Genomic DNA, 53,848 nt, shown 5'->3' with positions numbered 1-53,848 from the left:
TGGCCTTGCCCAGACCGATGGTCGAACCGCCGCCAATGGCCACGCAACAATCGGCGTCCAGCCGCGCCGCCTCGGCGCGGGCGGCCTGGGCCACCTCCAGCGGCACGTGCATCACCGCCTCGGCATACACACCGGCGGCGCGATTGCCCAGCAGGGTCGCGATTCGCTCACCCATCTCCCGTTGTTCGGGGGTGGTCAGGATCAGCGCGCGGCGGGCCCCCAGGCGGTCGATTTCCTCGGCCAGGGCGGTCAGCTTGCCCCAGCCGAACACCACGCGGGTCGGCAGGCTTTGATAGATGAAAGGCGTCATGGTTGCACCTCAGCGGGCGAAGTGAGGGGCGATTCTGGCATCCACATTGACCCACACCGAGCGCGCTTCAGTGTAGTCATGGATGGCCTCGAAACCCATTTCCCGGCCGTAGCCGGACTGCCCCACGCCACCGAACGGGCTGCCCGGATTGACCCGCTTGTAGCAGTTGATCCAGCACATGCCAGCGTGAATGGCATCAGCCAGCTTGTGCGCGCGGCTCAGGTTCTGCGTCCACAAGCCGCTACCCAAACCGTACTCGGTGCTGTTGGCGATGGCCAGGGCCTCTTCGTCGGTCTTGAAACGCAGCACAGTGACGAACGGCCCGAAGACCTCCTCCTGGGCCACCCGGTCGCCGGGCTGTGCCTCGACCACGGTTGGTTCGACATAGAAGCCGTTGGCCAGGGCCGGGTCCTGCGGCGCCTTGCCACCGGTGAGGATGCGCCCGCCCTGCTCGCGGGCGATGTCGACGTAGGCCAGCACGCGGTCACGGTGCAGGGCCGAGGTCAGCGGCCCCATCTCGGTCTCTGGGTCCATCGGGTCGCCCAGACGGATCGAACGCGCCAGGCTGATAAAGCGCTCGAGGAACTGATCGGCGATATTCTCATGCAGGATCAGGCGCGAACCGGCGATGCAGGCCTGGCCCTGGTTATGGAAAATCGCCCAGGCCGCGCCATTGACCGCCGCGTCCAGGTTGGCATCGTCAAACACAATGTTGGCGCCCTTGCCGCCCAGCTCCAACTGGATACGCTTGAGATTACCTTGGGACGCCTCGACGATGCGCCGACCGGTGGCAGTGGAGCCGGTGAAAGCAATCTTGCCGACGTCCTGATGCTCGGCCAGGCGCTGGCCAGCGGTGTGACCATAGCCGGGCACGACGTTGACCACGCCGTCGGGGAAGCCGACCTCTTTCATCAATTGCGCGATATACAAGGTCGACAACGGGGTGATTTCCGAAGGCTTGATCACCACGGTGTTGCCCGCCGCCAGTGCCGGCCCCATTTTCCAACTGGTAAACATCAGCGGAAAATTCCACGGCACGATCTGGCCGACGACCCCGATAGGCTTGCGTTGCACATAGTTGAGGAACCCGGCTTCGACCGGGATCACCGAGCCTTCGATCTTGTCGGCCATGCCCCCGAAGTAGCGAAAGCAGGCGGCCGTGCGCGGGACGTCAAGGCCACGGGAATCACGAATCGGGTGCCCGGTGTCGAGCGACTCGAGCTGGGCGAGTGTTTCCCCATGCTCTTCGATCTTGTCCGCAAGCTTGAGCAGCAGACGACCGCGCTCGGCAGCCGCGAGGGCGGCCCAGGCCGGGAATGCGCGCTGGGCAGCTGCTACAGCGAGATCGACATCGGCTGCTTCGGCAGCGGCGATCCGGGTGATCAGCGCGCCGTCACGGGGCGACACCACATCGATGGTTCCACCGGCCACGGCCGGGACGAACTGGCCGTCGATAAACAATTGATTGAGCATAAAGTCTCCTCGCACCGCGCCCGGGGCACAGTGAACGTCATGAAATCGGGTAGAAACGGCGGCGCGGTACAGGACCGTGCCGCCAGGGGTTCAGAACTCGGCCGGATACGGCTTCAGCTCGCCGCTCTCATAGCGTTGCGGCAGGTTCGGCGTGGCGTTTTCCCAGACCAGCAGCATCGAGCGTTTGGTCGAGTAACCCTGGTGGCGAATGTCGGCAGGCATGGCGCAGATGTCGCCGGCACGCATGGTGATGCGGGCGCGCGGGTTGCCGTTTTCCTTGTCGCCGACGTCCCAGATGATTTCATCGGAGAGCTGCAGGAACCATTCGATGCGGTCGTTGCCATGGAACACCGGCAGGATGAATTCCTCGGTGGTCGGGCAGAACAGGCTGGCCTTGCACACCGAAGTCACTGAGGGGTTCCAGGTCACGTCCGAGCGCGACAGGTACTTGAACAGGCTGAACGCGTGCAACTGGCCTTCGAAGCCCTCGGCCGCATGGATTTCAGGTTCTTCCTGAGACACATCGGCGAACTGGCGGTTGACCGGCAGATCATCGCGCAGCGGTGAATCGTCGGGCAGGCCCGGCATCCGTTTAGTGGCGATCCGGAAGCGCTCGATGGCTTCGATGTTGTCGCCGTTCTTGCGGCCAAACGCCGAACCGGTTTCCTCGGGAGCGGCAAAAGGGTCGAAGGTGGCGTTGGTCCAGTCACGCAGAATGGCCTTGAAGGTCGCCATGATCTTCGGCGTTTCGAAGTTTTCCGTGTAATTGACGCCCGCCGCTTTCAGCACGCCATTGAAGGTGCCCGCGTAAAGGTCGACTTTACCGTAGTAGTTGCGGGTGCCGATGACGTGGTCGAAGTTGACCCAGCCATAGAAAAAACCCCAGGCCACATCGCGCATCATGGCGCGCAGGAAGGCATCGACCGGGATCAGGTGCGAACGGGTTTCACCCTTGGCCGGCCATTGGATATGGGCGAAGTATTCGTCGCGAGAAAGCTCGAAGGCGCCCAGTTTGAAGGAGCGATAACCGGTAACGGCGTGGGGTGAACTGGCCTGGACCTCATCGGCGGCAAAAGCGCTGGGATCGGCGGCGGTTTCAAGCATGGCCATGACAATTTCCTCTGGATCTTGTGGTCGACGGAAGGTGGGCAGAGAGGTTGCGTTGATTCACTTCAGGCAGATGTCTGCCCATTTCACCACCGACAGCGGACCTCTGATGGTTTGCAGTAACACCACCCCCGGGCGGCTACTGTCAAAGCGATAAGCACTGCCGGCGGGCAACAGGCACTGATGACCACGCTTGAGCAGCACATAGCCCATGGGTTTGCCGAGAGGCATTTCCCCCGCCAGGCGGGTGCCCTCGCCGTCCGTCAACGGCTCGTCCAGCTTGAGAAAATCCACGCGCACTTCGCCGTCCATGATCACGGCGAACTCATCGTGGGCCGCCGTGAACCAGGGCGACTGGCCCTCGGCGCGCAGGGTTTCGATGACGTAGCCGAGGTTCAGGCCGACGATGACTTTTTCGTAGGGAGCGGATTTTTCCGCGACTTCGAAGATGTTCGAGAAGGCGTAGTGGCTGGCCTTGCCGCTGATGATTTCAACCGACCCTTTACTGTAGTTTTCCAGCGAGCCGAAAACCGTTTCGATTGCAGCTGTACTCATCACTTTCACCGCTTTTGTTGTTGTATGACGTTGAAGCAACGTTACGGCGCATCAGCGTCTCGAACAATCACACAGCGGGCGACAACAGTGTTTGCAAAACGCGAACATTGCCGGGCTATACGCCCTTCAGCGGACCCAGCCACGCTCGAGCAACGGCAGGTCCCACGGGGGTTCATCACCGAAGTTTTCCACCAGGAAATCGATCAACGTGCGCACCTTCAACGCCCGGCGCTGGGTGGCGGGATACACCGCGGAGAAGTTGAACGAAGACAACGCATAATCCGTCAACACCGGCACCAGCTTGCCGCTGAGCAGGTCGTCGCTGGCCACCAGTGTCGGCAGGCAAACAATGCATACACCCGTGGCCGCGTAATCGCGCAGCAGGTGCACGGAGTTCGAGCGCACCTGGCCCGGCAGGATCAACTCCACCTGCTCGCCACCCTGGTGGAACACCCATTTATTGCGCGAGGGATAACCTTCGTACAGGGCGATCTTGTGCTGCAGCAACTCCTGGGGATGCTGCGGCGTGCCGAAGTGGGCGGCATATTCGGGCGACATGCAGAACAACCGCCTGACGCTGAACAGCTTGCGCTCGATCAGGGTCTCGGCCATGGGCGGGAACATCTGGAAGGCAACATCGAAGCCCTCCTCGATCGGGTCGACGACACGGTCGTTGACGATGACATCGACCTCTATGTCCGGGTAACGCCGGGTAAACTCGGCGAGCATGCGGCCGAAGTGGCCGATGGCAAAGCCCGGGAGCATTTGTATGCGCAGCTTGCCGGTGGGCTTGGCACGCAGTTCGCGCATGTGCTCGGTCAGCGAATTGAAGTTCGCGACCATGTCGGCGCATTCCTTGTAATAAGTCTCGCCGACCTCCGACAACCGCACATGCCGGGTGCTACGGTGAAACAGCGGCGCATTGATGAACTGCTCCAGCTGCTGGATGCGATGGGTGATCACCGAACGGGTCACGCCCAGCTGCAGGGCAGCCTTGGCGAAGTTGCCGGTTTCGGCGACGCGCACGAAGGCTTCAATGCTGAGTAAACGGTCCATGGAGCGGGCTTCTCTGATTTTTATTGTGATAGCGGCCCATTGAGGTTAGCTCGCTGGCCCCCTGCGCCGCTACACAATCACCGGGAAAACCACGAGAGCAGCAGATAACGGAGATTGGGGACCCATTCGCCGCAAGTTTAGGCTGGAAACTTCTTTTAACGGTTTGCCCATATCATTTACACCGCCTTACATTTAAAACCTTGACTGCGCCCAACACCAAACACTATACCTCTAATCTTTCGATACACTTCCAACTTCCAACAATTTGAATCGAAAAGGAGTTCACCATGCCAATTCCGGCGTACATGTGGCTAAACGATGATGCTGGCGCTAAAATCATAGGCTCTGTTGATGTTCAGGACAGAGAAGGTAGCATTGAAGTTATCGGATTCAGTCATGGGTTAAACATCCCTGTAGACAACAGCACGGGAAAAATTACTGGTACGCGCTCTCACTCAGCCATGATGATCGAAAAAGAATTCGATTCGTCCAGCCCCTACCTGTATAAAGCAGTAGCTAAAGGCCAGACTTTGAAATCAGCGGAGATCCGCTGGTATCGCATCAATGATGCAGGCCAGGAGGAAGCCTACTTTCTGATGACGTTGGAAGGTGTGAAGATCACGGGAGTCAATCCTGGAATGCCTAACACCAAAATTGTAGGGATGTCGCAGATTAACCATACGGAGTCGGTCTCCCTGATGTATGACCGGATCACTTGGCACTACGTCGATGGTAATGTGCAATATACTGACGACTGGAATCAAAGATAACACGCAAACAGACAAAATCCGGGATTACTCCCGGATTTTTTGTTTTATAACTCTGATGACCAGCATAACAAGCTTATAGACCATAACAGTAATAATGGTATTAATTACTAAACACACCAGACCGTAAACAACATCTAATGGCTCAGGGTAGACCTCGCCAAGAACTATTTTTGACACACTGATGGCAAACTCGAGGGAAACCTTGGCTGACAACCAGCTTCCAACAAGCTCATAATACGGAACTATCCATGCAAAAAGCATAGAAAGCGCGAAAAACAAAAAAGTCTTTGCTGCTATCCTGAGTGCTTTTTTCATTTTACCACCCGACATATACTGCTACTATCTATCACTTCAATCATTGCGTAAGCACGCAAGCCCGTGTTTCGCACCAGTACCGTTGAAGTTCGTAACGAAGCATTTCTGACAGATTGAAAATCAGAGTATTGCGACAAAGTTATGCACCCCTCTGAAATGGTTCCAGGGTGCAATCGAAAGTTACCACGGTTCACTCCGCTGACCCATGTGTAATCGTCGATCATTCCATCATCACGATAAAGAGCAAACCATTCCGAACGATTGCTTCCAGCAGCAAAGTCATACACCCATGCTAATGCCTGTGACCGTATTCCTCCAACAGGGCGATCGACCACCCAATATCGACCGGCTGGAATGGGTCCATTTCCGCGAATGTATCCACATCCGCTCTGGTTCCGGTAAGCACCCTGCCCTGAGAAAGCCATAAACGAGCCCACACCAAAAATAACCAACGGTGAAAACTCCTCATTATTCACAACAAACTTTCCTTGTAGCGCCATTGATACTCCTTGGTTGTTTATTATTTTATCTGTTTAAAATCTATATTGACGAATTCACTACCCTGAAAGCAGGAGTTTATTTTCGAGTCAAAAGACGTCGCCGCAGACATTAATGCCACTTTTCAGAGCTGAGCAGCCAGTGTGCAGAAAAAGCGCCACGAGGGCACCTCGCGGCCATGCATTTCGGAAATGGACTACGTGATTTTCGGAAGACAAAATCGCCAGGCTGTGCGACTGGCCAGGATTAAAAAAGCAACCAGAATACTCCCTCATAGACCCGGTCAATCGTTTGGTCATCAAGAGTGATTGGACGCGCTTTCAAGCGCCTCTTAGTCTTCACTCCAACACTTCCGTTCACACACGGAAATTCCAATCACGATTGTGCTGGTCAGCCCGACCAGGATCGCCAAGCGAGGTTGTCATGTCAGAGCGAGTCTTGATCGATGGGTTTGCCAGGCGGGTGGACTACCTGAGGATGTCGGTCACCGACCGCTGTGATTTCCGTTGCGTGTATTGCATGGCCGAAGACATGCAGTTCCTCCCACGCCAGCGGATACTGACCCTCGAAGAAATTTACCAGGTGGCTGAAAGCTTCGTGGCCCTGGGCACGCGCAAGATCCGCCTGACCGGTGGCGAACCGCTGATCCGGCCAGGCGTGGTGCAGCTGTGTCAACGCATCGCCGCCCTGCCCGGCCTGCGCGAACTGTGCATGACCACCAATGGTTCACAGTTGGGCAAGCTCGCCGGCCCGCTGTTCGATGCCGGCGTGAAAAGGCTCAATGTCAGCCTCGACAGCCTGAACCCGGATCGCTTTCGCGAGTTGACCCGTACGGGCGATTTGGCCCAGGTCATCGACGGCATCGATGCCGCCCATGCGGCCGGATTTCGCCACACCAAGCTCAACTGCGTGGTGATGAAGGGGCGTAACGACCACGAGATCAACGATCTGGTGAGCTTTGCCATCGATCGTCAACTCGACATCTCGTTCATCGAAGAGATGCCATTGGGCATCATCAGCGAACACAGCCGTGCCGAGTCGTTTTACTCGAGCAAGCAAGTGCGCGAGCGCATCGCCGAACGCTACACCCTGATCGAATCCGCCGAGTCGACCCAGGGGCCGTCGCGCTACTGGCGCCTGGCCGAGGCACCAGGTATTCGCCTGGGCTTTATCTCGCCGCACAGCCACAACTTTTGCGCCACCTGCAATCGGGTTCGATTGACGGTGGAAGGTCGCCTGCTGCTGTGCCTGGGCAATGAGCATTCGGTCGATCTCAAGGCCGTGCTGCGCAGCCACCCGGGACAACCCGAGCGCCTGACCAGGGCCATCATCGACGCCATGAAACTCAAACCCTACAGACACAACTTTGAAGTCAACGACGACGTACAGGTTGTACGCTTCATGAACATGACCGGCGGCTAAGCGCCCCGCACTTCACCTTTCCGGTTTCAGGCAGAACACCATGATCGTCAGACCCAAACCCAATCTGATCAACGTCCTGATCGCGCTGAAGGGCTCCATTGCCAAACGCATTGCCTTGCGCAGCCTGATGGTCACCTTGATGGCCTGCGCGATCGTGCTGGTTGAAACCCTGCATCCGAGCTACTTCGCCAAGGTCGCCGCGACGCCCTTCACCCTGCTGGGCCTGTCCCTCTCGATCTTCATGAGTTTTCGCAACAATGCCTGCTATGACCGGTGGTATGAGGCACGCAAGGCCCTGGGCGATATGGTGGTCGAAATTCGCTCGATGATTCGCGAAACCCAGGTCATCAAGGACGCCACCGAACGCAGCCGCCTGCTGCACAACCTTTGCGGCTTTGCCCATGCGCTGACCGCCAAGCTATGCCTGGAGGATGAACTGAAGGCATCCGGCCGCTGGTTGAACCCGGTCCCGGCAGGCAAGGTTGCCGACATCAGCGGGGCCATCCTCAATCAGGTCGGCCGGCAGTGCTCGGCACTCAGCGAATCGGGGGCCATCAGCGAATGGCGCTACACGATCATGGCGGCTCACCTCTCTGGCCTGACGCACTCCCAGGCGGTCTGCGAACGGATCAAAGGCACACCACTGCCCTTCCCTTACACCCTGCTGCTGCACCGGACCATCTACCTGTTCTGCATTCTGCTGCCCTTCGCGATGGCCGAACCCCTGGGCTGGATGACCCCGATTTTCACCGCCATCGTCAGCTACACCTTCTTCGGCCTGGACGCCATTGGCGATGAACTGGAAGACCCGTTCGGCCGCGATGAAAATGACCTGCCTACCGATGCCATCGTGCGCAATATCGAACGTGAAGTGCTAGCGGCCTTGGGTGCGGTGGAGTTGCCGCCGGTGTTGGAGCCGGTGGATTATGTGTTGGGGTGATGGGGTCAAGAGTTATAGCGTTTGTAATGGCCTCATCGCTGGCACTGCCCTAGAACAATTCAGAAAACGGGATAAACCTCACCGCATCCCCCATTGCCAAAGTGCAGCCCTCGGGAATCTCGACCAGCCCATCCGCCCAGGAGGCCCCCAGCAGCACACCCGAACTCTGGTTCGGATAGAGCACGGCGTGCCCCTCATCCAGTCTGGCGCGCAGGTATTCCCGGCGGGTTCCGGCCCTGGGCCAGGCGAAACCTGCGCTGATCGAAAAACTCAATGGCGTGACCGCTTCGACACCTTGCAGGCGCAACAGAAAGGGTCGGGCCAGCAGGCCGAAGGTCACCAACGCCGAAGTCGGGTTGCCCGGCAAGCCGATCACCGGGACCGTGCCGAATCGACCCACCGTCAAGGGTTTGCCCGGCTTGATGGAGAGCTTCCAGAGTACTGGCTCGCTGCTCTGGCGCAGTACCTGCCCGAGGCAGTCCGCCTCCCCGGCCGAAACGCCGCCGGTGGTGAGGATCAGGTCGGCGTCCTGTTGCAGCTGTTCGAGCTTGAGTCGGGTCTGCTCCGGCTGGTCAGGCAGGCTCCCGGCATCGATCACCGCACAGCCCAAGGCACCGAGCCAGTGGCTCAACAAGGTACGGTTGCTGTTGTAGATGCAACCGGGCCCCAGGGGCATCCCCGGCTCCACCAACTCGTCGCCGGTCGACAGCAGCGCAATGCGCGGCTGCCGCACGACATGCACGTGGGTGCATCCCTGCGCCGCCGCGACCGCCAGCTCGGAAGGCCCCAGACGCTTGCCGGCACGGAGCAGGACTTGCCCGGCGCGATTTTCCTGGCCTTGAGCTCGCACGTTCTGGGCGACGCGCACTGGCTGCTGGAAGTCGATTCGGCCATCGTCCAGAACGCGAACATTCTCCTGCATTTCCACACTATCGGCCCCCTCCGGCAACGGTGCGCCGGTAAAGATCCGTGCACAGGTTCCCGGCAGTAACGTTTCGGGAGCCTGGCCTGCCAATATGCGCTGGGATACAGGCAGTGGCTGGCCGTTCCAGTCAGCCACATTCAAGGCATAGCCATCCATGGCGCTGTTCGACCAGGGCGGCAGATCCAGCGCCGCCACCAGATCACTGGCCAGCACCCGTTGCCGCGCAGTCGACAACGGGACTTGCTCGCTGTCATGCAGGCGGCAGGTGTCCGCCATGGCCAGTAACCTGGCGATGGCCTCTTCGACGGGCATCAGCGGCGACGGGCTCATCCCCGTGGCCCGCAGGCTTTTGCCTGTTTGAGGTGCGGCACGAAATTGCAGGGTCTGTGGCGAGCGTCCAGTTGCTCGGCAAGAATGCCTTCCCAGGCCGTACGGCAAGCGCCCGTCGACCCCGGCAGGCAGCACACCAGCGTGCCATTGGCGAGGCCCGCCAAGGCCCGGCTCTGCACGGTGGAGGTGCCGATATCGAGAATCGACAGCGCCCTGAACAGCTCACCAAAACCGTCGATCTGCTTGTCAAAAAGGCACGCCACCGCCTCGGGCGTGCTGTCGCGACCGGTGAAGCCCGTGCCCCCGGTGATCAGCACCACCTGAATGCCCTCGTCGGCGATCCAGGTCGCCACCTGGGCGCGAATCTTGTACAGGTCATCCTTGAGCAGATTGCGCGTACTCAAGGTGTGGCCGGCTTCCAGCAGACGGCTGACCAATAATTGCCCGGAAGTATCATTGGCATATTCACGTGTATCACTAACGGTCAACACTGCAATATTCAGCGGCACAAATAACGCACCCGACTTAACGCTCATGTCATTCTCCGGCAGGCACCATTTAAAACATCCCGAAGAGACTAAGACGCTGAATCGATCACTGTCTAATCACTCTCACCGACTAAACTATCGAGCAGCTCTATCGTGAACTTTCCCCCATCGGAACCTGGCCTTGATAGAGCCGATTGATCGGCTGTTCAACGCTTCCGATTGGACGCACGACGCACACAATGGGATCTTGTCGATACCGCCGTGCGGCCGTTCCCACTCATTCCTCGCCAGCAGGTGCCGTCATGGACATCAAACAACTCAAGTTCCTGATTGCATTGGAGCAGACCCGTCACTTCGGCCAGGCCGCTGCACGCTGCCATATCACGCAACCGACCTTGTCCATGCGTTTGCGCAACCTTGAGGATGAACTGGACCTGGTGCTGGTCACGCGAGGCCAGCGCTTCGAAGGCTTCACCCAGGCCGGTGAACGGGTCCTGGCGTGGGCCAGGACCCTCCTGGCCGCCCACGATGGCCTGTTCGCCGAGGCCGCAGCCTGTCGCGGGCAGTTAGTCGGCAGCCTGCGCCTGGGCCTGGTCCCGCTGGGCAGCTTCAACCCCATCAGCTACATCCAGGGACTGTCGCGCAGTTTCCCGGAGCTGCGGTTCAGCCTCAGTTCGATGAGTTCCGACCAGATCATCGAAGGCCTGGCCAACAACCAACTGGATCTGGGCGTCTGCTATCTCGACCTTGTGAACCCGAATTACTTCGAGTTTTTCGAAATCGGCGAGACCCGGGTCGGCCTGCTCTACGACACGCGTCACTTCCATTTCGAGGGCCCGGAAATAAGCTGGGAGGATGCCGCCGAGTTGCCATTGGGGATGATCAGCGGCGGTATGCATTTTCGCAAATCCGTTGACCTGAGCTTCCGCAGCCGCGGGCTGAATCCGCACCCCATACTCGAAAGCGACTCAACCTATCAGTTGTTCCAGGCGATACACGAAGGCTTCTGCTGCTCGATCATGCCACTGGACAGTGGCCTGGAAACACCTATCGAGAATCTGGCATTCGTCAACCTGCCCGATGCCAGTGTTCTGGCGCCTCTTGGCCTGGTGATGCGCAAGACCGAACCTCGGTCGGCAATTGCCGAAAAGTGTTTTACCGAAGCCCGGACGCTGTTCACTCCAAAGCTTCAGTAACAGGCCAACAGCCGTACCTCATCCCCTTCGACTTTCCGATACCTGTGTGCCCGGCTCCGCCGGGCACTGTCGCATGTGGCTTTCCCGTGAAGTGCCCATAGGCACTGCTTATAGTGGCTATTGTTAATTCGTCTTGCTCGCGGAGAACGATCGTTCTACCATCTTTACCAGCAACAGGAAAAACCTCAACAACCAACTTGTAAAGATATAGAAACGCATTGTTTTATTAACTATCTCCCGAGGAGAATTGCCATGTCGTCCAATGTCGAAGTTCGTCATCCGCTTCCCCCTTTCACCCGTGAAACGGCCATTCTCAAAGTTCGTCTGGCCGAAGACGGCTGGAACAGTCGCGATGCCGAAAAGGTTTCGCTGGCCTATTCGCTCGATACCAAATGGCGTAACCGCGCGGAATTTGCCAACAACCGTGAAGAAGCCATGCGCTTTCTGATGCGTAAATGGGACAAGGAGCTCGACTATCGGCTGATCAAGGAACTGTGGGCCTTCAGCGAAACCCGAATAGCGGTGCGCTACGCCTACGAGTGGCATGACGATTCGGGTAACTGGTTCCGTTCATATGGCAACGAGAACTGGGAGTTCAACGAGCATGGCTTGATGTTCAATCGTTATGCCTGCATCAATGACATGCCGATCAAGGAGTCCGAGCGCAAGTTCCACTGGCCACTGGGCCGCCGTCCGGACGATCACCCTGGTCTTTCCGAGCTGGGCCTGTAATCGCTTGCTGAAACAACGCGGATACGGACGTCCGCGTTGTTCTGTTTCACGCTTCGTGTGGCCGTTGTTGATCGAGCAGTAGTCGCGCCAGCACCTGGGCACGGGTTGCCGAATCCGTATCGCCACTGACCAACGCCACTGTAATTGCACCTTCGATCAGGATCATCAATTGCTGGGCCAGATTTTCCGGCTGTTCTGCGCCATAGGCTTCGCACAGCTCTCGAACGTAGGCCAGCAATTTCTCTTTGTGCAACTTCGCGACCACGCGTACAGGGTCGTGCGGGTCGCCTATCTCGCCCGCCGCATTGATAAAGGCACAGCCGCGAAACCCCGCCGAGTCGAACCAGCCCTGCAACACCTGAAAGAGTTTGAGCAGCCGCTCGCGCGGTGTTCCAGCATTGCCCACCGACTCGATAAACCAGTGCATCCAGCGCTGATCGCGCTGGCGCAAGGCCTCTGCGACCAGATCGTCCTTGGTGCGGAAATAGCGGTAGAGGGTCTTTCTCGCCACACCCGACGTCTGCACGATCAGATCCATGCCGGTGGCACAGATTCCACCCTGGTAGATCAACTGCTCGGTGGCAGCGAGCAGGCGCTCTCGCGGATCGGTCAGCGCAGCGGAAGGTGGCGCGGAGGCGGTCGAAACGGTGCTCGAAAGGTTGATGTCTGTGGTCATGGGATGTGTCGCGTCAGCTGGGCATGGGCAGTGCTGAGTATGATGGACATTTGCGGTGTTTGACGACAGGTCCCATTTTGCCTGCTATGGCCTCATCGCTGGCAAGCCAGCTCCCACAGAGGGCCAGTTCAGATTGCAGATATTTGACCCGACACAATTCCCTGTGGGAGCTGGCTTGCCAGCGATGCTGGCGCCGCCGTACCTCAAACGTTGACGACCATCTCGAACCCACCAAAGATCATCCGCTGCCCATCGAACGGCATCGGGTTCACATCCGGTTGCATCCGGGGGTCGGCCATGACCTTCTGCATGCCCGCATCGCGTATCTGCCGGGACGGCCAGACAATCCACGAAAAGACCACCGTTTCATCTTCCCTGCATTTCACCGCCATCGGGAACGAGGTCACCTTGCCCTCGGGCACATCATCGCCCCAGCACTCGACCACACTCAGCGCACCGACCTCCTTGAAAAATTTCGCCATGGTTTCGGCGTGTTGCTTGAACGCCTCGCGCTTGAGGGTGGGCACAGCGGCAACAAAGCCATCGACATAGGACATGGTCATTCTCCTGCTTGGTGTGTGCAGATAAGTCGATCAGGTAAGCACCGGATCGACAGAACCGCTCACGAAACCATGAACGAGCCGACCGACGGCGAGGGTGTCGAGACAAGCAGGTTATTGCCGATTTCTTCGGCGACCAGGCGTTGTATGCGCCACAGATTGCGATCACGAATGCCATGCTCTTCCAGCATGGTCACGGTGCGATACAGGTATTGGGCTGCCGAACCCCAGTGTCCGGCTGCGCGGGCCAACACGTACGCCACCCTTTCCATGGGCAGCTTGCCCGCATAGGCCATTCCGTCGCGCGCTGCGACAAAGGTCAGTGCACGCAATACGCCGGTATCGGTCTTGACCGAAATCCAGCGGGGCACATTGGTTGGTGGGTTGGCGTCGATTTCTCGCAGCATCAGCGCTGCGAGCTGCCCGCAGTGGTCCTGCGCCGGCAGGCGGTAAACCAGGCCATTGCAGCTGCCGCCCCGGTCCAGGGCCAGCATCAGGGCCGGCAGTTCGCGCGTACCGCGCCAACGGGTCAAGGTCAGACAAAACGAGCGATGCCATCCGTAGGCAGTGGCCTTGCGGCTCTCCACGCACTGGAATTCCGGGCTCCAGATCAGTGAGCCATAGGCAAAGACCCAAAGTTCCTGCGGCCGATACTCAAGCAACAGTGTCTCCACCATCGCATCGAACTCTGCCTGGGTATGCTCGGTGGTGCCCGGTTCAGGTCCGGGATCGGGCTCGAAGCGCTCAACGGCGGCGACGAGTTCTGCCGTCAGGTTTTGCCTCTGCGCGCGCGCGTACGTTGGAGTGTCCATACCTGCTACTCAATATGGATCGACATGCAGGGCAGGCGCGCCCTGCGGCGCGATGATCACGGTGAATTCTAGCAGGCAGGGGGAATTGCAGCGAAATGGCTGAATGGCGTTGCGGGGGGTCAAAGCACCAGTTTGGAACCAATGAAGAACAGCATCATGGCCAGGCACGGACGCAACAACTCGTCAGACACACGGCCAGACAAATGACTGCCGATCCAGATACCCGGCAACGACCCGATCAACAGATGGCCCAGCAGGGTCCAGTCCATGTTGCCCATGCTTGCGTGGCCCAGGCCGGCGACCAGCGTCAGGGGGACCGCGTGGGCGATTTCCGTGCCCACCAGACGCTTGGTAGGCAACAGCGGGTAGAGGATGAAGAGCGCCACCGTACCCAATGCACCCGCACCGATGGAGGTCAGTGCCACCATGGTGCCCAGTATCAGGCCGGTAATCACCGTCAGCGAGTTCAAGCGCCGACCGCTGGCGTGATAGCGATCGCCCGCATGCTTCTGGGCAAATGCGAACAAGCGCTTCTTGAAGAGAATGGCCAACGCCGTCAACACCAGTACGAAGCCCAATGCCTGCTTGATCAGGGCATTGGTGGCCTGGATATCGCTGTCCAGATTTTTCAGGAAATACAATGTCAACAAAACAGCCGGTACGCTGCCCAGGGTCAACCATCCGGTGATCGACCAGTCGATATTGTTGTTTTTCCTGTGAACCAGTACGCCGCCCGATTTGGTAATGGCGGCGTACAGCAGGTCAGTACCCACGGCCGTGGCGGGGTTGATGCCGAACCACAGCAGGATGGGCGTCATTAAAGAGCCGCCACCGACACCGGTCATGCCGACAATGAATCCGACTATCAAGCCAGCAAAGATAAAACCGAAAATACCGAAATCCATTGTCATGCCCTGCGGCCACATAGAAACCTGGCAGGCAGCATAGCGATTTTTCTTATAATCATTTATACCGATATGATCTGACGTTATAACCGATGCCGTGAGGCCGGGGACACGCCCCGGCCTGCTGCATTGCGCTGAGCTAAACCGCCCCGCCCCTGGCCTGCTGCTCCAGGTGGATCTGCAATTGCGGGTCGAGCTTAAGTGCGTAGGCCAGTTCGTCGAGGTAATTGCGTTCGGCATCCTGTTGGTCGTCCACCAGCATCACGCTGGCCAGATACATTTCCGAGGCCATGCCCGGGTCCTGCGCGGACTGGGCGACACTGGCGGCGTCGAGGGGGCTTTGCACTTCCCGGTCGAGCCACTCCTGCAGCTCCGGGTCGTCGGTGTGGCGGGAGATTTCGGCGTAGATCAGTTTCTTTTCCGCTTCATCGATCCGGCCATCGGCCTTGGCCGCCGCGATCAGCGCCCGCAGGATCGCGTGGCTGTGGTCCTCTGCTTCGGGCCCGGACAATTGATCGACGGTGCGCACGGCTTGCGCCGGTGCGGAGGCTTGTGATTGTTGCCAGGCCTGATAGGCCTGGAAAGCCATCATGCCCAGCGATGCCAGGGCGGCGTAGTTGGTGCCTCCGGAGCGCCCCTGGCTGGTGGAACCGCCCATGCCGCCCATGCCGCCACCGCCGCCGAGCAGGCCACCGAGCAGACCGCCCAGGCCGGCGTTGCCGCCGCCCGAACCACCCCCGCCCAGCAAGCCACCGAGCAAGCCGCCAAGGCCGCCCATGCCACCGCCTTGGGGCGCGGCCGAAGCGCCACCTTGTTGCGTCATCGAGGCCTGACCGGCCTGCAGTAATTGTTCGAGCAGATCACTGGTGTTCATGGCATAGCCCTCGTCGGCTTGCAGTTGCCCAGACAAGACACGATAGCCCTTGGGCGGCATTGCGTCATGACCGTTTGGCTACGTTCCCACCCATCGCATATGCCCGTATGATCTTGCCAACTGCCCGGTACCGTTAACGCAGGAGGCCATCCCATGAGCTGCACCTACAAAATGATGAAGTCCCCCGTTGGCGAATTGATGCTCGTGGCGAGAGGGTCGCGTCTGGCCGCCATTTTGTGGGAGAACGAGAAGGAAAACCGCGTTCGTCTGGGTGCAATGAGCGAAGACCCGGACAGCCCGGTCCTGGCCCGGGTCGAGCAGCAGCTCAGGGAGTATTTCGCCGGAACGCGAAACCGCTTCGAGCTCGAACTCGATTTTTCCGGGACCGATTTCCAGAAAAAGGTCTGGCAGGCGCTCCTGACCATCCCCTACGGTGAAACCCGCAGCTACAGCGAAATCGCCAATCAGATCGGCAATGCGAGCGCGGTCCGGGCGGTGGGTGCGGCCAATGGCAGAAATCCGATTTCCATCGTTGCCCCCTGCCATCGGGTCATAGGTGCGTCAGGAAAATTGACCGGCTTTGCCGGTGGCCTTGAAGCCAAGGCACTGCTGCTGGAACTGGAGGGTGCGATCGGGCCCGTTCAGGGAAAATTGCTCTGAAGCGATGTAGCCCGCCTACTGCGCAGGGGCGACCATGCGAAACTTGATATGGATGTCGTTGGAAATGACGCCGTAATCACCCCACTCCCCTTCACCTATCCCGAAATCGCCGCGTTTGAGAATGAATTCGCCGTTGAATACGCCAATGGCGTTGTCCGGCTTCAAGGTGATTTCTGCACTGACATCGCGGGTCTGGCCCTTGAGCGCCAGCTTGCCGCTGACCTGGTAGCGGTTATCAGCGAGCGGTTTCACGCTGCTCGAAATGAAGGTCGCTTGCGGGTAGACCGCCGTATTGAACCAACCCGGCTTTTGCAATTCACTGTTGGCATCGCTTGAGCCGGCATCGATGCTGGCAAGCTCGATGGTCAGCGAAGTGCGGGCGGCCTCGGGGTTGGCCGAATCGAAATCGATCTTGGCTTCGAACTTGCCGAATGTGCCATAGACTCTCGCGCCCATCTGGTTGTAAGTGAACGAAATCTGACTGGCCCTGGCATTGACTTGCTTGTATTGAACGGCCTGGGCACAGGTGGCGCCGCCAAGGGTGAGAGCAGCGATCAACGCGGCAGACTGCAGGAATCGGTAACTCATGAAATCTCCGGTCAGGCCCGCTTCAGGCATTGAATGGCCACAGGTCAATCCTTGAACTTGAGCGGCAGGATACGCGTAAGCACATCATCCCGATCGATCAAGTGATGCTTCAGTGCGGCGCCCGTGTGGACGATCACCAGGCCAAGCAAAGTGAAGTTGAGCGCTTCATGCAATTGCGTCAGGCTTTCGCCCAACGTCTTATCCTTGTCCAGCAGATCGGGCAGCGGCAGCACACCGAACCATACGGTCTGGAAGCCCTTGGCCGAACTCATCAGCCAGCCACTGAGGGGGATGGTGATCATCAGCGCATACATCAGCCAGTGCATGGCGTGGGATGCCATCTGCACCATGGCCGGCACGCTTGACGGCAGCGCTGGAGCCGGATGGGACTGGCGCCAGGCAAGGCGCAGCAGGACCAGGAAAAACAGGGTCACACCAGCCCACTTGTGCCATGAGTAGAGTTTGAGCTTGGTCGGTGACAATGCCAGGCCAGGCATGTAATAGCCCAGCGCGAAGGTACCGATAAGTCCGAGCGCCATGAGCCAGTGCAAGCCGATTGCCGTTCGGGTATAGCGTTGATTCATGTGTGCTCCGTCGCAACTGGCGGATGTGTCGCCGTCCGTCCCCACATTGTCGATCCGTGCACGAGCTTGTGCAATTGCGCAACACAGACCATCGTGCAAAGAGCTTAGCAGCGCACACCGACGGCCTTGACCCTCGTTCCCACGCTCTGCGTGAGAATGCATCCTGCAATGCTCTGTGTCGAACTCCGGTACATCGACGCAGGAGCTTCTGGTACTGCATTCCCACGCAGAGCGTGGGAACGAATAAGCCGACTGTCCAATATTGCGCCACAGCCATACCTATTGCTTTGTTAATCCCCCGGCAACCGGTACCCTCCTGACTCGCCCCTCTGCCTGGCAAACGATTTGATCCCGCTGCAAACCCTCGAAGCCGCCATCACCTGCAACACCTGCGCGGCCAAATGCTGTCGCCTGGAAGTGATGCTGATCACGGACACCGGCGTGCCCGCGCGCTTCATCGAAACCGATGACTGGGGCTCGGAGACCATGGCCCGGGCCGATGATGGCTGGTGCGCGGCGCTTGACCGCAGCACCATGGGCTGCAGCATTTACCAGAACCGCCCACTGATCTGCCGGGAGTTCGAAATGGGCGGTCCCGATTGCGTTGAAGAACGCCTGGCCTGAGCCATGTGCGGCCCCATGCCGATGCCTTAATCCCCAGGCAGCAACTCGTTGGGAATAGTCTCTACACTCCATTTGCCCGGATTAGGGTGCTCGCCCTGGCCGGGCCGGGGTTTGCTCGTGCCATCGTCGGGATCCGTTGTCGGCGTGTTGCGATCCGGTGTCGGGGTTGCGGGATCTGGAGCAGGACGCTGTTGATTAGCCATACGCACCTCGCAAGGAGGTCCAGTGTTTCTGGGCCGTATGTGTTTGAGAAGATATTCACCGAGTCGTGCCAGTCAATGGATGAGCGGTCTGCGTGCCAATCCTGATATGGCGTGTGCCCGGTTAACTTACGATACCCGCGCCAGGTGGAGTTGTCTTGCCTTGCGAGAAACTTCGGGTCCCTGATGCATCAGTCCGTGCAACACGCCTAGCCTCAGGCCGGGTTCCGAAGCGACCATGTGCTCGATGCCCAATACCTTGAATGCAGCCAACATCACCGCCAGGCCACCGGGCAGAATGCCCAGCCGATGGGTGGGCAGACCCGCCAGCCTCAGATTCCTGGCATGCCCGGCTTCCAGCAGGCGAATCGACAGACGCAACAGGCCAGCATAGGTGATGCCCGCCTGGCCATAGTCGTTCAATCCATTGGCCTTCAGTACCTTGGCCAGCATTCGTGCGGTGCCGGACGAACCTATCGCTTGCTGCCACCCCAGGCTGCGATAACGGTAGGCGACTTTTTCGAACTGCTCGCAGGCCGCCCGCTCGGCTTCCTGCAGGGAAAGGCTGTCGACGAAACCCGAGGCAAAGTAGCGCTTGCCAAAGGTCCCGCTGCCGATGGCAATGCTTTCGGTCAGCAAGGGACGGTCACCTACACCGACAATCAACTCCGTGGAGCCGCCACCGATATCCACCACCAGGCGAGTCGTTTCGGCACAGGGCATCGCATGAGCAATACCGGCGTAAACCAGTTGTGCTTCCTCATGTCCCGAGATGATATCGATTGGAAAACCCAGGCGCATTTCGGCCCCCATCAGGAAGGTCGTCGCATTTTCGGCTTCACGCACTGCGCTGGTTGCCACTGCCCGCACCCGCCCGGCCTCGAAACCGCGCAGACGCTTGCCGAATCGCTCCAGCGCCTGCCAGCCGCGCCGCAGTGCCAGGTCGTCCAGAGACCGCCCCTGAAAACCTTCCGCCAGCCGTACCGGTTCGCGCAGGGTCTTCACCTCCTGAATCACCAGGCGTCGACGATGGTTGACTTGCTGACCGATCATCATACGGAACGCGTTGGACCCAAGGTCGATGGCGGCAAACAGCGAAGGATCACCTTTCATGGAGGGGTTCCTGGTGAAAGCGTACAAGAGAAGGACAAGGGATTTTGCCACCGCACCCATGACACAACGATGACAGGCCCCTCGCCCTGTCAACGACTCATATTTTGTAGTAATTGCTCCGTCACAAACCCCGAATAGCATTTGACTTCTCCCGAAATCGACATGGGGCTTTCATCATGCTTGACGAGACCTTGGTGCGTCGTATCCACAGGGAACTGCTCGATCACAGTGACGAGGAGTTGGAGCTGGAACTGGTCGATGACCAGCACGACCTCGATGCCTTCCTGGACGGCAACTTCGCCGAAACCCCGGAAAAACAAGCCCGACGACAGTACTTCAGCGAGTTATTCCGCCTGCAGGGAGAACTGGTCAAGCTGCAAAGCTGGGTGGTCAAGACGGGGCACAAGGTCGTCATTCTGTTCGAGGGCCGGGACGCCGCCGGCAAGGGTGGCGTCATCAAGCGCATCACCCAGCGACTCAACCCGCGAGTCTGCAGGGTCGCCGCGCTGCCTGCGCCCAATGATCGCGAACGCACCCAGTGGTATTTCCAGCGTTATGTCTCGCATTTGCCGGCAGCCGGCGAGATCGTGCTGTTCGACCGAAGTTGGTACAACCGCGCCGGCGTCGAACAGGTCATGGGGTTTTGCGATGCCGATCAGTACGAAGAGTTCTTCCGCACGGTGCCGGAATTCGAGCGGATGCTCGTGCGCTCCGGCATCCAGCTGATCAAGTACTGGTTCTCCATTTCCGACCAGGAACAGCACGTGCGTTTTCTGAGCCGTATTCACGACCCTCTCAAGCAATGGAAGCTCAGCCCCATGGACCTGGAGTCCCGTCGGCGTTGGGAGGCCTATACCAAGGCCAAGGAAATCATGCTCGAACGCACGCACATCAGCGAGGCGCCGTGGTGGGTGGTTCAGGCCAATGACAAGAAGAAAGCCCGGCTCAACTGTATCCACCACCTGCTGGGGCAGATGCCCTACGAGGAGGTGGAGCAGCCGTTGATCGAACTGCCGCAACGCCTGCGGCATGAAGACTACACTCGTACCCCGACCCCGCCGGAACTTATCGTCCCGCAGGTTTATTGACGCTCCTTCTCTCAACGTTCGCCTTGATTTGGATGACCGCCATGACAACCCGCACACTGTCCCCGGAAGGCCTGGCTCCGACCAATGATGCCAGGCCGCATCTCTCGCGCAAACCAAGTGTCATCACCCTGGTGGTGTTCTTTGCCGTACTCGCCATCGGCCTGCTGTTCACCGCCTACAGCCTGGTCCACGACATCGACGCAGCCGGCACCGAGGTCACCTGGGCGCCCTTCCTGCTGCTGGGCGTGGCCTTGCTGATCGCCCTGGGCTTCGAGTTCGTCAATGGCTTTCACGACACTGCAAATGCCGTCGCCACGGTGATCTACACCCACTCCTTGCCGCCGCATTTCGCGGTGGTCTGGTCGGGGTGCTTCAACTTCCTTGGCGTGCTGCTTTCCAGTGGAGCCGTGGCCTTCGGCATCATCGCCCTGCTGCCGGTGGAACTGATTCTGCAGGTCGGCTCGTCGGCAGGTTTTGCCATGGTGTTCGCGTTGTTGATCGCCGCGATTCTGTGGAACCTCGGCACCTGGTGGCTGGGTTTGCCGGCTTCGTCGTCGCACACCCTGATCGGCTCGATCATCGGCGTGGGTGTCGCCAACGCCCTCATGCATGGCCGCGACGGCACCAGCGGGGTCGATTGGGCCCAGGCGACCAAGGTCGGTTACTCATTGCTGCTGTCACCGCTGATCGGCTTCGTCTGCGCCGCCTTGCTGCTGGTCGCCTTGCGCCTGCTGGTCAAGAACCGGGCACTGTACAAGGCACCGGTCGGCCATACCCCGCCCCCCTGGTGGATTCGCACCATGCTGATCCTGACCTGCACCGGCGTGTCGTTCGCCCACGGCTCGAACGATGGGCAGAAAGGCATGGGCCTGATCATGCTGATCCTGGTCGGTACCTTGCCGATGGCCTATGCCCTGAACCGAACCATGCCGGCCGACCAGTCCGCACAATTTGCCGCCATCGCCGAAGTCACCCAGCTAGCGCTGGTCAAAAGCGCACCCCAGGCCGCTCCCGCCGACCCGCGCCAGGTGCTTTCAGACTACATCCGCAGCAAGCAGCCGAACGCCGAGCTGGTCCCGGCACTGGGCGCATTGACCGGCATCATCGGCACGGAAGTCAAAGGCTACGGTTCCTTGTCGCGCGTTCCCGCCGAGGCCATGGCCAACGTGCGCAACGACATGTACCTGACGTCCGAGGCCATCCGCCTGATGGACAAGAACCAGGTCGGCAGCTTCGATGCAGACACCCAGGAAAAAGTGCAGCTGTTCAAGAAGCAGATCGACGACGCCACGCGCTTCATTCCCCTGTGGGTGAAAGTCGCCGTTGCCATTGCCCTTGGCCTGGGCACCATGGTCGGCTGGCGACGCATCGTCGTGACCGTGGGCGAGAAGATCGGCAAGTCCCACCTGACCTATGCCCAGGGTGCCTCGGCGGAGCTGGTGGCGATGTGCACCATCGGTGCCGCGGACATGTACGGCCTGCCGGTCTCGACCACCCATGTGTTGTCTTCCGGGGTCGCCGGGACCATGGTCGCCAACGGCTCGGGCCTGCAGATGCGCACCATCCGCAACCTGCTCATGGCGTGGGTCTTGACCCTGCCGGCGGCGATTCTGTTGTCCGGTGGGCTCTATTGGATTTTCACCCGGGTGTTCTGAGGCTTCAGGCATAAAGTTATCGGGGAACTGGCGAAGGGCCACCCGATGACGCTATGCTTGCGTCGATTCCAGCGACTCCGAACTCTGCTGCCGGGGTTGCTGTACGAGACCTGCAACCTCAGAGCCCACCCCATGCATGTTGTCCGCAGCCACCGTTCACTGATCGCCTGGATGCTCTACGCCTGCGTCCTGTTCAGTGCATTGGTCTGCAGCATCGATCACGGCCAGCAAAGCGGTCTGCAACTCAATGGCATCGGTGGCCTGTTTTGCTCGCTGGGCGATAGTTCCGGAGCCGGGCTGGACAGCGATCCAGGTGATTCGAAAAACCCAAGCCTGATGCCCAACATGGGCTGCCCTCTGTGCAATACCTTTACCCTGAGCATCGCCGCACTGCTGTGCATCGCCTGGCTGATGCGCCCCGCTGGCAAGACGTTCGTCCGTACCGACCAACGCACCACTACCTCTCCCCGCTTCACCTGGCCCCCCGCCAACCCCCCCGCTCCTTAGGTTCGTTCGCCGCACTCACACCTGCACCTTCGCTGCAGGCACCCGCACGTGCCTGTCTGAATGGTGCAGCTGTGCCTGCCCGGCCTGAAAAGACTCCGGCTGCCATTTCGAACGCCTGAAAATTTGAAACAAGGAGCGCACGATGCGCCATATTCCTTTGCTGAGTCTGGCTTTGAGCCTGGGCCTGATCCCTTTTGCTCACGCTGAGCATGTTGAGCTCGGCGAAACGCTGATCAAAGACCAGTACCGCTCCGATCCGACCGCCCCGACCATCAGCGAGAAGCGCGCCGATTTCTCGCATATCCCTGGCGGTGCCGAAGTGATTGATGCCGAGACCTACAAGACCGGGCGCAGCAGTACCCTGCAGGATGCACTGGGCCTGGCCACGGGTGTTTTCATCCAGCCACGTTTCGGGGCCGAAGAGTCACGCCTGTCGATCCGTGGCTCCGGCCTGCAACGCACCTTCCATGGGCGCGGCTTGTTGTTCATGCAGGATGGTGCGCCGGTCAACCTGGCTGACGGCAGCTTCGACTTCCAGACCATCGAACCGCTGGCCACCGACCACATCGAGGTGCTGCGCGGTGCCAATGCCTGGCGCTACGGCGCGGCCAACCTTGGCGGTGCAATCAACTTCGTCACGCCCACCGGCGAGACCGCACCACCGGTAGACCTGCGCTACGAGGGCGGCAGCTTCGGCTATCAGCGCCGCTATGCCGCTTTCGCCCAGGACTTCGGCGATGCAGACGGGTTCCTGAGTATTTCCGACTCCAATCAGGACGGCTACCGCGATCACGCAAGGCAGGATAACCAGCGCTACTTCGCCAACCTCGGCGGGCGGATCAACGAGCGTCTGGCGACCCGCTTCTACCTGACCCACGTGGAAACCGACTCGGATCTGCCCGGCAACCTGACCAAGGCGCAGATGCGCAGCGACCCCAGGCAGGCCTCGGCGGACAGCATCAAGGGCGACCAGCAGCGCGACTTCAACCTCAACCGGATCGGCAACATCAGCACCTTGCAGCTGGACGATAGCCACAGCCTGGAACTGTCCACTTATTACAGCGAGAAGTCGTTGTTCCACCCGATTTTCCAGGTGCTGGATATCGATAGCGAAGACTACGGTGCGCGTCTGGCGCACAAGTGGCAGAACGCGCAAGGCTGGCGCTCGATCGCAGGCTTGGAAGCCAACCAGGAACGCAACTGGGACTCGCGCTACATCAACGTGTCGGGGCAAAAAGGACGCAAGGTCAACGAGCTGCACCAGACCGCGCGCAACCTCAATGCGTTCGGCGAACTGGAGATCCCGGTGGCCGAACGCTGGGCGTTGATCGGTGGTGGGGCCTGGCTGCACCAGGAGCGCGACGTCGACGATCGCCTCAAGTGCAACGCCTTCGTCTCGGCGTTCTGCCTGCCACAGGATGAGTCGTTCAATGCCACCTATCAGGGCTACATCGGACGGATCGGCGTACGCCATGATCTGGCCGAAGGTGTACAGCTGTTTGCCAACCTGAGCCAGAGCCTGGAGCCGCCAACCTTCAGCGAACTCACCGGCGGTCAGGTGGTCACCCAGAACGACGAGCAAAAGGCCAATACCCTTGAGGTCGGCATGCGCTGGTCGCGGGATATCCTCGACCTGGACCTGGCGGTATACCGCAGCGAGATCCATGACGAACTGCTCGTGCTCAACGACAGCAATGGCCAGCCATTGGGCACAGTGAATGCCGATCACACGATTCACCAGGGCATCGAGTTGGGCGGTTCACTGACCTTCGACCAGTTCGTGCTGCGCGGCCAGTACCTGTTCAATGACTTCCGTTTCGATAACGACAAGGTCTACGGCGATAACCGCCTGGCCGGTGTCCCGCGTCAATTCATCAAGGGCGAGGCCCTGTGGCAACTGGACGGCTGGTACGCCGGCCCGACCTTCGAGTGGGTGCCCAACCACTACAACGTCGACCAGGCTGAAACCCTGTATGCCGACGGTTATGCGATCTGGGGTCTGAAAGGCGGCTACCGGCCGGCGACAGGCCTGGGCTTCTTCGTAGAAGGCCGCAACCTCTCCGACAAGACCTATGTCGCAACGACCGAGGTAATCGCCGACGCCAAGGGGCAAGACAGCGCCCAGTTCCTGCCTGGTGATGGCCGTGGCCTGTTTGCAGGCCTGGAGTGGCGGATGTGATTAAATTCGTCGCCAGCCGCTACTATCAGCTCATCGACATCCGCCTGACGACTGCCGCACTTATCAACCAGGGAAGCCACCCCATGCTGACTCGATTCGCCAGAAAAGCCGTGAACACTGTCGTTCTGCTGGCCGCCTTTGCCGGCAGCAGCGCAGTTTTCGCCCACGCTCACCTCAAGAGCACGACACCGGCCCAGGACAGCACCGTATCGGCACCGCAGGAATTGAAGCTGGAGTTCTCCGAAGGCATCGAGGCCAAGTTCACGAAGGTCACCCTTACAGACGCGGGCGGCAAAGATGTTCCGAACAGCATTGCCACCGATCCGAGCGACAAAAAAGTGCTCGTGGTCACCCCTGCCAAGCCGCTTGCCGCAGGCGAGTACACGGTGCAATGGCACGCCGTCTCGGTCGACGCCCACAAAAGCGAAGGTCACTACAGCTTCAAGGTAGGCAACTGAGCCCATGCAGAGCGCCATCGTGTTTTGCCGTTTCCTGCACTTTTCGCTGGTGTTGCTGATGTTCGGGGCCTGCCTGCTCAGGCCGTTTCTCCTGGGCGCCGGACCGCTGCTGACAAGGAATCGGACACTCGACTGGCTGCTGCGGCTGTTTGCGCTCCTGGCCCTGGCCAGTGGCGTGGCCTGGCTGATGCTCACCAGCGCCAACATGACCGGCACCTGGCAAGGCGCCCTTGATGGGGAGACCCTGCGCCTGGTGCTCGGCGATACGTTTTTCGGCCAGGTCTGGCGCTGGCACCTGGGCTTCAACCTGTTGCTGTTGATCAGCTTGCTCGTGCACCGCGATACAGGCCTCTTGCAGGTTGTACTGGGCGGCCTGCTGTTGGCCACCCTGGCACCCGTCGGCCACGGAGCCATGTTCGATGGCATCGCCGGGCAACTGTTGATCCTCAATCAGGCGATTCACCTGCTGTGCGTCGCCACCTGGCTGGGTGGTCTGATGCTGCTGTCGCTGCTGTTGGTGCCGCCGGCGTCTCAGGATATCCGAGCGGTGCTGGGTAGATTCAGCAGCATCGGATATTGCCTGGTCGCCGGCATCATCGTCACCGGGCTGATCAATGTCCGGGCGCTCAGCGGCTCGTTCTGGCCGACCCCGTTGTTTTCCGGGTTTGCCTTTATCCTGCTGATCAAGGTGAGCCTGGTCATTGCGATGCTGATGCTGGCGCTGCTCAACCGGCTGATCAGCCGATCCGGGCGCCTGGGCGTATTGCGTACCAGCGTGACCTGCGAATGGGTGCTGGGCATGGGCGCCGTTGCGGCGGTCTCATTGCTGGGTACACTGGCCCCGATGCTCGGTTTCTGAATTGTTCCAAAGGGTTACAAGCCGACTAACCCGTGCTTGCTGCGGTATCCTTGATCGCTTGTTATCGCAGAGTTCGTCCCCTGATGCCCTTGCCTCTTCCAAGGCCGGCCGATTTGCCTGCAGTGCTCGTCGGCCCGCTGCTGCGCCGCCTGGAACCCAACCGATTACTGCTGTGGCTGGTCGGCTCCCAAGCGCTGACACTCACCCTGCGCCTGGCGTTTACTGCTCCGGGGGCTGGCGAACGACGCTTCGACTACCCGCTTGCAGACAAACACTGCCAAATCATTCCCATCGGCCGTCATGCCTTTGTGCACCTGATCGATCTGCCGCTGGAAATCCCACTGCCCTGCGATGTGCAGATTGACTACGACCTGCTGATCGAGGCGGACGGTAGCACTCCCCAAGGCATCGCCCAATGGGCACCCCACCTGTTGTACGACGGCGCACGTCAGCCCAACTTCGTCCTGCGCTCGCGCATCGACCAGATACTCCATGGTTCCTGTCGCAAGCCCCATTACCCGGCCCCGGAGGGGTTGTTGTGCGTGGACCGCCTGCTGGCACAGGACCACGCGCCGCAACAACGCCCGGCCTTGTTGATGATGAGCGGCGATCAGGTGTACACCGACGATGTCGCCGGCCCCATGTTGCGGGCGATACATGCCCTGATCGAGCGGCTGGGCCTGTGCCATGAACGGCTTGCGGGCGCCGTGGTCGATGACAGCGCAGCGCTTTACCAGCACCCTGCCAGTTATTACCACCGCGCCGACCTGTTGCCGGCGACACAGGCCAACCAATCCTTGCGCGAGCGCTTTTTCGGCGGCGTGGAGAAACCGATTTTCACCAGCAGCAATGCCGACAACCATCTGGTCACCCTGGCCGAGGTCATGGCGATGTACCTGTTGGTCTGGTCGCCGACGCCCTGGACCCTGATCGACCCGCAGATGCCGGCACTCGATGCGCAGCCGCGTGAACGCTACCAGCTCGAGCAAATCCGTATCGATGCGTTCAAGACCGGCCTGGGTGGCGCCGCGCGAGCCATGGCCCACTTGCCGAGCCTGATGATATTCGATGACCATGATGTCACCGACGACTGGAACCTCTCGGCGCAATGGGAAGAAACCGCCTACGGCCATCCCTTCTCCCGACGCATCATCGGCAATGCGTTGATCGCCTATATGCTCTGCCAGGGCTGGGGCAACAACCCCGATGCGTTCGCCGGGCCATTGGCCAAAACCCTCGATATGACGCAGCCCGGCAGCCGCCACCTGGACAGCGTCGTTCAGGACAACCTGATCGAAGACCTGCGACGTTTCCACGACTGGCAATACGTATTGCCGACCACACCCGCCCTCGTGGTGCTCGATACCCGCACCCGACGCTGGCGCAGCGAGCGCAACCTCAAGCGGCCATCGGGGCTGCTGGACTGGGAAGCGCTCAGCGAATTCCAGCAGGCGTTGCTCGATCACCCCTCGGCGATCATCGTTTCACCGGCACCGGTCTTCGGCGTCAAGCTGATCGAAACCATTCAATCGGTGTTCAGCCGCCTGGGCCACCCGCTGATGGTCGATGCAGAAAACTGGATGGCCCATCGTGGCGCGGCCCAGGTCATGCTCAACATATTCACCCATTCGCGTACGCCCGGAAATTACGTGATTCTCTCCGGCGACGTGCACTACTCGTTCGTGTACGAGGTGCTGATCCGCCATCGTCGCGGCGGCCCCAAGGTCTGGCAGATCACCAGCAGTGGCGTGAAAAACGAATTCCCCAGACGCCTGCTCGCCTGGCTCGACCGTCTCAACCGCTGGCTCTACGCACCCGCTTCCCCGCTCAACTGGCTGACCAAACGCCGGCGCCTGGAGGTCAAGCCCCGCATTCCCCAGCACAGCAACGCCGGTGAGCGCCTCTGGAACAGTGCAGGCATCGGCCAGGTGTTCTTCAATGAAAAAGGCCAACCGGAACGCATCTTCCAGCTCAACGCCGACGGTTCGCCACCCACGGAGTTCATCGACGACCGCGATGCCGCCACTCAATCCGTGACTCGCCCCGTGATCCAGGAGTAACCCCATGACACTTTTCAGCAAACACGCCCTGGCCTGGGCCCTGGCAGTGACCACACTCCTGGGTGGCATGACCGTTCAGGCAGCCAGCAAGGCCGCCCCCAAACCGGCAACGGCAACGGCAGTGAAGGTCTCCCTTCTGGGCGGAAAACTCACCTTCAGCCTGCCCAGCGGGTATGTCGCCAGCGCAATGCCGCCCGGGGAAGACAACAACGCCAGCGCTGAAGGGACCTTGTACGTCAACCAGGCGCAAAAGCGCGTGGTGATCGTCGCCGAACACCCGCTTTCCGGCGACCATGTGGCGGGCGACAATGACGATGCCTTCCTCGATGGCGCCGTGACCGGTTTCATCGACCAGCAAAGCGCGGCCCTGCCTGACTTCAAGCAAGAAAGCGAAACCCGGCTGACTTTCAAGGGGCTTGGCGTGCGTCAGATCGACAGCCTGTCGAGCATGGGTGGCGGCAAAACCCTGAACACCACGTTCCTCGCAGGTTCGGGCAAGCGCATGGCGGTGGTCCAGGTCGTTTCCCGTGTCGACGACCAGGCCGGGCATGGCGCAATGGTCAAGCAAATCATCGACTCGGCTTCCGCGCCCAAAAAATGAGTAAGAAACCGCGCTGCACGACTGTGCGGACGCGGTCGTTGTGCTGATCAACTGTTGCCGGGCGAACAGTTCTGCGCTGCGGCAACAGCGCAACCACCCCGCCAGCCCGCCATTTACGGGGCAAACCGCGTTGGCATGCGCCGTGCAATTCCCTGGATAGACAAGCAAACGCTTTTATTCCGAGGGACTGCAATGAACCTGATCCGCCTGATCCGCAACAGCCTGGCCAGCCTGGCACTGGCAACCCCGTTGAGCCACGCCAGCGAACCCGTCACCCTGGTTGTCGGCGACCAGAACTACTACAACGTGCGAGCATCGGTAGAAGCCTCGGGCGTCCTGCAAGGGGCGCCGTACAAGGTGGACTGGAAGCACTTTCAATCTGCCGCACCGGTCGCCGAAGGGCTGCAAGCCGGTGCCCTGGACCTGGGCTTTTTGGGGGATTCGGGATTTATCTTCCTCGCCGCCAAGGGCGCACCGGTCAAGCTGATTGGCATTTCGCGGCAGAACCCCGACACCATCGCCCTGCTGGTGCCCAAGGACTCACCAGCCAAGACCATCCAGGATCTCAAGGGCAAGAAAGTCGCCTATTGGCCGGGTGCCTGGAGCCAGCAGCTGACCCTGCGCGCGCTGGAAAAAGCCGGCCTGCCCAAAGACTACGTCGAATTCGTCAAACTGATGCCCGTCGACGCCGCCACAGCGCTGCCACAAGGAAGCATCGATGCCTTCCCGGTATGGGAACCCTACATCTCCCAGCAACAAGTCTTTTCCGGTGCACGGCCGATCCTGACCGCTCGCAACCTGATGCCCGGACTCTCCAGCATCGCCGCCAATGCCAACTCGATCGAGCCAAAACGCGCCGCCATCGCCGACTTCCTCGGACGTCTGCAAAAGGCCCGCACCTGGGTTCAGGCGAACAAGGAGGCCTACGCCGATCTGTGGGCCAGGAAATCCGGCCTGGACCAGGCAGTTTCTCGGCACTGGATCGGCCAGGCCGACATGACCGTGGGCCCGGTCGACGCCAGCGCTGCGGCGGATTACCAGGGCACCGCTGATTTTCTGCTGGAGACCGGCGCGCTGCCCAAGGCATTCGATACCAAAGCGGTGATCGATACGTCGTTTGCCAAGGCGTTCAACTGAGAGGCGATAATGGGGCAAGGGTCGACCTTGCCCCTGAGCGGTCCTACTTGAGTATCAGCCCCGTCCGACTGGCTGCCGGCAACCGAGGCCAATACACTTGATGGCAACAATGCCCCGCCTTGCCGCTTGCTCATGGACAAACTTATGAAACCTGCAGTTTTAGCGATGTTGACCCTGGTTGTGACGGGCTGCGGGACAATCAACACGGTATTCAGGGATGACTCGGTTACCAGCCGCAATCTCGCCAAGTCCAGTAGCTACTGCGGCACGGTCCCGCGGGTCTATAGTGGCGTCATGTATGACTTCTGCATACTCCATGCACCACCTGCCGATTCCGATAACTATGGAACTGTGCAAAACGTGTATTGGCCGGTCATCGATTCGATAGCTTCAGCTGCATTGGACACATTGCTTTTGCCCTACACCATTGTTCGGCAGAACGATGAGGGAAGCATCGAAATAGCTCACAAGCAATAGCTCGCTTTCAGACACACGCTCAGATGCTGTAATCCTTGAACAGCTCCTCTTTGATAATCAGCAACGCATCGTTGTAGTAGCGCTCGCCGCGGGCCTCGTGTAGCGGCACCGACCTGACGCTTCCCTCGCCATCGCGCGGCTTGTGCTCGCAGGTGATGAAAAACTCCGCCGTCTCTGCATCGAACTCCAGGTAATAGAAAAGCTCCCTGCCCTCACGATCCCAGTAACCAATTTCTCTTCGCATGAAGCACCACTACGCATCTGTTGTAACGGGAGGTTGAGGTGTTGCAATCGCGCAATGATACCGGCTCAGCGCTATCTTTGGGGCAAACGGCGAACCCTGTAGCCGCTGCCGAAGGCTCGGTGCGCCGCTGCGACGCTGGGCCGCAAGGCCCCCGGCAATCTTGAGAACCTGCGCCCGCTTCGCGCGCGAGCGCAGCCTGGCGGCAGCGGCTACGCCGACCGTATTGCCGGCCCGTTCAATGGTTGTTCCTGACCGTTCACTGCCTTTGGCAACCGCCCTCGATCGAGACGGCCGCGGCGATTGTCGGTCGCTTTTGAATGCCGGATCTCCGCTCGGACCAGTTGACACAACTCAACAACTGGCCTCACCCGCTTCAATTCCGTAACATCCACAGCCCTCCGTCCCCGCCACTCCCTGCGGTCGGTTTCGCCGGCCTGTATGTTAGGTAAGCCATGAACCCGAAACGTCTGCGCGCCGATGTCCTGGCCGGACTCACCACCTCTTTTGCCCTGCTGCCCGAGTGCATCGCCTTCGCCCTGGTTGCCCATCTCAATCCGCTCATGGGGCTATACGGTGCCTTCTTCATTTGCACCCTGACCGCGCTGTTCGGTGGGCGGCCCGGCATGGTGTCCGGCGCAGCTGGATCGATGGCCGTCGTGATCGTCGCGCTGGTGGTGCAGCACGGCGTGCAATACCTGCTTGCCACCGTGCTCTTGGGGGGGCTGATCATGATTGCTTTCGGCCTGCTGCGGCTGGGCAAGCTGGTGCGCATGGTGCCGTACCCGGTGATGCTCGGCTTCGTCAATGGCCTGGCAATCATCATCGCCCTGGCTCAGTTGGACCACTTCAAGAGCGGCGAAGCCTGGCTGAGCGACACACCGCTGTACCTGATGGTGGGGCTGGTGGCATTGACGATGGCCATCGTCTATCTGCTGCCGCGCCTGACCCGCGCCGCGCCGCCTGCGCTGGTTGCGATCCTTGGTGTCGGCCTGACGGTATACCTGCTCGGTCTGCCAACCCGCACCCTTGGAGACATGGCGCACATTGCCGGCGGCCTGCCTGGTCTGGCCCTGCCGCAGGTGCCCTGGAGTCTGGAAACCCTGCGCATCGTGGCCCCCTACGCAGTGCTGATGGCCCTGGTCGGTCTTCTGGAAACCCTGCTGACGCTGAACCTCACCGATGAAATCACCGAGAGCCGTGGCTACCCGGATCGCGAGTGTGTGGCGCTGGGGGCGGCCAACATGGTCTCCGGTCTGTTCGGCGGCATGGGTGGATGTGCCATGATCGGCCAGACGGTGGTCAACCTCAGTTCCGGCGGCCGCGGACGGCTCTCCGGTGTGGTCGCCGGCGTGATGATCCTGCTGTTCGTGCTCTTTCTTTCGCCGCTGATCGAACGCATCCCGCTTGCCGCACTGGTCGGGGTCATGTTCGTGGTGGCGCAACAGACCTTCGCCTGGGCCTCGCTGCGGGTGCTCAACAAGGTGCCACTGAACGATGTGCTGGTGATCTTCGCGGTGACGGCCATTACGGTGTTCACCGATCTGGCCACCGCCGTGCTGTGCGGGATCATCATTGCCGCGCTCAACTTCGCCTGGCAGCAGGCCCGCGAGCTATACGCCGACAGTTACCTGGAAGCCGACGGCAGCAAGCTCTATCGCCTGCATGGCACACTGTTCTTCGCCTCCAGTGCACCCTTTCTCAACCAGTTCGACCCTGCCAACGACCCGCCCCAGGTGACCCTCGATTGTCGCCACCTGACCTTCGTCGACTACTCGGCCATCGCCGCGCTCAAGACGCTGCGCGAGCGCTATGCCAAGGCCGGCAAGCACCTGCGCGTGTTTCACTTGTCCGAGCGGTGCAAACAACTGCTCAAGCGCTCTGAAGTGCATCACGACTGAGGTCTGTGCGTGAATAGGTACTTTTTTATAACGTGCAGGTCGAGGACACGTGGTGTTAGCAGCATGCTTCGTGATGCAGGCCACCGGAAAAGGTCCACGTGAGATGGACGCTGTTATGGCATTTTGCTAGTTTCCATGTGAGGGTCCGCCCCGGCGCAGAAGTTCGCCGACTCAACTCTTCGGTGCCCCCATGGAAGCTGGAAAATAAGCATGATGCTGACTAAACGCCGACGTTCTCTCGTGGGAATCATCATCCTGGCCGTCGGCCTGATTGGTTTCTTGACCCAATTGTTGTTGGAATCCGAGACTCACCGCTGGAAAACCCGTTTCTCCGAATACGTGCAGAATATTTCCAGCGTCGTGCGCAATCAGTTGGACACCAACGAAGCTGTCCTGGCAGGCTTCTCGGCATTTCTCCAGGCCGTCGACCAGAGTGACACGGATGCAGCGGCCCGCTATGCCGCTGCCGTTTTGGCCGCTTACCCTCATATATACATGCTCGAGGTAGCACGGGGGGTACCCATTCCCGAGCAGGCCGCCTTTGAAACGCTGTTGCGCCGCACGTGGCGACCGGACTTTGAACTCAAGGACTTCCCGAGCCTCACCCACCAGCCTGCCCAGCATCAGGTCTATCTCAGCGAGACCTGGCCCGTACTGTTCATGTATCCGGAACTCTCGCAAGCCAGTGCGATATATGGCGTCAAACTGGAAACTGTCGGCTATTTATCCTCCGCATTGGCCCTGACCCACAATAATTTGAAGCCCGTTGTATCGCCCGTGTTCTCGATGTACGAAGGCGCAGACGCCTATATTCTGATGCAGTCAGTCAGTCGGCCAGAACAGGCGCGAGAGAATTCTCGCCCCAACTTTTTTGGCAGCACCATGGTAGCGTTGCTGTTGATCAAGACCGGCTCGATATTGGAGGCTGTAAATCATGCGGGGGCAGACCCGCTGGTTCGCATCAATGCCGTCCTCGGGACCGCTGCCGATTCCGACAGCCTTGTGTTTTCAATGGAGCCCGAGCAGGCCGGTATCCTGGACCGTTTGTTACTGCCGCATCTGAATGATCGGGTCGAAATCAGGAGTGCTTCACAACCCATGACCTTGGTGTTTGAGCGCCAGTTACGTCTAGGGGATGTCCTGACTACGGAAGCGATGATGATCCTGGCGGTTCTGGCAGCGGCCCTCATTCTGATGCCGGTTGTTCTCTTTCGGCATTTCAAGGCAATAGAGATGGCAGAGCTTGAGCACGAGCGCTCGGCCTATCTGGCAACCCATGATGTGCTCACCCAGTTACCGAACCGCTATCTTTTTACCGATCGATTCAATCAGGCATTCTCGCGCTGGAAAAGAAACAGGATTCAGTTTGCTGTGATGTTGATCGACCTGGATCATTTCAAGGAAATAAACGATAAATGCGGCCATGAAGTCGGTGACCAGGTTCTCCGAGCTGTAGCAGTTCGCATGCTTCAGGAGACTCGCTCGTGTGACACCGTTTCGCGCTACGGGGGGGATGAATTTGTTGTTCTGTTTACAGATCTTGGCAACGCCGCGGATTCTGAAATCATGGGCCAGAGGATACTGGAGGCCATCGGGAAGCCGATCGTGACAACAGCAGGGGAACTGTCCATCTCCTGCAGCATCGGAATCTCGCTATGTCCGAACCATGGCGAGAGCCTCGATGAGTTGCTCAAGGCAGCAGACCAGGCCATGTATGACGTCAAGCTACTTGGGCGGGATGGATTTGCCTTGAGCGGTAACAACAGCAGCGTTCGAATCCAGGGGTTTTGCGGGTGAGTGATCATGGGGCCTCGGACATCGATAAGGGCAATCAGCTTTGGCTCAACGTCAAGAATGCTTTGTCCAGACATCCAGAACTGCCACTCACAGGTTTTCGATTCGTGCTCGTCGGGCGTGCCTCGGGCGCGGTGCCTCGCACGACCATCTGTGTAATGGTTGAGATGACGGCTTCATAGTCAGCCTCATCCGCCTTGCGCTTGCCGGTGATCGCCGAGATTTGCCGGCCAAAGTTGACGTAGGTCTGGGTAACCGCCCAAAGGGTGAGTAACAAGTGATGCGGGTCCACTGCCGCGAGCAGGCCTCGATCGATCCAGTTTTGCAGGCAGGCAATGCTGCGTTGAATCTGGGTGTGCAAATCTTCCCTATACTCCTTTGGCAAGCGCCGCGCGCCATGCATCAGTTCGATGGCGAACACTGCAGAGGCGCTGGGCTGGGCTTGAGTCCTTCGCTGGCGACGCTCAGGATAAGGCTGCGAATCCGCTCACTGGCGCTTCTCGGATTTCTTGCTGCAATGCTGGATCGTTCTTCGGGGCTTGTAATGTCCATCGCTTGTTCCACTCTCTGCCTACGACAGCCGCTCCGTTGTTTCTTTGCCATGGCAGAGCGCAATATATCAATGTATATAGCGATTGAGTCCACTTTTCCACGGAGGATCTTCGAATGTCCGTTTCAAACGCCAAGGAAGCCGTAGGCGAGATCTACAACCTGTCATCGATGCAGCATGCACAGCAGATGAGCTGGAAAGCCATTGAGCAAATTGCCCGAATCATCGAGCCCGGCATGCGCGAGTCTCAAGCGGCAGCCGCCGGTAAGCAGATCCTGACCGAGCTAGGCATGCAGCGTATCTGGCATCCCTTGTTGATACGCTTTGGTGCCAATACCCTCAAGACCTTCAAGCAGCGCTCCGAGGGTGACCCGGAGCTTGGCACGAATGACATTTTCTTCATCGACCTGGGTGTGGTTTGGGATGGCCATGAAGGCGATGCAGGTGCCACCTTTGTGACGGGATCGGATGCCGAAATGATCGAGTGTGCAGCGGCAGCCAAGACCCTGTTCGACCAGGTCGAGGCGTACTGGAGAAGCGCGCGGGTTTCTGGCGTCGAACTGTATCGCTATGCAAAAAGCCGTGCCAAAGCCCTGGGCTGGAAGCTGAACCTGGACATCAAAGGGCATCGGGTAAGCGACTTTCCGCACGCGATCTACCGTGCCGGTGATCTGGGCGACTTCAGCGCCTGTCCGAACGGCGGCCTCTGGATACTCGAGATCCAGATCGCGCACCCTTATTGGCCTTTCGGGGCGTTCCATGAAGATCTGCTCGTGTGAGCATCGTACGCCTGCGCGCAGTGATCCCGGCAGCCCCCTCAATTCCCCAGACAAGAACCCGATTCTGGGGAAAAAGAACAAGGCCGATTGCCCCCGCTGCTTTCGCGCCGACTTCAAAATATTGCGGTGAAGGCCCACACATCAAGCAGCAGCACTATCGCGGTCACGGAAACCAGGAAGTAAGTCTCTGAGCTCGTCATGGCTAAGACCCCATCTTGATGATTGATGGGGTGTAGTCTGCAAATACTGCTCCACAATTATGATTGGCTAGACCCGAAACTGCTGCATCAGTCCCTGCTGATGGTTGGCCAGGCGGTTCAATGCCTGGCTCACCTGGGCCGACTCTTCGGCCTGCCCGGAAAGGGATTCGGTGACGTCACGGATGCTCGCCACGTTGTGATTGATCTCCTCGGCCACGGCGCTTTGCTCCTCGGCCGCGCTGGCGATCTGCAGGTTCATGTCGGTGATGACCGAAACCGATTCGCCGATTCGACGCAAGGCGGCGACCGCCTGTTCGACGTGTTCGACGCTGCCGTGCGCTTGCTGGTAGCTATTGCTCATCGAGCCGACGACCTCGCGGGTACCATTCTGCAGGCCTTCGATGACCTGACGGATTTCCTCCACCGAGTCCTGGGTACGCCTGGCCAGGTTGCGTACCTCGTCGGCAACCACAGCAAAGCCGCGCCCGGCGTCACCGGCGCGGGCGGCCTCGATGGCAGCATTGAGGGCGAGCAAGTTGGTCTGCTCGGCGATGCTGCGGATCACCTCCAGCACCGAACCAATCTGTTCACTGTTGGCCGCCAGACCTTCGACTTGCGCCATGGCACTGCTCATGTCGCGGGCCAGGGCATCGATGGCGCTGGTGGTGCGACCAATGACGCCAAGGCCTTCGCGGGTGGCGAGGTCGGCACCACGTGCAGCGTCAGCGGCCTGCGCCGCGCTGCGGGCGACATCCTGGGCAGTGGCACTCATTTCGTTGGAGGCGGTGGCCACCTGGTCCACTTCACGGTACTGCTGCTGCATGCCGGCACTGGTCTGGCTGGCGATGGCCGCGGACTGGTCGGCGGTGCTGCGGGCGTCCTGCACCGAGCGCTTCACGTCGGCAATCACCGGTTGCAGCTTGTCGAGAAAGCGATTGAACCAGCCGGCCAGTTCGCCCAGCTCATCCTTGCGTGCGTAGTCGAGGCGGCGGGTCAGGTCGCCTTCACCGCTGGCGATGTCCTTGAGCATGCTTGCGACCCCCAGGATAGGTCGGGTCACGCCGCGCGCGGTCAACCACACCAGGAGCAGGCCGGCGATGGCGGCAGCTACTCCGAGCAGCAACTCCCACCAGGTGCCCTGGGTATTGCGCACATCCAGATCCTGCTGCAGGGCCATGGCCGGCGCCAGCAGGGTCGGCATGGCTACGTCCAACAGAACGGCCCAGGGCTTGGCGTCTGGAATAGGTTGCAGCGGTGCCAGCACCTGCAGGTGACCCCTGGCCTGCCGCTCATGTCCTTGGCCCTGGCGATGCAAGTCCAGCAACTCGGCCGCTTCGCCCGGGTAGGCCCGGGACAGGTTCTGACCAAGCAGGCCGGCATCCGCACTGTGGCCGGCGAGCAGGCCGGCCGGGCTGAGGATACTGATGGCGCCCTGCCCCTGATACAGGCCCTGGCTGCCCGCCGTCGCCAACTGCTGGAGATTGCTCAGGCTGATGTCCATGCCGACCACCGCGATCATGCGACCGTTCTCGATCACTGGAAATGTCAAGGTGGTGATCAGCGTCTTCTGACCCGAGGCGTCATCGAAATAGGGGTTCAACAGGCAGGGCTTGAGGCTTTGTCGGGGGCAGTTGAACCAGGTATTGAAAGGGCTGCCGTCGAGCATGGGCGTGGCGTCGCTGATCATTCCCTCGGTCACCACCAGGGTGCTGAGGTTTTCACCGCGCTGCGCCCAGTAAGTGGCGAAGCGGCCTTGCTCGTTGCTGCCCGTTTCGGCGCGGCCGGCAAAGGCGGAATCGTCGCCGCCCAGCGCATCGGGCTCGAATACCAGGTAGAGGCTGAGCAATTGCGGGTTGGCCTGCAAGGCTTCCTTGATTTGCTGGTTGAGCTCCTCGCGCAAGGCCTGGCCTTCCATATTCAGCTTCTGCGCCTGACGGCGCTGGCGCAGTACCTGATGGGTGAAGTTCAGGCCGTCCTGGTAGGCCGACATGAAATAGCGCTGAATGGTCAACGCCTGCACCTTGCCCTCCCCCTGCATGCGTTCGCGGGCCGAGTCTTCGAGCATCTGCGCACTGCTCGCCTTGACCAGCGTGGTACCGGCATCCATGCGGTAGAGCGATATGCCGATAAGCATGGCAACGATGGCCAGCAGGCAGAGGCCGGCCAGCAGAGTGATCTTCCACTGGATGGAAAGTCGGTTGAGGGGCATTTAAGCAGTCCTTGTGCGGGGAGATAGCGGGTGGACGTTCAACGACGCGGGCGATGGCCACCTGATATCAGTCACCAGCACTTTTCATGCCTGAATAATTAAAACTATTTAATTACAATAGGTTAGCGATGGCGTGAGTATCCTCAGCGCTGCAGGCAGAGATTTTTTGCGTCAAATCTTGCGACAAACCGTCTCTGCCTGAATCAACCCTTGGCCGACCTGCAGGCGCGGAGCTCAAGAGCTGTTGTAGCGGTTATCTGCAACCCTCCAGATGGCTCTTCATGCAGGCTGCATGATCCCATTTTGCAATTGCCCACTTTAAGCCATTGATTTGGATGGACTTACGCACGCGCACTTATTGGCACAACAAATGCGAAATCGGAACTCGGTCCAGTGCAGAACATTTTGCCCTGTCCTGTCATGGTTTCGTCACACCTGCAGCGCACAATGCTGTTAGCCAAAAGGATTTGGCCCCATCTACTGAGAGCCCGGCCTGAAGCCGGGCTTTTCGTTTCAGTGCTCGAAATTTCTCTGGAATGCCACAGATTATCCAGCCCCAATCAACTCGAGTCGTTGCACTCAATGATTTCGTTCGAGCCAAAGCTGCTCGGTATGTGCGTTGAGGTCGGACCGAAGAGTGGTGAGCAGGTTCTCTATCGCCCGATTGCAGTTGAGTTCGGCACAGGAGATTCCAGAGGCGAAGAGATCTATCCGCCCTGTATCCGGACCATAGATCCGCACTGTCAGACAGTTGTCAGCCGTGACTGAGCATGCGCAATACATCGGAAGAAAGCTTCTCTCGATCAGGTGTCGGAGTTCTAAAGTGGAAAGCATGGTGGCTACCTCAACAGGAGCCAGCCAAGAAACTCTTGCCATAGCGTAAAAATCAGACGCGCAACGACTGCAGGCCAGATCACCCTCCCTTTGAGCTTGGCGGGAGAAGGCTAGTCTTCAGTCTATGCCTCATCACGCATGGCCCGTTAGATCGTTTGGCAGCAGCCTGCAATCGGCTAGTCACATCCTCCAGGGGCGCCCCGCAAAAACTTCAGAATGCCCCTTGATTCCCCTCCGCCCGGTCGTGCAAGGACGACTACCCCGAGACCGAAGGCTCTTCACCGCCGACACTGCCCGCCATGCTGGCGACTGCAAGCGCTACTGAGCAAGCCAGTAGCGAGAACATGGCAAATGCTCCCATCACATATAGATAAGGCAACACATGATTCCACGCTCGAGCCACCCCCAGGAAAGCGGCGAATAACCAGCCGCTCATGGATAGTGCACCCAAGAGCGCCAGACGAGTACGCCCTGAGCTGCGTAACAAGACAAAGGGAGCCTTTTGCAACAGCGGAAAACCGACTCGATGCAACAACGCACCGTTCAAAGTAAGCAGTGTGACGACAGTCACCTTGGCCCAGAGCTTCTGATTGAGCAGATAGGCAGCCCCCTCATTGAGGTAACCCTGAAGCACCAACAGCAAGCCGCTTCCCCAAAGAGCCAGCAGCGCAAGGGTGACGATCTTTTGAGTTTCTTCGAGATACTCACGGCGCACTTGATCCAGTATTTCCTTGCGCCAACTCCAAAGCTTTTGATCAGCCTGCAACACCCGCCCCAAGGCTATACAAGTGGCGAGCAGATGGCCGTATACGAGAAGCATTTTAAGCATTGCCTTGACCTTATTGTTGTATGGGCGATGCGTTCCCTGCCTCCCGAGGTTGAAAACAAATGATACATATTAATATTTGCATCAACAAGCTCGGAACCCGGCCGCCTATGCCGGTTCACTTCTCAGAATCCATAGATTTACTGATCCACTTGTGCCTTTATTGCCAAAACATTGCACGGCACTTGATACAGGACGTGCTCTGTAGTGCTGCCAATCAGCTTGTGCAGCCCTTTTCGATGCGTGTTTCCCATAATGATCACATCGGCTCGACTGTGGGCTGCGAAGTCGGACATCACTTTGGTTGGCGCCCCTTCAATGAAGTGTTGTCGTTCAGAAGGGACGCGGTAGCTGTCAGCCAACGCAATGAAGGACGTATGCAGTGAACGACGCACGTCGTTGCTGAAGCCTGGCATCGTCACGGCGCCGGCACCGGCATCCGAGATATGTGTTTGCGATGGATCGAAGGCATGCAGCAGATGCAGTTCTGCATTGCACTGCATTGCCATCCGATGCGCGGCCAGGATGATTCGATCATTGATGGCAACGATCTGGTGGTCAGGATGCGACAGGTCCACTGCTGCCACTACCACTCGCGGAAGAGGACAGCGGACTTCGCTGACCAGATGTACGGCAACCGGGCAATCGCGCAACAAATGCCAATCCAGCGGCGTGACAAATACCCGTTTGAGTGCTGATTCGTGGTGGACGTCCTTGATAACCAGATCCGGTTGCAAGTCCGTCACATGCTGAAGGATTTCTTGCAGTACATCGCGAGCCAATACAACTTCGGTGGTCACCGTAACGCCATTTCCGCGGATCAGTTGGGCTTCATCCTGGAGCCACTTCTGGTTCTCCTGCTGACAGATCTCGCGAAATTGTTCATCCCCGCTCATCAATCCCAAAATGTCGACGTCTTCGATGAATACCGAGATATGCAGCACCGCGCCAGTGGCTTTGGCAAGTGCGACTGCCCGCTCCATCGCCGGCGTGTGACGCATGGTGGGGCCGACAATCAGGAAGAGGCGTTGATATTGGCTCATGTCGCACCTCCAGCATTTTGGGTTACCCGTCAGTTACCCCTGACTCTCTCGTTCGCAAAATCCTTGGCGACTTTCTATCGCCTCAACTTCCCGGATTGACAATACCAATATACGCCTGCATTCAATCAACGCGCGCAGGACGAGTCGCCCTGGCAATCGAATGTACGCGCCACACTATTCCAAAAAGCAAAAATTTGGCGCGAATGCCTTGAGCGTCAAGTCCGATGGAGGCCAAGCGTGACCCAGGCTGCGAACTCAGTGTAGCCGATCAGATTTCCCTTGCCCCCTGGAGCTGCATGATCTCGCCCAAGGCTTCAATCGCTTGTGATTTCTGAATCGGCCCATCCGGGCCATCACTACTCAGCAAAGACGAAGTGGCGCGGGAATTGACGGCGACAATGTTCACGCCACTGCGTGAAGCTTCGGTGAGTAAAGCTGCCAACAAATGCTCGATCGCAGCCAGACGGAGTTCGGAAGTCATTCATTTCTCCTTGAGCCGGCTCCATGCCGGACAGGACACAATTACCCCATATGATCTCAAATTGCCACCACCCGATCATGGAGGACGCACTTGCAGGGAGAAGTGCCTGAGCTTGCCAGGCGGCCGATTCACCACCTCTGTTGCACTAAACCCCACCCTCGCCGCTACGCGTTACCGCGCTCGCACCAATTCGTAGCCAGCCTGATTCCACGCCTCAATGCTTCATCAAAGCTCTTCCAGGACCAACTTTCCCTGGCAAGCAAAATATCGTCGTGCCCCTCCCTCCCCCAGACACGAATGCCTACTGGTGCAGGGTTGTCGGGCATACCCCAGATAAAGTCGATCTTCGCTCTTTTCCCGTTCGGGTGGACGAAATCCACGGGATAAGGCCGCTCTACCATCACGCTCATTTCACTCTTCCTTGAAATCTGGCACGCGCCGGGAAATCCAGAAATAGCGTACAAATTGCCATCATGCAACTCTGGCCAGGATCCCCATGCCTGGGGAATCCCTACTGAGGCGTATGACGATTCCCGATACTTCGTGCCATATCGATACCCCAGTCAAAAGCGCCCTCCATGTCCAGATGATCCGGCGCCGGGTGGTCATTCTCGGCTACAGGGGTGCCGTCCGGGTTGTACACACCGACGAACATCTGCAGAGAACCATCTCTCAGTATTTTGGCCTTTACCTGAATCGTGCAGCCGTTCGATAGCGTTTCAACGTGATCCAAATGGCGCTCAGTCATCACTGCACTCCTCTGAAATTCACGCATTAGTAAGGCATACCAATCCCGCTCACGCCATCACGGAGACTGCCGGTGATCGCCAGGCAGCCCCTTTGTCGCAATACCATTGACTCCGCAGCCAATGGCGCCCAGTAACAGAGATCAACTTCATGCAAGGGAGACACGACATGTCAAGAATAGTGGTCAAATCCGGAGATTTTCAGGCAGGCGACGCCAAATTCGAGGGTGGAATCTTCACCCTGAAATCCACCTTGCAACCTTCTCGCGAGCGAAAAATTCCCATTTCGCGAATTGCGGAGCTGGAGGCTGCGGATGAGCAGATAGTAAACAATAGCCACAGCGCTGTTCGGTGGGGATTGGCAGGAGCCTTGCTCCTGGGACCAGTTGGTCTGGTTGCGGGCTTGATGCTATGCAGCAAGGAAAAGGAAGTGACCTTCTACGCAAAATTCAAGGATGGGCGCAGCCTGATCGCCACAACTGATAGCGCAACGTACTCCAGGATTTCAGTCAAATCCCACCAGTAGACTATCTCCCCCACCTGCATCAAATTACGTGACCGTTCGGCGGGTACCGGTGCAGCATTTATCCAGCAGTGGTCTTCCACTTGAGTCTGCTAGCGTCCTGGTGACCGAGCATACTTCCCTTTCAAAACTATCAACACAGTTGAAGCGCCGGCCCACCAAGAGATTGAAGCTGGTATTAGTTGAACTCGTTGAAAAGAGCTACTGCTTCAATTCGCAACCACTCTACTTCCTCAGCAAACTGTTCCCCTGGGCATTGCAGTATCGGCGTAACGCTGTATCTTACGGGGCTGGGTCGGCAATGTTATTCGATCTATTGATTTTTCAGTCACACCGTCAAGGCTTTTTGAGTAATGAAACCTATCAAGCTGTACTGGTGCCGTGGACGCGGGCACAAGGATGCTGGCAAGCAGAATTTTGGCGATTACCTGTCGGCCAATCTGGTTGAAGTGTTTTCTGGCCGCAAGGTCGTTCATTCCGACATCAAGCATGCGGATATGGTCGCAGTCGGCAGTGTTCTGAATCGGGAAAAGAAAGCCAGAAGATGGGGAATCCCGCGCAAGCTGCATATCTGGGGCACGGGATCCGGCTCACCGGATTATGTATTCTCGGGGCGGCACCACTACCATGCTGTACGTGGGCTGATGTGCAAGGTCCAAATCCAGAATTTGAAGAGCCAGCCTGTGATGGGCGATCCAGGCCTGCTTTCGCCTTGGGTAATCCGAAAACCCACCTCCAGGAAAATCAGCGTGGGGTTGATTCCACACTTCTGCCATCACAACTCCCCCGAGATTGCTGCACTTCAATCGATGATCCCCAAGGCACGGATCATCAACGTGTTTTCTCCGGTCAAACAAGTTCTTGAGGAGATCGCTTCCTGCGATTTCGTGTTGTCATCCAGCTTGCACGGACTGATCGTGGCTGACTCATTCGGCGTTCCCAATCATTGGCTTAGCCTGGAACGTAGTAGAGAATGGGAGTTCAAGTTCCATGACTACTATTCGAGCTTTGGCCTATTCGACCATAGTCCGGTAACGCCACAAGAGATACTTGACGCTCAATCATGGTCTGTGGATGGCTATATGGAGGATTACCACCGGCCAGGTCTTGAGGCCTTACAGCATGGCCTCATATCAGCATTTCCATCAATCTAGCGGACTGTTTGCTAATTCTTTTATCTAGTTAGTTTATTTGGTTGCCTGTTCTCTGGGCGATTTAGACTAACGAACTCCCCGCACAGACTACTGGCAAGCAGCAGCTGCGCATTGCAGGCACCTACAGTGCCGCTGGTAGCGGCGACGCGTCCAAAGCCACGGCACTGCCAGCCTGGACGATGCAGGCGCCGTCGAACTCTCTGCAGCTGCTGGACGGTCGAACAGCCCGGACGACAGTCGTAATGACCCGGCAGTACATCCGCCAGAGGAATGGTAAAAAGTTACCCCTAGGAAGTGAATTGCAGACCGGAAACAACAAGGGCCTGCATGAGATATCTCGTGCAAGCCCTTGATTTTGTTTGGTGCCCGGAGCCGGGGTCGAACCGGCACGTTCAAAGAACGAGGGATTTTAAGTCCCTTGCGTCTACCAATTTCGCCATCCGGGCGGTAGCGCTGCAAGCGAGTCAGGCAGGTTTTCCAACCTTTGGGGGCAAACGCGCTAATAACGATTAGGCAGCTCGCGCACCGACGTGACAAGGCGTCGAATATATACACCCAAGCCGGATGAAGCAAGGCCCAATGCTGGACAAAATTTTGCGCCATCAGCAAAAAAAGCTCGGTAGATCAAGGATCTACCGAGCTATTGCGACCCAAATCCGAAGTCTGGGCCATCTTCATGAATTTCAATTCAAGCCGGCACGCCGAGAATGATATGCGAAGCCTTGATCACCGCCGTGGCACTGACGCCAGGAGCCAGTCCGAGTTCGGTGACGGCTTCGCGGGTCACGATTGAGTAGACTTCAGCGCCTCCGTCCAGGCGCAGCACCACTTCGGCGTTGACTGCGCCGTCGGTCACGCTGGTGACCTTGCCTTCCAGGCAGTTGCGGGCCGAGAGGCGGATGTCGCTGGATTCGGTCATCAGCATGACCCATGGTGCCTTGATCAGGGCGACGGCTTCCTTACCGACGGCAATGCCGAGGCTTTTGACACTTTGCAGGGTGACGACCGCCACCAGCACGTTGCCACCGGACAGGGTCAAGGAGACCTCGGCATTGACCGCACCCTCCTGCAGTTTGCTGACCGTTCCTTTGAACACGTTGCGAGCACTGACTTTCATGGCTGTACCTTTTCGGTAGGGTTCTGTCGGTGTGAGGCAATCAGTGTAGGCCGAGAGCGGGCTGGTTTCCGGTGGCTCGGGAATTTCCTGGCAGTTCAGGACTGAGTTCAGGTCTACATGCAGGTCGCCAATGCCGCGAGCCTGCGCTGAGCAATCCAGTTATCCAAAGCTGCATAATAGTTGACGTTAGTGCCGGATGCACCGCCCTGGACATCGGCAAAGGATTCAGCACCGGTGGTGTAGACAGTGAAGCCGCCAGACTTGCGTGGCTCCAGGAATGCACCGGCATCGACACCGAACACCGACTCATCCTGCCAGGCGAACTGGACGCACTGGGCGACCACGTTTTCTGCCTTGTTGGAGGTAAAAATCCTGGTTGGGCTATTGTGGCGAGCCGCTTCCATCGTCGATCCCGCGCACCCGGCCAGCAGTGCCACTGCCAGCGCCCCAATCAATACTCGCATGCTGCCCCCTCATTTTGGAAAGGGCGACTGTATCACTATGCCAGTTCAGGACGAATCCTTATAAGCGGATGCAGGTGATGCGAAAACAAGAAAACGAACTAAGCTCAAACAACTCGAACGGATTGTTCCACCTCCTTGATACCTCTAGGTGAAGTAATGCCTGAACGCTCATTGGCTTATCTGGTTGTGCTTGTCGGTGTGATTCTCGGGAGCGGCTACGCGACTTGCCTGGCATTCCTGCGCTGGCTGTGAAACTTCGCTCGGCCCGGGCCTGCCAGGTACAAGGTCAGGAAATATCAATGATGCGCAGCAAGCGCCGTATATCATCGACCGAACGCAATTTGATGGTCCACTCCCCGTCGATCCTCTCATCGACTTCACCGAACTCTGCGTGCAGCGTTTTGATCGAGCAATGCACGCCCTTGAAAGCCGGCAGCCGGAAATGAAACAGCAGCCAATTATGATTGGCCACAAAGCTGAAGGGACAAGTGCCATCCGCCACCGAAAATATGCCAATGGACCGCTTCAACTCCCCCCGAGGGTTGGGCGCGCAGTTATGCCACTTCATCGCGGCAATGGTACCCACCAGCATGCAAAACGCTTCCCGCACTTGCGGGCTTTCGATCGACGCGTAGCACTCAACATAACTCGCCGCATCCAGAGCATCAGCGATCATCTGGTTTTCTCCTGAGGGTGCCCTCTTCCAATCTAGCACCCTGCACGCCAAACGCCGGAGACAATGGCCGGGCCTGTGTTTTTCTCCAACACGACAACCTCGCTTGCCGTTCTCGAAATAATTTTACCGATCCTGCATCCGATCGATGACCTCATCCGTATATGAAGCACGGACAGAAATTCTGGCCGCTCCATACGCAAAGGAGTCATCATCATGAAGCGCACTTCGATTAAAGCCCCACTGATCGCCAGCCTGCTGAGCCTGGCCATTTCAGGCGGCTTCGCCTTGACCACCGCTCAAGCGGCGGACATGCCTCACCAAAGCGTGATTGTTGGCGGGCAAAGCATGATGCCAACCCGGGATATCGTGGATAACGCGGTGAATTCGGCGGACCACACTACCCTTGTCGCCGCCGTCAAAGCCGCCGGTCTGGTCGACACCCTCAAAGGCAAAGGCCCTTTCACCGTTTTTGCCCCCGTCAACACTGCATTCGCTGCATTGCCGGCAGGTACGGTCGACACGCTCCTCAAACCCGAGAACAAAGCCACTCTCACGCACATCCTGACCTACCATGTGGTCGCCGGTAACCTGGATATGATGGAACTGACCAAACGAATCAAAGCCGGTGGAGGTAAAACCGAATTGACCACCGTCAGCGGCGGCAAGCTTTGGCTGTCGATGAATGGCCCGCACAACATCGTGATCAAAGACGAGAAAGGCAGCATTGCCGACATCAGCACCTATGACGTGACACAGTCCAATGGCGTGATCCAGGTCATCGACAAAGTACTGATGCCAAAGAACTAGACGGCACCGGGCGCTGCGGTCATAGCGACGGCAGCGCCCAAGTTCGCAAGATCAACGCTATAACTAGAGCAGATGGCGAGCGGGCGCCGTCAATTCAGACCACCACGGCGATCCTCTGGAGGTCAATCATCACTACTGCCGATCCTGATCAACTGCGCAGATTGCTTGCAGAATGCTCGCTTGGCAGCCGGCAATCATTCGAGGCGCTCTATCGGACCACCTCGGGAATCCTGCTTGCCGTTGCACTTCGGTGCCTGGGACAAAAGGACCTGGCTGAAGAGGTCGTGCAAGAAGCCTTCGTGCGTATTTGGCACAACGCCACCGACTATGACACGAGCCTGTCACAGCCTTTGACCTGGATGCTCAGCATTACGCGAAACCTGGCGGTTGACCAACTACGCAAACGCCGCGAAGTGCCCGTCAATGAATTCCTCATCCAGGCACTGGAAGACCAATCGCCCCAGGCAGCCGAACAACTGTCGGCAGCCAGGCAGGCCATGGCGCTCAAACGCTGTATTGAAACATTGGACGATATGCAGAAGACCGCCATTACCAACGCCTATTTTCACGGCCTCTCATGCACTGAACTTGCCGTGCAGATGTCTGCTCCCCTGGGATCGGTCAAGTCCTGGATACGGAGAGGCATGGAGCGTTTGCGCAGGTGTCTTGAATCATGAACTATCGATCTGCTTCAGTGCGTCGCGCGCTCGCCGCAGACTACACAATTGGTCTGATGCCGAGCACGGCTCGCCGGCGATTTGAACGCCTCATGCTTGAAGATCCTGCACTAAGGGCGGAGGTCGCCAAATGGCAGGAGACGCTGATCGGGCTAACAGCCCCCCTGGCTGAGCAAAGGGTTCATCCGCGCGTGTGGAAAGCCATCGAGGCGCGGATCTTCACGCAAAAGTCGCAGGCAGCGGCGAAGCATTCATTCTGGTACTGGCTCCGGTGGACGGCGACCGCGGGCGTGCTGGTGGTTCTTGTAACGCTCGGCATTCGACTGACGCCGGACGGGCCGCTCCATACCACTACCCTGCTCGCTGACAATCAACAGGCCGCTCTCCAGATCAAGACCTATGAAGACCATCTGGAAGTAACAGCCATCGCCCTGGCTGCGCCTGGTGCAAATAAAAGCCTGGAACTCTGGGCAATTTCAGCCGATGGAAAACCGACTTCCCTGGGGGTTTTACCTGACGCCGGAAGTACAAGACTGCCCCTGACTGAACCTCAGCAAGCCTTGCTGACCAATGCCAAAGCACTGGCTGTCAGCCTGGAACCGCACTTGGGTTCACCGACAGGTCAGCCAACCGGGCCAGTGCTCTATCAAGGAAAAATCGAAACACTTTGACTGGAGGTCATCTGACTCATTTGTGCCTATCGTCGTTGCGCCGGGCAATCGCGAAGCCTGCAGCAAGGCACCAGACCGACGCGACAACCATAGTGCCGAATAGAATGTAGACCCAGTTCATGCCACAACCCCTTGGGCCCTCATGAGGTCCCGCTCAACTAGATCAGCTGCACTTGCGCCAAGACACGCAGATAATCCACTGCAGGGACCTCCCACTACGACGCGCCATCAATAACAGTGTGGCAGCCATAACGGACGAGCACGGACATTTGGTCGGCTAGATGACTTTCAAGGCACGCGCCGATATCCATATCGCTGCTATGCACGGAGAACAATTAACCCCTCTTCAATCCTTCTCACCCCCAGCGATTCCCCAGATGACCAGCCCGAAAGCGGGGAAAAAAAACAGGCCAATAACCCAGGCTGCTTTTTCTCCGATCGTTTTCCGAGTGCGGAACAAGCTGATGAACGCCCGCAAATCAAGAAGCAATACCAGTGCTGCTACGCCAATCCAGAAGTACTTCTCTGCTTCAGACAAGGCCCGGCCCTCCTATCGAGATGATCGTCAGGTAGAGCGAGGCAACTTTCATTCCACAATGCTTATATTTCGCATCTAATCCAATCACAGGATAACGAGATCATCGAACCCTGACGTCACCGGAAAATTTTTGCGACAAAAACACGCAGACCGCGCCCATGCATAACTCCGTGATCATCGGGACAACCGGAGCTGCCCCGCTGATGAAATGCAGGCCATCCAGGAACATGGCCGTCAAGAAGCCAAATCCTGCGACTTGCATGGCCCCTTTGAAATATTTCGAGTTCACTTATTGCTTTCCATAGTCATCAAGCCAGCTTGCCGAAGCCGCCATGCACTTCATCCCTGGCATGACGCAGTTCTTCTGCATCCTGATTCAGGCGGTGCACGATTCCCAGCAGGCGCTGGCGCAGCAGTTCATCCCTCAGTTGCTCAATAGCCCGCATCACTTCAAGAGCAGCGTGCTGGTTGTTGGCGGCAACGCCATCCAGGGTCTTGCGCAGGTGTCTCGTGGCTCGGGTCACTTGATCGCTCCATATCAATCAGGAGAGCAATCTACGCACGCTTTGTTTCCTTTTGATGGCTACCGCTCGAGTTCGGAGCAACTTCTCATAATCAACCATACTTGGACTGCATCCTGCTCGAAGCGCTGGCTGGCCAAGAGAGCCGAGATCTCCAATTCACACATTTGTCTGAACCTCGAAGGAAGACGCGCTTCAGGTTTTTGATTGTGAATGCTCGAGAACCATTCTCATCTTAAGCTTCCGAGGACTAAAGACTATGTGCGAGTCATGTGATCCCACACAAAAGCCGAGCATTACTGATCGCCGTCGATTTCTGCGACTTGTCGGGGCTGGTGCAGGTGCCCTGATCCTTGCTGGAGTTTTACCGGACAAGATTGCGCTGGCGGCCGAAAAAACCGTATTGCCAAAACCGGAAAACATAATCAGCCCGGATGCAGCGCTGCAAAGACTCATGGACGGCAATCAACGGTATATTTCCGGAACCTCCAAGACCCATGACTTCAAGGCGGAACGCGAAGCTTTGGTCGCAGGTCAGAATCCCTTCGTTGCATTACTGAGCTGTGCAGACTCCCGTATCGCCCCTGAGTACGCATTCGACACTGCTCGCGGGGACCTTTTCGCGGTTCGCATCGCGGGGAACTTCGTCACCAACGAAGGTTTGGCCAGCCTTGAATATGCGGTCGTGGCCCTCGGTGCCCCTCTGATTGTGGTATTGGGTCATGAAAGTTGCGGTGCCATTGATGCGGGGATAAAAGCGATCAAGGACAAAGCCACTTTCCCCGGACATATCCAGGGACTGGCCGATTCACTCAGACCGGCCATTGAGAAGGTGCTTGATCAACCCGGTCAACTGGGCGACAACGCCGTCGCACAAAACGTCAAAGACTCCGTTGAAAAACTCAAGCATGCCACGCCGGTGCTTACCGACGCGCTTGATAAAGGCAAGTTGAAAATCGTAGGGGGCGTCTACCGCCTGGCCACAGGCAAGGTGGATCTGATCGCCTGACTTGCGAAGATGCATCTCCTGGATAGGAGATGCATCCGCCTGTTCGAACCGCGAGATTTGGCGACTGCTAAGCTTTCCTCATGCGTTGGAGGATCGAGCCATGACAAACAAGTACGCCCTTCCCCTTGCTCTCGAAAAGATCTACGAAAATCAGCAGGCGATTGCCGCGGCAATCGACGAGCTGACACTTTTGGCCGAGCATTCGGGACGCAACGATTTGGCCCGCAACATTCGCCAGGCGCTAAAGACGCTGGATCACAATGCTCAGTCCATTGACGATGCGATAGCCGACCTGAAAAAGGTGCACTAGCCAGACGCCCCGCCCGGCATCGAGCAGCCTGGATCCAAACCTGCATTGTCGAGTCCTTACCTATTACTATCAGGGAATGGATGGCAACCGTGCAGGGGAAAGGATGAGCCAAACACCTAAACGAGGCTGGAATTGGGCCTATCGAAAGATCCGCGAGCTGCATTGCTCTCGTTCGATTGCCCTCTACCGAGCGACCCTGTACGCCATTCGCGGCGACACCAGAACGTTTATCAGTGATGCCACCTGGAGGAAAATACGCATTCGTCGCTGACGGTTGCGCGCGCCCTACCCGCACCTATCGGGAAGGTAAAGGCAGGCGCGCTACGGCGGCCTCGGCCATTTCAATCTCGGCGATCGCATTCTGAGCATGGGTTGCTTGCACCCACTGCATGGAGGAGTCACCGATGATTGCGCCAATGGATTGCCTGCATAGCTGATCCACATCAAGCCCATGATTTCTGGCGATAGCCATTACCGTTTTCAACGCTATCTCAAGCGCAACCACTCGATCTTCGCTCATGACACTTGCCTCCGTGTGGAACATTAAGCGTAGCTCAAGCCATGACGCCAACCTCGCGAGCCCCTGCCTCCGTCCTTACGGCACGGCAATGAATGCTGTGTGGTCGATCGACGACCAAAGTGTTCTAACGCAAGCGACACCCTCAACTAAGATAATCTGGGCGTTACCAAAGCCGGGTACGTCGCCTGCAGCCGGGATTGGCGTGGATGGCAACCATCCTCATTGACTGGGGGCATGGAATGTCCAGAAAAACACCACAAAAACGGATACCGCTAGCTATTACAGCAATATTGGCTATCAACCTTTCGTTTTTCACTGGGTGTACGAACAAACACAGTGTTGGGAGCTCTTCAGCTTCCACAGTCGGCTCAAGCTGCTTTGCGAAAGCCATGCCCACTGCTGGAGAAGGGAGTCTGGCATGGGGCCCCAATCTACAGGTGGTGCGCACCAACTCTATCGAAAACTGCAAACGCTATGCCGGTCGATCTGGCGGGACGCCGAATACCTGCAAGGTAGTGGAGGCCCGATGCAAAAATTGATCTTGGATCCTGCCGGGTATTGATGGTCTCAGTCAACGTTCCGTTATAGTGGCAAGGATGAATTACTGCCTGAATAAAGACTAACTCTGTTCTCGATCTCTTGTTGCGGACCGGCAAATTTACAGGCGGGTGCTAATGTAAAACTGCCCACCACAAAAGGAAGGCCGCCATGAGATACACTCTGTTCGAGAATCAGAGAAACGAAATCATCCTGCTTGCCCGCATCTTCCTGATGATCCTGTTCCTCATCGCCGGCTGGAACAAGATGATGGGGTTCTCAGGAACTGTTGCCTACATGGAATCACTCGGCGCGCCAATGCCCATGGTAGCTGCGGGGATTGCCGTCATAATGGAGTTCTTCGTCGCAATTGCAATCCTTGTGGGCTTCTACACTCGCCCGCTCGCATTTCTCTTCGCTTTGTTCGTACTCGGCACTATGTTGATCGCACACCACTTCTGGACCATGGTTGATGCGCAACGAGCAACTAACACGACCCAATTTTTCAAGAATCTATGCATCATGGGCGGCCTGCTGCTCCTGGGCATCACAGGCCCGGGCAAGTACTCGATCGATGGACGATAGTTGTGTGCAGACTTGATAAGACCGCAGGGAGCGCGGGCAAAACGTGCAATCCAGAGACGTAAAAAAAGCCCCGCACATTGGCGGGGCTCGGAGCAAGGCAAAAGGAAATGTCAGTGTCGGAACTGGTCAGGCCACAACGACCTCACGGCATCCCTCGCTTTCTCTATCTCTGCTATGGCATGGGGAACGTCATCAGACGTCACCCATCGAAAGTCCAAATTACCAATCAGCCCGCCAAACGCTTGATTGCATAAATAATCGATATTCAGCCCTTGTTGGCTCGCCGCGGCAATGACCGCAACGAGGGCCTGGTGGAGCTGAATTTCTCGATCTATGGACATGGCAGCACTCCTGTTTTTTGACATTGAACCAAGTCGTTCCGGAGGAGTACTTCTGTTACCTATTGCGCGGAAAGCCTTGGCATGCGGTGGTGCTTACTCCCGGTAGTGGATCGAACGGCGTGATCTGCGTGAGGATGCGAGCCCATCGGAAAATGATTTCATCCCCAGCGGATTTACGGTGGCGAGGACAGCAACAAGCGCTTGCTCAAATTCCCCTCGATCAGAGGATATGACTGCCCTCCAATTTTTCACCGGATTTTAAGCGTAGACCCGGATCACAAAGCCTTCAATCCAACTCTCCTGCCGAGCAATCGAGTGCCTGCGCCAACGCGCTAGAGGACGAGCAAGGCTTCATGGATTTCAATAGACGGCACATCAACGAACTCACGCTTTGCGGCCAACCAGACTCTCATCCTGTGCACATCGAAAATCTGGCCCTGCTCCATGAGCATCAAAACCAGGGCACAGGATATTCTGTAGCGGCCGCATGATGGGCAATCCCGCTCTTCAAACTCTCCCCCCGCCAGAATGTTTTCCGCGGTTCCGGCGCATATCAGGCAGCTCATGGGCTCCTCCTTGTTGTTTTTTCGAGGATACGGCCAGTCCGGTCTTGATAGCTATCCCCTGAATTCGGTGGACCTGAGTTCTGCCAACTGGTTCACTCTTCCACAAAATGGAAAGGGGTTTGGGCGCCAGGATTTTTTTGCGCGCAAAGAAAAACCCCGTAGACGTTAATCTACGGGGTTTTCAATGATGGAGGCCGAGGTCGGAATCGAACCGGCGTAAACGGATTTGCAATCCGCGGCATAACCATTTTGCTACTCGGCCCCAAACGTCAAAAGCTCTAACAAGCAGCTCTAAACGCATACAAACTGGAGCGGGAAACGAGACTCGAACTCGCGACCCCGACCTTGGCAAGGTCGTGCTCTACCAACTGAGCTATTCCCGCGTCGTGTTGACGGGCGCTATTCTATCGAACCAAGAACCCACGTCAACCCCTTGATTCAAAAAAACTTTTATTTCGTTTCTGCAGGGTCGCAATCATCCAGCGCAGAGCCTT

The 53,848-nt window shown here is 58.3% G+C and carries 62 protein-coding genes, 3 tRNA genes and 2 pseudogenes (1 of these 67 running past the window's edge); 28 read left to right on the top strand and 39 right to left on the bottom strand.

Going from position 1 to position 53,848, the window contains the following annotated elements:
* From F2S13_RS16375 to F2S13_RS16355, 5 genes are all read right to left on the bottom strand, one after another.
* A protein-coding gene (locus F2S13_RS16375) for a maleylacetate reductase (RefSeq protein WP_166362587.1) crosses the window boundary here: on the bottom strand, positions 1–310 show its 5' portion. 758 nt of this gene lie to the left of the window's left edge; 310 of the gene's 1,068 nt are visible here — the first part of the coding sequence; the start codon lies at positions 308–310; the stop codon falls past the left edge of the window.
* A 9-nt stretch (positions 311–319) separates the two neighbouring features.
* A complete protein-coding gene (locus tag F2S13_RS16370) occupies positions 320–1,783 on the bottom strand; it encodes an aldehyde dehydrogenase family protein (RefSeq protein WP_166362585.1) in 1,464 nt (487 codons plus the stop codon).
* A gap of 90 nt (positions 1,784–1,873) precedes the next feature.
* Positions 1,874–2,893: a hydroxyquinol 1,2-dioxygenase gene (locus tag F2S13_RS16365; RefSeq protein WP_166362583.1), complete on the bottom strand. Its 1,020-nt coding sequence runs from the start codon at positions 2,891–2,893 to the stop codon at positions 1,874–1,876.
* 57 nt (positions 2,894–2,950) lie between these two features.
* Positions 2,951–3,445 (bottom strand): cupin domain-containing protein, encoded by a 495-nt coding sequence (locus F2S13_RS16360; protein WP_166362581.1) that lies wholly within the window; start codon positions 3,443–3,445, stop codon positions 2,951–2,953.
* A gap of 126 nt (positions 3,446–3,571) precedes the next feature.
* Complete coding sequence (locus tag F2S13_RS16355; protein WP_166362579.1) at positions 3,572–4,501, bottom strand: LysR family transcriptional regulator; 930 nt, start codon at positions 4,499–4,501, stop codon at positions 3,572–3,574.
* A gap of 287 nt (positions 4,502–4,788) precedes the next feature.
* Between F2S13_RS16355 and F2S13_RS16350 the strand changes: the two genes are divergently transcribed.
* Complete coding sequence (locus F2S13_RS16350; protein ID WP_166362577.1) at positions 4,789–5,271, top strand: Hcp family type VI secretion system effector; 483 nt, start codon at positions 4,789–4,791, stop codon at positions 5,269–5,271.
* Positions 5,272–5,295: 24 nt separating this feature from the next.
* Here F2S13_RS16350 and F2S13_RS16345 read toward each other — a convergent pair whose 3' ends face one another.
* Positions 5,296–5,586, bottom strand: a complete 291-nt coding sequence (locus F2S13_RS16345) for a hypothetical protein (protein WP_166362575.1) — start codon at positions 5,584–5,586, stop codon at positions 5,296–5,298.
* The gene (locus F2S13_RS16340) at positions 5,583–6,086 is read right to left on the bottom strand and encodes a DUF2778 domain-containing protein (protein ID WP_166362573.1); all 504 of its coding nucleotides are present in this window, start codon (positions 6,084–6,086) and stop codon (positions 5,583–5,585) included. The genes F2S13_RS16345 and F2S13_RS16340 overlap by 4 nt, the downstream gene beginning before the upstream one ends.
* A 421-nt stretch (positions 6,087–6,507) precedes the next feature.
* Here F2S13_RS16340 and moaA point away from each other — a divergent pair, with 421 nt between their 5' ends.
* Positions 6,508–7,506 (top strand): GTP 3',8-cyclase MoaA, encoded by a 999-nt coding sequence (moaA, locus tag F2S13_RS16335; protein ID WP_166362571.1) that lies wholly within the window; start codon positions 6,508–6,510, stop codon positions 7,504–7,506.
* Between the two features lie 40 nt (positions 7,507–7,546).
* Positions 7,547–8,446, top strand: a complete 900-nt coding sequence (locus F2S13_RS16330) for a bestrophin family protein (protein ID WP_166362569.1) — start codon at positions 7,547–7,549, stop codon at positions 8,444–8,446.
* 49 nt (positions 8,447–8,495) lie between these two features.
* Here the strand turns inward: F2S13_RS16330 and F2S13_RS16325 are convergent, their stop codons facing one another.
* The gene (locus F2S13_RS16325) at positions 8,496–9,701 is read right to left on the bottom strand and encodes a molybdopterin molybdotransferase MoeA (RefSeq protein ID WP_166362567.1); all 1,206 of its coding nucleotides are present in this window, start codon (positions 9,699–9,701) and stop codon (positions 8,496–8,498) included.
* Positions 9,698–10,237 carry a molybdenum cofactor biosynthesis protein B gene (gene moaB, locus F2S13_RS16320; RefSeq protein ID WP_166362565.1) on the bottom strand — a complete coding sequence of 180 codons (540 nt, stop codon included), beginning with the start codon at positions 10,235–10,237 and terminating at the stop codon, positions 9,698–9,700. The genes F2S13_RS16325 and moaB overlap by 4 nt, the downstream gene beginning before the upstream one ends.
* A 254-nt stretch (positions 10,238–10,491) precedes the next feature.
* Between moaB and F2S13_RS16315 the strand changes: the two genes are divergently transcribed.
* Together F2S13_RS16315 and F2S13_RS16310 are read left to right on the top strand one after the other, a co-directional pair.
* Entirely contained in the window at positions 10,492–11,385 is an 894-nt protein-coding gene (locus F2S13_RS16315) for a LysR family transcriptional regulator (RefSeq protein ID WP_166362563.1), read from the top strand.
* A 252-nt stretch (positions 11,386–11,637) separates the two neighbouring features.
* Positions 11,638–12,117 (top strand): nuclear transport factor 2 family protein, encoded by a 480-nt coding sequence (locus F2S13_RS16310; RefSeq protein ID WP_166362561.1) that lies wholly within the window; start codon positions 11,638–11,640, stop codon positions 12,115–12,117.
* Positions 12,118–12,163: 46 nt separating this feature from the next.
* Here F2S13_RS16310 and F2S13_RS16305 read toward each other — a convergent pair whose 3' ends face one another.
* The 5 genes from F2S13_RS16305 to F2S13_RS16285 all read right to left on the bottom strand — a co-directional run bounded on the left by F2S13_RS16305 (position 12,164) and on the right by F2S13_RS16285 (position 15,944).
* A complete protein-coding gene (locus tag F2S13_RS16305) occupies positions 12,164–12,793 on the bottom strand; it encodes a TetR/AcrR family transcriptional regulator (protein ID WP_166362559.1) in 630 nt (209 codons plus the stop codon).
* Positions 12,794–12,996: 203 nt separating this feature from the next.
* Complete coding sequence (locus F2S13_RS16300; RefSeq protein WP_166362557.1) at positions 12,997–13,350, bottom strand: DUF1428 domain-containing protein; 354 nt, start codon at positions 13,348–13,350, stop codon at positions 12,997–12,999.
* Between the two features lie 65 nt (positions 13,351–13,415).
* On the bottom strand, positions 13,416–14,165 hold the full coding sequence (locus tag F2S13_RS16295) for a gamma-glutamylcyclotransferase (RefSeq protein WP_166362555.1): 750 nt from the start codon (positions 14,163–14,165) through the stop codon (positions 13,416–13,418).
* A gap of 119 nt (positions 14,166–14,284) precedes the next feature.
* Positions 14,285–15,070 (bottom strand): sulfite exporter TauE/SafE family protein, encoded by a 786-nt coding sequence (locus tag F2S13_RS16290; RefSeq protein WP_166362553.1) that lies wholly within the window; start codon positions 15,068–15,070, stop codon positions 14,285–14,287.
* A 139-nt stretch (positions 15,071–15,209) separates the two neighbouring features.
* Positions 15,210–15,944: a tellurite resistance TerB family protein gene (locus F2S13_RS16285; RefSeq protein WP_178119021.1), complete on the bottom strand. Its 735-nt coding sequence runs from the start codon at positions 15,942–15,944 to the stop codon at positions 15,210–15,212.
* A 153-nt stretch (positions 15,945–16,097) separates the two neighbouring features.
* Between F2S13_RS16285 and F2S13_RS16280 the strand changes: the two genes are divergently transcribed.
* A complete protein-coding gene (locus F2S13_RS16280; protein ID WP_166362549.1) occupies positions 16,098–16,604 on the top strand; it encodes a methylated-DNA--[protein]-cysteine S-methyltransferase in 507 nt (168 codons plus the stop codon).
* A 15-nt stretch (positions 16,605–16,619) separates the two neighbouring features.
* On the opposite strand, the gene F2S13_RS16275 is transcribed toward F2S13_RS16280, so the two are convergent.
* Together F2S13_RS16275 and F2S13_RS16270 are read right to left on the bottom strand one after the other, a co-directional pair.
* Entirely contained in the window at positions 16,620–17,192 is a 573-nt protein-coding gene (locus F2S13_RS16275) for a YceI family protein (protein ID WP_166362547.1), read from the bottom strand.
* A 44-nt stretch (positions 17,193–17,236) separates the two neighbouring features.
* A complete protein-coding gene (locus F2S13_RS16270; protein WP_166362545.1) occupies positions 17,237–17,776 on the bottom strand; it encodes a cytochrome b in 540 nt (179 codons plus the stop codon).
* A gap of 345 nt (positions 17,777–18,121) precedes the next feature.
* Between F2S13_RS16270 and F2S13_RS16265 the strand changes: the two genes are divergently transcribed.
* Entirely contained in the window at positions 18,122–18,400 is a 279-nt protein-coding gene (locus F2S13_RS16265; RefSeq protein WP_166362542.1) for a YkgJ family cysteine cluster protein, read from the top strand.
* A gap of 329 nt (positions 18,401–18,729) precedes the next feature.
* Here the strand turns inward: F2S13_RS16265 and F2S13_RS16260 are convergent, their stop codons facing one another.
* The gene (locus F2S13_RS16260; RefSeq protein WP_166362540.1) at positions 18,730–19,713 is read right to left on the bottom strand and encodes a Ppx/GppA family phosphatase; all 984 of its coding nucleotides are present in this window, start codon (positions 19,711–19,713) and stop codon (positions 18,730–18,732) included.
* A 176-nt stretch (positions 19,714–19,889) separates the two neighbouring features.
* Between F2S13_RS16260 and ppk2 the strand changes: the two genes are divergently transcribed.
* The 10 genes from ppk2 to F2S13_RS16210 all read left to right on the top strand — a co-directional run bounded on the left by ppk2 (position 19,890) and on the right by F2S13_RS16210 (position 30,734).
* Positions 19,890–20,801: a polyphosphate kinase 2 gene (ppk2, locus tag F2S13_RS16255; RefSeq protein WP_166362538.1), complete on the top strand. Its 912-nt coding sequence runs from the start codon at positions 19,890–19,892 to the stop codon at positions 20,799–20,801.
* 41 nt (positions 20,802–20,842) lie between these two features.
* On the top strand, positions 20,843–22,456 hold the full coding sequence (locus F2S13_RS16250) for an inorganic phosphate transporter (protein ID WP_166362536.1): 1,614 nt from the start codon (positions 20,843–20,845) through the stop codon (positions 22,454–22,456).
* A gap of 132 nt (positions 22,457–22,588) precedes the next feature.
* Positions 22,589–22,963, top strand: a complete 375-nt coding sequence (locus F2S13_RS16245) for a DUF2946 family protein (protein ID WP_166362534.1) — start codon at positions 22,589–22,591, stop codon at positions 22,961–22,963.
* Positions 22,964–23,105: 142 nt separating this feature from the next.
* Positions 23,106–25,142, top strand: a complete 2,037-nt coding sequence (locus F2S13_RS16240; protein WP_166362532.1) for a TonB-dependent receptor family protein — start codon at positions 23,106–23,108, stop codon at positions 25,140–25,142.
* Between the two features lie 83 nt (positions 25,143–25,225).
* The gene (copC, locus tag F2S13_RS16235; RefSeq protein WP_166362634.1) at positions 25,226–25,600 is read left to right on the top strand and encodes a copper homeostasis periplasmic binding protein CopC; all 375 of its coding nucleotides are present in this window, start codon (positions 25,226–25,228) and stop codon (positions 25,598–25,600) included.
* Between the two features lie 4 nt (positions 25,601–25,604).
* Positions 25,605–26,459 carry a copper homeostasis membrane protein CopD gene (gene copD, locus F2S13_RS16230; protein WP_166362530.1) on the top strand — a complete coding sequence of 285 codons (855 nt, stop codon included), beginning with the start codon at positions 25,605–25,607 and terminating at the stop codon, positions 26,457–26,459.
* Between the two features lie 83 nt (positions 26,460–26,542).
* Complete coding sequence (locus F2S13_RS16225) at positions 26,543–28,519, top strand: metallophosphoesterase family protein (protein ID WP_166362528.1); 1,977 nt, start codon at positions 26,543–26,545, stop codon at positions 28,517–28,519.
* A gap of 4 nt (positions 28,520–28,523) precedes the next feature.
* Complete coding sequence (locus F2S13_RS16220; RefSeq protein WP_166362526.1) at positions 28,524–29,120, top strand: DcrB/PsbP domain-containing protein; 597 nt, start codon at positions 28,524–28,526, stop codon at positions 29,118–29,120.
* A 192-nt stretch (positions 29,121–29,312) separates the two neighbouring features.
* Positions 29,313–30,257 (top strand): ABC transporter substrate-binding protein, encoded by a 945-nt coding sequence (locus F2S13_RS16215; RefSeq protein WP_166362524.1) that lies wholly within the window; start codon positions 29,313–29,315, stop codon positions 30,255–30,257.
* A 144-nt stretch (positions 30,258–30,401) separates the two neighbouring features.
* Complete coding sequence (locus F2S13_RS16210; RefSeq protein ID WP_166362522.1) at positions 30,402–30,734, top strand: YceK/YidQ family lipoprotein; 333 nt, start codon at positions 30,402–30,404, stop codon at positions 30,732–30,734.
* A gap of 19 nt (positions 30,735–30,753) precedes the next feature.
* Here the strand turns inward: F2S13_RS16210 and F2S13_RS16205 are convergent, their stop codons facing one another.
* The gene (locus F2S13_RS16205; protein WP_166362520.1) at positions 30,754–30,978 is read right to left on the bottom strand and encodes a hypothetical protein; all 225 of its coding nucleotides are present in this window, start codon (positions 30,976–30,978) and stop codon (positions 30,754–30,756) included.
* A 452-nt stretch (positions 30,979–31,430) separates the two neighbouring features.
* Between F2S13_RS16205 and F2S13_RS16200 the strand changes: the two genes are divergently transcribed.
* Positions 31,431–32,876 (top strand): SulP family inorganic anion transporter, encoded by a 1,446-nt coding sequence (locus F2S13_RS16200; RefSeq protein ID WP_166362518.1) that lies wholly within the window; start codon positions 31,431–31,433, stop codon positions 32,874–32,876.
* A gap of 213 nt (positions 32,877–33,089) precedes the next feature.
* Complete coding sequence (locus tag F2S13_RS16195; RefSeq protein ID WP_166362632.1) at positions 33,090–34,673, top strand: GGDEF domain-containing protein; 1,584 nt, start codon at positions 33,090–33,092, stop codon at positions 34,671–34,673.
* 34 nt (positions 34,674–34,707) lie between these two features.
* Here F2S13_RS16195 and F2S13_RS29455 read toward each other — a convergent pair.
* Positions 34,708–35,112 (bottom strand): annotated as a pseudogene (locus F2S13_RS29455) (TetR family transcriptional regulator C-terminal domain-containing protein); the annotation flags it as partial.
* A gap of 224 nt (positions 35,113–35,336) precedes the next feature.
* Between F2S13_RS29455 and F2S13_RS16185 the strand changes: the two are divergent.
* Entirely contained in the window at positions 35,337–35,999 is a 663-nt protein-coding gene (locus F2S13_RS16185) for a M24 family metallopeptidase (RefSeq protein WP_166362516.1), read from the top strand.
* 267 nt (positions 36,000–36,266) lie between these two features.
* On the opposite strand, the gene F2S13_RS29850 is transcribed toward F2S13_RS16185, so the two are convergent.
* The 8 genes and pseudogenes from F2S13_RS29850 to F2S13_RS16150 form a co-directional block, all read right to left on the bottom strand.
* Positions 36,267–37,022, bottom strand: coding sequence for a methyl-accepting chemotaxis protein (locus F2S13_RS29850; protein WP_425500234.1), 756 nt, complete (start codon positions 37,020–37,022; stop codon positions 36,267–36,269).
* A gap of 102 nt (positions 37,023–37,124) precedes the next feature.
* Positions 37,125–38,114: pseudogene (locus F2S13_RS29845) on the bottom strand (methyl-accepting chemotaxis protein); the annotation flags it as partial.
* A gap of 873 nt (positions 38,115–38,987) precedes the next feature.
* Positions 38,988–39,242 (bottom strand): DUF1652 domain-containing protein, encoded by a 255-nt coding sequence (locus tag F2S13_RS16175; RefSeq protein ID WP_166362512.1) that lies wholly within the window; start codon positions 39,240–39,242, stop codon positions 38,988–38,990.
* A gap of 256 nt (positions 39,243–39,498) precedes the next feature.
* Positions 39,499–40,071 carry a hypothetical protein gene (locus tag F2S13_RS16170; protein WP_166362510.1) on the bottom strand — a complete coding sequence of 191 codons (573 nt, stop codon included), beginning with the start codon at positions 40,069–40,071 and terminating at the stop codon, positions 39,499–39,501.
* A 137-nt stretch (positions 40,072–40,208) separates the two neighbouring features.
* Positions 40,209–41,111 carry a universal stress protein gene (locus F2S13_RS16165; RefSeq protein WP_166362508.1) on the bottom strand — a complete coding sequence of 301 codons (903 nt, stop codon included), beginning with the start codon at positions 41,109–41,111 and terminating at the stop codon, positions 40,209–40,211.
* A gap of 268 nt (positions 41,112–41,379) precedes the next feature.
* A complete protein-coding gene (locus tag F2S13_RS16160) occupies positions 41,380–41,592 on the bottom strand; it encodes a hypothetical protein (RefSeq protein ID WP_166362506.1) in 213 nt (70 codons plus the stop codon).
* A gap of 164 nt (positions 41,593–41,756) precedes the next feature.
* Positions 41,757–42,002: a hypothetical protein gene (locus F2S13_RS16155; RefSeq protein ID WP_166362504.1), complete on the bottom strand. Its 246-nt coding sequence runs from the start codon at positions 42,000–42,002 to the stop codon at positions 41,757–41,759.
* Between the two features lie 101 nt (positions 42,003–42,103).
* A complete protein-coding gene (locus tag F2S13_RS16150) occupies positions 42,104–42,340 on the bottom strand; it encodes a hypothetical protein (RefSeq protein WP_166362502.1) in 237 nt (78 codons plus the stop codon).
* A gap of 167 nt (positions 42,341–42,507) precedes the next feature.
* Between F2S13_RS16150 and F2S13_RS16145 the strand changes: the two genes are divergently transcribed.
* Both F2S13_RS16145 and F2S13_RS16140 read left to right on the top strand, forming a co-directional pair.
* A complete protein-coding gene (locus tag F2S13_RS16145) occupies positions 42,508–42,864 on the top strand; it encodes a hypothetical protein (RefSeq protein WP_166362500.1) in 357 nt (118 codons plus the stop codon).
* 350 nt (positions 42,865–43,214) lie between these two features.
* Entirely contained in the window at positions 43,215–44,015 is an 801-nt protein-coding gene (locus F2S13_RS16140; RefSeq protein ID WP_166362498.1) for a polysaccharide pyruvyl transferase family protein, read from the top strand.
* A gap of 360 nt (positions 44,016–44,375) precedes the next feature.
* Here F2S13_RS16140 and F2S13_RS16135 read toward each other — a convergent pair.
* The 4 genes from F2S13_RS16135 to F2S13_RS16120 all read right to left on the bottom strand — a co-directional run bounded on the left by F2S13_RS16135 (position 44,376) and on the right by F2S13_RS16120 (position 46,272).
* Positions 44,376–44,461, bottom strand: a tRNA-Leu gene (locus F2S13_RS16135).
* A 242-nt stretch (positions 44,462–44,703) separates the two neighbouring features.
* Positions 44,704–45,132: a TOBE domain-containing protein gene (locus F2S13_RS16130; protein WP_166362496.1), complete on the bottom strand. Its 429-nt coding sequence runs from the start codon at positions 45,130–45,132 to the stop codon at positions 44,704–44,706.
* Between the two features lie 113 nt (positions 45,133–45,245).
* Positions 45,246–45,596, bottom strand: coding sequence for a hypothetical protein (locus tag F2S13_RS16125; RefSeq protein WP_166362494.1), 351 nt, complete (start codon positions 45,594–45,596; stop codon positions 45,246–45,248).
* A gap of 286 nt (positions 45,597–45,882) precedes the next feature.
* Positions 45,883–46,272, bottom strand: a complete 390-nt coding sequence (locus tag F2S13_RS16120; RefSeq protein WP_166362492.1) for a hypothetical protein — start codon at positions 46,270–46,272, stop codon at positions 45,883–45,885.
* Positions 46,273–46,485: 213 nt separating this feature from the next.
* Here F2S13_RS16120 and F2S13_RS16115 point away from each other — a divergent pair, with 213 nt between their 5' ends.
* From F2S13_RS16115 to F2S13_RS16105, 3 genes are read left to right on the top strand one after another with little or no spacing between them, the layout of a single operon-like run.
* Positions 46,486–47,079 (top strand): fasciclin domain-containing protein, encoded by a 594-nt coding sequence (locus F2S13_RS16115; RefSeq protein ID WP_166362490.1) that lies wholly within the window; start codon positions 46,486–46,488, stop codon positions 47,077–47,079.
* A gap of 59 nt (positions 47,080–47,138) precedes the next feature.
* Complete coding sequence (locus tag F2S13_RS16110) at positions 47,139–47,756, top strand: sigma-70 family RNA polymerase sigma factor (protein WP_343047498.1); 618 nt, start codon at positions 47,139–47,141, stop codon at positions 47,754–47,756.
* Positions 47,753–48,427, top strand: a complete 675-nt coding sequence (locus F2S13_RS16105; protein ID WP_166362488.1) for an anti-sigma factor — start codon at positions 47,753–47,755, stop codon at positions 48,425–48,427. Before F2S13_RS16110 ends, F2S13_RS16105 begins: the two co-directional genes overlap by 4 nt.
* 346 nt (positions 48,428–48,773) lie before the next feature.
* Here F2S13_RS16105 and F2S13_RS16100 read toward each other — a convergent pair whose 3' ends face one another.
* From F2S13_RS16100 to F2S13_RS16090, 3 genes are all read right to left on the bottom strand, one after another.
* Positions 48,774–48,965: a PLD nuclease N-terminal domain-containing protein gene (locus F2S13_RS16100; RefSeq protein ID WP_166362486.1), complete on the bottom strand. Its 192-nt coding sequence runs from the start codon at positions 48,963–48,965 to the stop codon at positions 48,774–48,776.
* Positions 48,966–49,065: 100 nt separating this feature from the next.
* Positions 49,066–49,254, bottom strand: coding sequence for a hypothetical protein (locus tag F2S13_RS16095; protein WP_166362484.1), 189 nt, complete (start codon positions 49,252–49,254; stop codon positions 49,066–49,068).
* Between the two features lie 19 nt (positions 49,255–49,273).
* Positions 49,274–49,489 carry a hypothetical protein gene (locus F2S13_RS16090; protein ID WP_166362482.1) on the bottom strand — a complete coding sequence of 72 codons (216 nt, stop codon included), beginning with the start codon at positions 49,487–49,489 and terminating at the stop codon, positions 49,274–49,276.
* A 256-nt stretch (positions 49,490–49,745) separates the two neighbouring features.
* On the opposite strand from F2S13_RS16090, the gene F2S13_RS16085 reads away from it, so the two are divergent.
* Together F2S13_RS16085 and F2S13_RS16080 are read left to right on the top strand one after the other, a co-directional pair.
* Positions 49,746–50,495 (top strand): carbonic anhydrase, encoded by a 750-nt coding sequence (locus F2S13_RS16085; protein WP_166362480.1) that lies wholly within the window; start codon positions 49,746–49,748, stop codon positions 50,493–50,495.
* A gap of 100 nt (positions 50,496–50,595) precedes the next feature.
* Positions 50,596–50,805: a hypothetical protein gene (locus F2S13_RS16080; RefSeq protein ID WP_166362478.1), complete on the top strand. Its 210-nt coding sequence runs from the start codon at positions 50,596–50,598 to the stop codon at positions 50,803–50,805.
* A gap of 295 nt (positions 50,806–51,100) precedes the next feature.
* Here the strand turns inward: F2S13_RS16080 and F2S13_RS16075 are convergent, their stop codons facing one another.
* Positions 51,101–51,325 (bottom strand): hypothetical protein, encoded by a 225-nt coding sequence (locus F2S13_RS16075; protein WP_166362372.1) that lies wholly within the window; start codon positions 51,323–51,325, stop codon positions 51,101–51,103.
* 708 nt (positions 51,326–52,033) lie between these two features.
* Here F2S13_RS16075 and F2S13_RS16070 point away from each other — a divergent pair.
* Positions 52,034–52,447, top strand: a complete 414-nt coding sequence (locus F2S13_RS16070) for a DoxX family protein (RefSeq protein ID WP_166362477.1) — start codon at positions 52,034–52,036, stop codon at positions 52,445–52,447.
* 110 nt (positions 52,448–52,557) lie between these two features.
* On the opposite strand, the gene F2S13_RS16065 is transcribed toward F2S13_RS16070, so the two are convergent.
* The 4 genes from F2S13_RS16065 to F2S13_RS16050 all read right to left on the bottom strand — a co-directional run bounded on the left by F2S13_RS16065 (position 52,558) and on the right by F2S13_RS16050 (position 53,737).
* Complete coding sequence (locus F2S13_RS16065) at positions 52,558–52,788, bottom strand: hypothetical protein (protein ID WP_166362475.1); 231 nt, start codon at positions 52,786–52,788, stop codon at positions 52,558–52,560.
* 332 nt (positions 52,789–53,120) lie between these two features.
* Positions 53,121–53,354, bottom strand: a complete 234-nt coding sequence (locus F2S13_RS16060; RefSeq protein ID WP_166362473.1) for a hypothetical protein — start codon at positions 53,352–53,354, stop codon at positions 53,121–53,123.
* A 188-nt stretch (positions 53,355–53,542) separates the two neighbouring features.
* Positions 53,543–53,616, bottom strand: a tRNA-Cys gene (locus F2S13_RS16055).
* Between the two features lie 45 nt (positions 53,617–53,661).
* A tRNA-Gly gene (locus tag F2S13_RS16050) sits at positions 53,662–53,737 on the bottom strand.
* Positions 53,738–53,848 lie beyond the last annotated feature (111 nt).

The organism is Pseudomonas akapageensis (assembly GCF_011355085.1).
Lineage (GTDB): Bacteria > Pseudomonadota > Gammaproteobacteria > Pseudomonadales > Pseudomonadaceae > Aquipseudomonas > Aquipseudomonas akapageensis.
This window is presented reverse-complemented; position numbering and strand designations above follow the sequence as displayed.

What these genes read in the sequence shown, in the direction of transcription:
- F2S13_RS16370 (WP_166362585.1), bottom strand. Translation starts at nt 1,783, where the DNA reads ATGCTCAATCAATTGTTTATCGACGGCCAGTTCGTCCCGGCCGTGGCC.
- F2S13_RS16365 (WP_166362583.1), bottom strand. Translation starts at nt 2,893, where the DNA reads ATGGCCATGCTTGAAACCGCCGCCGATCCCAGCGCTTTTGCCGCCGAT.
- F2S13_RS16360 (WP_166362581.1), bottom strand. Translation starts at nt 3,445, where the DNA reads ATGAGTACAGCTGCAATCGAAACGGTTTTCGGCTCGCTGGAAAACTAC.
- F2S13_RS16355 (WP_166362579.1), bottom strand. Translation starts at nt 4,501, where the DNA reads ATGGACCGTTTACTCAGCATTGAAGCCTTCGTGCGCGTCGCCGAAACC.
- F2S13_RS16350 (WP_166362577.1), top strand. Translation starts at nt 4,789, where the DNA reads ATGCCAATTCCGGCGTACATGTGGCTAAACGATGATGCTGGCGCTAAA.
- F2S13_RS16345 (WP_166362575.1), bottom strand. Translation starts at nt 5,586, where the DNA reads ATGAAAAAAGCACTCAGGATAGCAGCAAAGACTTTTTTGTTTTTCGCG.
- F2S13_RS16340 (WP_166362573.1), bottom strand. Translation starts at nt 6,086, where the DNA reads ATGGCGCTACAAGGAAAGTTTGTTGTGAATAATGAGGAGTTTTCACCG.
- moaA (WP_166362571.1), top strand. Translation starts at nt 6,508, where the DNA reads ATGTCAGAGCGAGTCTTGATCGATGGGTTTGCCAGGCGGGTGGACTAC.
- F2S13_RS16330 (WP_166362569.1), top strand. Translation starts at nt 7,547, where the DNA reads ATGATCGTCAGACCCAAACCCAATCTGATCAACGTCCTGATCGCGCTG.
- F2S13_RS16325 (WP_166362567.1), bottom strand. Translation starts at nt 9,701, where the DNA reads ATGAGCCCGTCGCCGCTGATGCCCGTCGAAGAGGCCATCGCCAGGTTA.
- moaB (WP_166362565.1), bottom strand. Translation starts at nt 10,237, where the DNA reads ATGAGCGTTAAGTCGGGTGCGTTATTTGTGCCGCTGAATATTGCAGTG.
- F2S13_RS16315 (WP_166362563.1), top strand. Translation starts at nt 10,492, where the DNA reads ATGGACATCAAACAACTCAAGTTCCTGATTGCATTGGAGCAGACCCGT.
- F2S13_RS16310 (WP_166362561.1), top strand. Translation starts at nt 11,638, where the DNA reads ATGTCGTCCAATGTCGAAGTTCGTCATCCGCTTCCCCCTTTCACCCGT.
- F2S13_RS16305 (WP_166362559.1), bottom strand. Translation starts at nt 12,793, where the DNA reads ATGACCACAGACATCAACCTTTCGAGCACCGTTTCGACCGCCTCCGCG.
- F2S13_RS16300 (WP_166362557.1), bottom strand. Translation starts at nt 13,350, where the DNA reads ATGTCCTATGTCGATGGCTTTGTTGCCGCTGTGCCCACCCTCAAGCGC.
- F2S13_RS16295 (WP_166362555.1), bottom strand. Translation starts at nt 14,165, where the DNA reads ATGGACACTCCAACGTACGCGCGCGCGCAGAGGCAAAACCTGACGGCA.
- F2S13_RS16290 (WP_166362553.1), bottom strand. Translation starts at nt 15,070, where the DNA reads ATGGATTTCGGTATTTTCGGTTTTATCTTTGCTGGCTTGATAGTCGGA.
- F2S13_RS16285 (WP_178119021.1), bottom strand. Translation starts at nt 15,944, where the DNA reads ATGAACACCAGTGATCTGCTCGAACAATTACTGCAGGCCGGTCAGGCC.
- F2S13_RS16280 (WP_166362549.1), top strand. Translation starts at nt 16,098, where the DNA reads ATGAGCTGCACCTACAAAATGATGAAGTCCCCCGTTGGCGAATTGATG.
- F2S13_RS16275 (WP_166362547.1), bottom strand. Translation starts at nt 17,192, where the DNA reads ATGAGTTACCGATTCCTGCAGTCTGCCGCGTTGATCGCTGCTCTCACC.
- F2S13_RS16270 (WP_166362545.1), bottom strand. Translation starts at nt 17,776, where the DNA reads ATGAATCAACGCTATACCCGAACGGCAATCGGCTTGCACTGGCTCATG.
- F2S13_RS16260 (WP_166362540.1), bottom strand. Translation starts at nt 19,713, where the DNA reads ATGAAAGGTGATCCTTCGCTGTTTGCCGCCATCGACCTTGGGTCCAAC.
- ppk2 (WP_166362538.1), top strand. Translation starts at nt 19,890, where the DNA reads ATGCTTGACGAGACCTTGGTGCGTCGTATCCACAGGGAACTGCTCGAT.
- F2S13_RS16250 (WP_166362536.1), top strand. Translation starts at nt 20,843, where the DNA reads ATGACAACCCGCACACTGTCCCCGGAAGGCCTGGCTCCGACCAATGAT.
- F2S13_RS16245 (WP_166362534.1), top strand. Translation starts at nt 22,589, where the DNA reads ATGCATGTTGTCCGCAGCCACCGTTCACTGATCGCCTGGATGCTCTAC.
- F2S13_RS16240 (WP_166362532.1), top strand. Translation starts at nt 23,106, where the DNA reads ATGCGCCATATTCCTTTGCTGAGTCTGGCTTTGAGCCTGGGCCTGATC.
- copC (WP_166362634.1), top strand. Translation starts at nt 25,226, where the DNA reads ATGCTGACTCGATTCGCCAGAAAAGCCGTGAACACTGTCGTTCTGCTG.
- copD (WP_166362530.1), top strand. Translation starts at nt 25,605, where the DNA reads ATGCAGAGCGCCATCGTGTTTTGCCGTTTCCTGCACTTTTCGCTGGTG.
- F2S13_RS16225 (WP_166362528.1), top strand. Translation starts at nt 26,543, where the DNA reads ATGCCCTTGCCTCTTCCAAGGCCGGCCGATTTGCCTGCAGTGCTCGTC.
- F2S13_RS16220 (WP_166362526.1), top strand. Translation starts at nt 28,524, where the DNA reads ATGACACTTTTCAGCAAACACGCCCTGGCCTGGGCCCTGGCAGTGACC.
- F2S13_RS16215 (WP_166362524.1), top strand. Translation starts at nt 29,313, where the DNA reads ATGAACCTGATCCGCCTGATCCGCAACAGCCTGGCCAGCCTGGCACTG.
- F2S13_RS16210 (WP_166362522.1), top strand. Translation starts at nt 30,402, where the DNA reads ATGAAACCTGCAGTTTTAGCGATGTTGACCCTGGTTGTGACGGGCTGC.
- F2S13_RS16205 (WP_166362520.1), bottom strand. Translation starts at nt 30,978, where the DNA reads ATGCGAAGAGAAATTGGTTACTGGGATCGTGAGGGCAGGGAGCTTTTC.
- F2S13_RS16200 (WP_166362518.1), top strand. Translation starts at nt 31,431, where the DNA reads ATGAACCCGAAACGTCTGCGCGCCGATGTCCTGGCCGGACTCACCACC.
- F2S13_RS16195 (WP_166362632.1), top strand. Translation starts at nt 33,090, where the DNA reads ATGCTGACTAAACGCCGACGTTCTCTCGTGGGAATCATCATCCTGGCC.
- F2S13_RS16185 (WP_166362516.1), top strand. Translation starts at nt 35,337, where the DNA reads ATGTCCGTTTCAAACGCCAAGGAAGCCGTAGGCGAGATCTACAACCTG.
- F2S13_RS29850 (WP_425500234.1), bottom strand. Translation starts at nt 37,022, where the DNA reads ATGCAGCAGCAGTACCGTGAAGTGGACCAGGTGGCCACCGCCTCCAAC.
- F2S13_RS16175 (WP_166362512.1), bottom strand. Translation starts at nt 39,242, where the DNA reads ATGCTTTCCACTTTAGAACTCCGACACCTGATCGAGAGAAGCTTTCTT.
- F2S13_RS16170 (WP_166362510.1), bottom strand. Translation starts at nt 40,071, where the DNA reads ATGCTTAAAATGCTTCTCGTATACGGCCATCTGCTCGCCACTTGTATA.
- F2S13_RS16165 (WP_166362508.1), bottom strand. Translation starts at nt 41,111, where the DNA reads ATGAGCCAATATCAACGCCTCTTCCTGATTGTCGGCCCCACCATGCGT.
- F2S13_RS16160 (WP_166362506.1), bottom strand. Translation starts at nt 41,592, where the DNA reads ATGACTTCCGAACTCCGTCTGGCTGCGATCGAGCATTTGTTGGCAGCT.
- F2S13_RS16155 (WP_166362504.1), bottom strand. Translation starts at nt 42,002, where the DNA reads ATGAGCGTGATGGTAGAGCGGCCTTATCCCGTGGATTTCGTCCACCCG.
- F2S13_RS16150 (WP_166362502.1), bottom strand. Translation starts at nt 42,340, where the DNA reads ATGACTGAGCGCCATTTGGATCACGTTGAAACGCTATCGAACGGCTGC.
- F2S13_RS16145 (WP_166362500.1), top strand. Translation starts at nt 42,508, where the DNA reads ATGTCAAGAATAGTGGTCAAATCCGGAGATTTTCAGGCAGGCGACGCC.
- F2S13_RS16140 (WP_166362498.1), top strand. Translation starts at nt 43,215, where the DNA reads ATGAAACCTATCAAGCTGTACTGGTGCCGTGGACGCGGGCACAAGGAT.
- F2S13_RS16130 (WP_166362496.1), bottom strand. Translation starts at nt 45,132, where the DNA reads ATGAAAGTCAGTGCTCGCAACGTGTTCAAAGGAACGGTCAGCAAACTG.
- F2S13_RS16125 (WP_166362494.1), bottom strand. Translation starts at nt 45,596, where the DNA reads ATGCGAGTATTGATTGGGGCGCTGGCAGTGGCACTGCTGGCCGGGTGC.
- F2S13_RS16120 (WP_166362492.1), bottom strand. Translation starts at nt 46,272, where the DNA reads ATGATCGCTGATGCTCTGGATGCGGCGAGTTATGTTGAGTGCTACGCG.
- F2S13_RS16115 (WP_166362490.1), top strand. Translation starts at nt 46,486, where the DNA reads ATGAAGCGCACTTCGATTAAAGCCCCACTGATCGCCAGCCTGCTGAGC.
- F2S13_RS16105 (WP_166362488.1), top strand. Translation starts at nt 47,753, where the DNA reads ATGAACTATCGATCTGCTTCAGTGCGTCGCGCGCTCGCCGCAGACTAC.
- F2S13_RS16085 (WP_166362480.1), top strand. Translation starts at nt 49,746, where the DNA reads ATGTGCGAGTCATGTGATCCCACACAAAAGCCGAGCATTACTGATCGC.
- F2S13_RS16080 (WP_166362478.1), top strand. Translation starts at nt 50,596, where the DNA reads ATGACAAACAAGTACGCCCTTCCCCTTGCTCTCGAAAAGATCTACGAA.
- F2S13_RS16075 (WP_166362372.1), bottom strand. Translation starts at nt 51,325, where the DNA reads ATGAGCGAAGATCGAGTGGTTGCGCTTGAGATAGCGTTGAAAACGGTA.
- F2S13_RS16070 (WP_166362477.1), top strand. Translation starts at nt 52,034, where the DNA reads ATGAGATACACTCTGTTCGAGAATCAGAGAAACGAAATCATCCTGCTT.
- F2S13_RS16065 (WP_166362475.1), bottom strand. Translation starts at nt 52,788, where the DNA reads ATGTCCATAGATCGAGAAATTCAGCTCCACCAGGCCCTCGTTGCGGTC.
- F2S13_RS16060 (WP_166362473.1), bottom strand. Translation starts at nt 53,354, where the DNA reads ATGAGCTGCCTGATATGCGCCGGAACCGCGGAAAACATTCTGGCGGGG.